This is a genomic window from Nonomuraea sp. NPDC050643, assembly GCF_040654715.1.
GTDB lineage: Bacteria > Actinomycetota > Actinomycetes > Streptosporangiales > Streptosporangiaceae > Nonomuraea.
On sequence record NZ_JBFAIM010000015.1, the window covers coordinates 175,677 to 233,347 of the forward strand.

Annotated in this window: 44 protein-coding genes and 1 pseudogene (2 of these 45 cut by a window edge); 26 read left to right on the forward strand and 19 right to left on the reverse strand. The window is 68.9% G+C overall.

The features are described from left to right. Positions 1-150, reverse strand: the 5' portion of a protein-coding gene (locus AB0I15_RS22015; RefSeq protein ID WP_358098302.1) for a histidine kinase. The gene continues 1,095 nt to the left of window position 1, outside the view; the window shows 150 of its 1,245 coding nt (coding positions 1-150); the start codon lies at positions 148-150; its stop codon lies beyond the left edge, outside the window. 133 nt (positions 151-283) lie between these two features. Between AB0I15_RS22015 and AB0I15_RS22020 the strand changes: the two genes are divergently transcribed. From AB0I15_RS22020 to AB0I15_RS22035, 4 genes are all read left to right on the forward strand, one after another. After that, on the forward strand, positions 284-1,849 hold the full coding sequence (locus tag AB0I15_RS22020; RefSeq protein ID WP_358098305.1) for a long-chain fatty acid--CoA ligase: 1,566 nt from the start codon (positions 284-286) through the stop codon (positions 1,847-1,849). A gap of 221 nt (positions 1,850-2,070) precedes the next feature. Further along, positions 2,071-2,664: an AAA family ATPase gene (locus tag AB0I15_RS22025; RefSeq protein WP_358098308.1), complete on the forward strand. Its 594-nt coding sequence runs from the start codon at positions 2,071-2,073 to the stop codon at positions 2,662-2,664. 134 nt (positions 2,665-2,798) lie between these two features. After that, complete coding sequence (locus AB0I15_RS22030) at positions 2,799-3,503, forward strand: RICIN domain-containing protein (RefSeq protein WP_358098311.1); 705 nt, start codon at positions 2,799-2,801, stop codon at positions 3,501-3,503. Positions 3,504-4,077: 574 nt separating this feature from the next. Further along, complete coding sequence (locus AB0I15_RS22035; RefSeq protein ID WP_358098314.1) at positions 4,078-4,608, forward strand: hypothetical protein; 531 nt, start codon at positions 4,078-4,080, stop codon at positions 4,606-4,608. Positions 4,609-4,788: 180 nt separating this feature from the next. Here AB0I15_RS22035 and AB0I15_RS22040 read toward each other — a convergent pair whose 3' ends face one another. From AB0I15_RS22040 to AB0I15_RS22060, 5 genes are all read right to left on the reverse strand, one after another. Beyond that, on the reverse strand, positions 4,789-5,547 hold the full coding sequence (locus AB0I15_RS22040; RefSeq protein WP_358098317.1) for a DUF1963 domain-containing protein: 759 nt from the start codon (positions 5,545-5,547) through the stop codon (positions 4,789-4,791). A gap of 661 nt (positions 5,548-6,208) precedes the next feature. Next, positions 6,209-7,477 (reverse strand): MFS transporter, encoded by a 1,269-nt coding sequence (locus tag AB0I15_RS22045; protein WP_358098320.1) that lies wholly within the window; start codon positions 7,475-7,477, stop codon positions 6,209-6,211. Positions 7,478-7,504: 27 nt separating this feature from the next. Beyond that, positions 7,505-8,293, reverse strand: a complete 789-nt coding sequence (locus tag AB0I15_RS22050) for a hypothetical protein (protein WP_358098323.1) — start codon at positions 8,291-8,293, stop codon at positions 7,505-7,507. Beyond that, positions 8,290-9,315 carry a Gfo/Idh/MocA family oxidoreductase gene (locus tag AB0I15_RS22055; RefSeq protein ID WP_358098326.1) on the reverse strand — a complete coding sequence of 342 codons (1,026 nt, stop codon included), beginning with the start codon at positions 9,313-9,315 and terminating at the stop codon, positions 8,290-8,292. The genes AB0I15_RS22050 and AB0I15_RS22055 overlap by 4 nt, the downstream gene beginning before the upstream one ends. Before the next feature lie 5 nt (positions 9,316-9,320). After that, positions 9,321-10,184, reverse strand: coding sequence for a sugar phosphate isomerase/epimerase (locus AB0I15_RS22060; RefSeq protein ID WP_358098328.1), 864 nt, complete (start codon positions 10,182-10,184; stop codon positions 9,321-9,323). Positions 10,185-10,346: 162 nt separating this feature from the next. On the opposite strand from AB0I15_RS22060, the gene AB0I15_RS22065 reads away from it, so the two are divergent. Further along, on the forward strand, positions 10,347-10,973 hold the full coding sequence (locus AB0I15_RS22065) for a helix-turn-helix domain-containing protein (RefSeq protein WP_358098331.1): 627 nt from the start codon (positions 10,347-10,349) through the stop codon (positions 10,971-10,973). A 72-nt stretch (positions 10,974-11,045) separates the two neighbouring features. On the opposite strand, the gene AB0I15_RS22070 is transcribed toward AB0I15_RS22065, so the two are convergent. Further along, a complete protein-coding gene (locus tag AB0I15_RS22070; RefSeq protein ID WP_358098334.1) occupies positions 11,046-12,365 on the reverse strand; it encodes a histidine kinase in 1,320 nt (439 codons plus the stop codon). A 109-nt stretch (positions 12,366-12,474) separates the two neighbouring features. Between AB0I15_RS22070 and AB0I15_RS22075 the strand changes: the two genes are divergently transcribed. After that, positions 12,475-13,380, forward strand: coding sequence for an ABC transporter ATP-binding protein (locus AB0I15_RS22075; RefSeq protein ID WP_358098337.1), 906 nt, complete (start codon positions 12,475-12,477; stop codon positions 13,378-13,380). Then, on the forward strand, positions 13,377-14,144 hold the full coding sequence (locus AB0I15_RS22080) for a hypothetical protein (protein WP_358098340.1): 768 nt from the start codon (positions 13,377-13,379) through the stop codon (positions 14,142-14,144). The genes AB0I15_RS22075 and AB0I15_RS22080 overlap by 4 nt, the downstream gene beginning before the upstream one ends. A gap of 14 nt (positions 14,145-14,158) precedes the next feature. On the opposite strand, the gene AB0I15_RS22085 is transcribed toward AB0I15_RS22080, so the two are convergent. From AB0I15_RS22085 to AB0I15_RS22095, 3 genes are all read right to left on the reverse strand, one after another. Next, positions 14,159-14,818 carry a response regulator transcription factor gene (locus AB0I15_RS22085; protein WP_358098343.1) on the reverse strand — a complete coding sequence of 220 codons (660 nt, stop codon included), beginning with the start codon at positions 14,816-14,818 and terminating at the stop codon, positions 14,159-14,161. Positions 14,819-15,147: 329 nt separating this feature from the next. After that, positions 15,148-16,479, reverse strand: a complete 1,332-nt coding sequence (locus AB0I15_RS22090) for a ricin-type beta-trefoil lectin domain protein (protein WP_358098438.1) — start codon at positions 16,477-16,479, stop codon at positions 15,148-15,150. A gap of 362 nt (positions 16,480-16,841) precedes the next feature. After that, positions 16,842-17,531 carry an FCD domain-containing protein gene (locus tag AB0I15_RS22095; protein WP_358098346.1) on the reverse strand — a complete coding sequence of 230 codons (690 nt, stop codon included), beginning with the start codon at positions 17,529-17,531 and terminating at the stop codon, positions 16,842-16,844. Positions 17,532-17,778: 247 nt separating this feature from the next. Between AB0I15_RS22095 and AB0I15_RS22100 the strand changes: the two genes are divergently transcribed. The 4 genes from AB0I15_RS22100 (at position 17,779) to AB0I15_RS22115 (ending at position 22,033) form a co-directional block, all read left to right on the forward strand. Beyond that, positions 17,779-19,026, forward strand: coding sequence for an extracellular solute-binding protein (locus AB0I15_RS22100; RefSeq protein ID WP_358098348.1), 1,248 nt, complete (start codon positions 17,779-17,781; stop codon positions 19,024-19,026). 70 nt (positions 19,027-19,096) lie between these two features. After that, the gene (locus AB0I15_RS22105) at positions 19,097-20,029 is read left to right on the forward strand and encodes a sugar ABC transporter permease (protein WP_358098351.1); all 933 of its coding nucleotides are present in this window, start codon (positions 19,097-19,099) and stop codon (positions 20,027-20,029) included. Next, positions 20,029-20,856, forward strand: a complete 828-nt coding sequence (locus AB0I15_RS22110) for a carbohydrate ABC transporter permease (RefSeq protein WP_358098353.1) — start codon at positions 20,029-20,031, stop codon at positions 20,854-20,856. The genes AB0I15_RS22105 and AB0I15_RS22110 overlap by 1 nt, the downstream gene beginning before the upstream one ends. 25 nt (positions 20,857-20,881) lie before the next feature. Beyond that, positions 20,882-22,033, forward strand: coding sequence for a mandelate racemase/muconate lactonizing enzyme family protein (locus tag AB0I15_RS22115; RefSeq protein ID WP_358098356.1), 1,152 nt, complete (start codon positions 20,882-20,884; stop codon positions 22,031-22,033). A gap of 43 nt (positions 22,034-22,076) precedes the next feature. Here the strand turns inward: AB0I15_RS22115 and AB0I15_RS22120 are convergent, their stop codons facing one another. Then, a complete protein-coding gene (locus tag AB0I15_RS22120; protein ID WP_358098359.1) occupies positions 22,077-22,814 on the reverse strand; it encodes a FadR/GntR family transcriptional regulator in 738 nt (245 codons plus the stop codon). A gap of 315 nt (positions 22,815-23,129) precedes the next feature. On the opposite strand from AB0I15_RS22120, the gene AB0I15_RS22125 reads away from it, so the two are divergent. The 9 genes from AB0I15_RS22125 to AB0I15_RS22165 all read left to right on the forward strand — a co-directional run bounded on the left by AB0I15_RS22125 (position 23,130) and on the right by AB0I15_RS22165 (position 39,174). Continuing rightward, positions 23,130-25,487 carry a ricin-type beta-trefoil lectin domain protein gene (locus AB0I15_RS22125; RefSeq protein WP_358098362.1) on the forward strand — a complete coding sequence of 786 codons (2,358 nt, stop codon included), beginning with the start codon at positions 23,130-23,132 and terminating at the stop codon, positions 25,485-25,487. A gap of 122 nt (positions 25,488-25,609) precedes the next feature. After that, the gene (locus AB0I15_RS22130) at positions 25,610-28,429 is read left to right on the forward strand and encodes a PQQ-dependent sugar dehydrogenase (RefSeq protein WP_358098365.1); all 2,820 of its coding nucleotides are present in this window, start codon (positions 25,610-25,612) and stop codon (positions 28,427-28,429) included. Positions 28,430-28,439: 10 nt separating this feature from the next. Next, positions 28,440-30,137, forward strand: coding sequence for a ThuA domain-containing protein (locus tag AB0I15_RS22135; protein WP_358098367.1), 1,698 nt, complete (start codon positions 28,440-28,442; stop codon positions 30,135-30,137). Between the two features lie 46 nt (positions 30,138-30,183). Continuing rightward, the gene (locus AB0I15_RS22140; RefSeq protein WP_358098439.1) at positions 30,184-31,614 is read left to right on the forward strand and encodes a sugar ABC transporter ATP-binding protein; all 1,431 of its coding nucleotides are present in this window, start codon (positions 30,184-30,186) and stop codon (positions 31,612-31,614) included. After that, positions 31,615-32,613, forward strand: coding sequence for an ABC transporter permease (locus AB0I15_RS22145; protein ID WP_358098370.1), 999 nt, complete (start codon positions 31,615-31,617; stop codon positions 32,611-32,613). Then, positions 32,610-33,560: an ABC transporter permease gene (locus AB0I15_RS22150; protein WP_358098373.1), complete on the forward strand. Its 951-nt coding sequence runs from the start codon at positions 32,610-32,612 to the stop codon at positions 33,558-33,560. The genes AB0I15_RS22145 and AB0I15_RS22150 overlap by 4 nt, the downstream gene beginning before the upstream one ends. After that, complete coding sequence (locus AB0I15_RS22155; protein WP_358098376.1) at positions 33,547-34,743, forward strand: substrate-binding domain-containing protein; 1,197 nt, start codon at positions 33,547-33,549, stop codon at positions 34,741-34,743. Before AB0I15_RS22150 ends, AB0I15_RS22155 begins: the two co-directional genes overlap by 14 nt. 39 nt (positions 34,744-34,782) lie before the next feature. Next, a complete protein-coding gene (locus tag AB0I15_RS22160) occupies positions 34,783-35,616 on the forward strand; it encodes a sugar phosphate isomerase/epimerase family protein (protein ID WP_358098378.1) in 834 nt (277 codons plus the stop codon). A gap of 75 nt (positions 35,617-35,691) precedes the next feature. Beyond that, the gene (locus AB0I15_RS22165; RefSeq protein ID WP_358098380.1) at positions 35,692-39,174 is read left to right on the forward strand and encodes a ThuA domain-containing protein; all 3,483 of its coding nucleotides are present in this window, start codon (positions 35,692-35,694) and stop codon (positions 39,172-39,174) included. A 59-nt stretch (positions 39,175-39,233) separates the two neighbouring features. Here AB0I15_RS22165 and AB0I15_RS22170 read toward each other — a convergent pair whose 3' ends face one another. The 4 genes and pseudogenes from AB0I15_RS22170 to AB0I15_RS22185 form a co-directional block, all read right to left on the reverse strand. Further along, positions 39,234-40,250, reverse strand: coding sequence for a LacI family DNA-binding transcriptional regulator (locus tag AB0I15_RS22170; protein WP_358098383.1), 1,017 nt, complete (start codon positions 40,248-40,250; stop codon positions 39,234-39,236). Between the two features lie 189 nt (positions 40,251-40,439). After that, on the reverse strand, positions 40,440-41,726 hold the full coding sequence (locus AB0I15_RS22175; RefSeq protein WP_358098386.1) for a non-reducing end alpha-L-arabinofuranosidase family hydrolase: 1,287 nt from the start codon (positions 41,724-41,726) through the stop codon (positions 40,440-40,442). A gap of 5 nt (positions 41,727-41,731) precedes the next feature. Beyond that, a complete protein-coding gene (locus AB0I15_RS22180; RefSeq protein ID WP_358098442.1) occupies positions 41,732-42,820 on the reverse strand; it encodes an RICIN domain-containing protein in 1,089 nt (362 codons plus the stop codon). Between the two features lie 9 nt (positions 42,821-42,829). Continuing rightward, positions 42,830-44,455: pseudogene (locus AB0I15_RS22185) on the reverse strand (beta-L-arabinofuranosidase domain-containing protein); the annotation flags it as partial. A 515-nt stretch (positions 44,456-44,970) separates the two neighbouring features. Here AB0I15_RS22185 and AB0I15_RS22190 point away from each other — a divergent pair. Both AB0I15_RS22190 and AB0I15_RS22195 read left to right on the forward strand, forming a co-directional pair. After that, on the forward strand, positions 44,971-45,141 hold the full coding sequence (locus AB0I15_RS22190) for an RICIN domain-containing protein (protein ID WP_358098389.1): 171 nt from the start codon (positions 44,971-44,973) through the stop codon (positions 45,139-45,141). Positions 45,142-45,199: 58 nt separating this feature from the next. Further along, entirely contained in the window at positions 45,200-48,022 is a 2,823-nt protein-coding gene (locus AB0I15_RS22195) for a glycoside hydrolase N-terminal domain-containing protein (protein WP_358098391.1), read from the forward strand. Between the two features lie 80 nt (positions 48,023-48,102). Here AB0I15_RS22195 and AB0I15_RS22200 read toward each other — a convergent pair whose 3' ends face one another. Further along, positions 48,103-49,548 (reverse strand): endo-1,4-beta-xylanase, encoded by a 1,446-nt coding sequence (locus tag AB0I15_RS22200; protein WP_358098394.1) that lies wholly within the window; start codon positions 49,546-49,548, stop codon positions 48,103-48,105. A 449-nt stretch (positions 49,549-49,997) separates the two neighbouring features. Here AB0I15_RS22200 and AB0I15_RS22205 point away from each other — a divergent pair, with 449 nt between their 5' ends. The 4 genes from AB0I15_RS22205 to AB0I15_RS22220 all read left to right on the forward strand — a co-directional run bounded on the left by AB0I15_RS22205 (position 49,998) and on the right by AB0I15_RS22220 (position 55,787). Next, the gene (locus tag AB0I15_RS22205) at positions 49,998-51,329 is read left to right on the forward strand and encodes a PHB depolymerase family esterase (protein ID WP_358098397.1); all 1,332 of its coding nucleotides are present in this window, start codon (positions 49,998-50,000) and stop codon (positions 51,327-51,329) included. Between the two features lie 46 nt (positions 51,330-51,375). After that, positions 51,376-52,866: a glycoside hydrolase family 43 protein gene (locus AB0I15_RS22210; RefSeq protein ID WP_358098400.1), complete on the forward strand. Its 1,491-nt coding sequence runs from the start codon at positions 51,376-51,378 to the stop codon at positions 52,864-52,866. A 94-nt stretch (positions 52,867-52,960) separates the two neighbouring features. Further along, a complete protein-coding gene (locus AB0I15_RS22215) occupies positions 52,961-54,202 on the forward strand; it encodes a cellulose binding domain-containing protein (protein ID WP_358098403.1) in 1,242 nt (413 codons plus the stop codon). Between the two features lie 13 nt (positions 54,203-54,215). Then, the gene (locus AB0I15_RS22220; RefSeq protein ID WP_358098406.1) at positions 54,216-55,787 is read left to right on the forward strand and encodes a ricin-type beta-trefoil lectin domain protein; all 1,572 of its coding nucleotides are present in this window, start codon (positions 54,216-54,218) and stop codon (positions 55,785-55,787) included. A 263-nt stretch (positions 55,788-56,050) separates the two neighbouring features. On the opposite strand, the gene AB0I15_RS22225 is transcribed toward AB0I15_RS22220, so the two are convergent. The 3 genes in view from AB0I15_RS22225 to AB0I15_RS22235 are tightly spaced (at most 5 nt apart) and all read right to left on the reverse strand, a layout consistent with a single transcriptional unit that may run on beyond the window. Further along, a complete protein-coding gene (locus AB0I15_RS22225) occupies positions 56,051-56,827 on the reverse strand; it encodes a hypothetical protein (protein ID WP_358098409.1) in 777 nt (258 codons plus the stop codon). Continuing rightward, complete coding sequence (locus AB0I15_RS22230) at positions 56,824-57,447, reverse strand: ABC transporter permease (RefSeq protein ID WP_358098411.1); 624 nt, start codon at positions 57,445-57,447, stop codon at positions 56,824-56,826. The genes AB0I15_RS22225 and AB0I15_RS22230 overlap by 4 nt, the downstream gene beginning before the upstream one ends. Positions 57,448-57,452: 5 nt before the next feature. Further along, a protein-coding gene (locus AB0I15_RS22235) for an ATP-binding cassette domain-containing protein (RefSeq protein ID WP_358098414.1) crosses the window boundary here: on the reverse strand, positions 57,453-57,671 show its 3' portion. The gene runs 495 nt beyond the window's last position; 219 of the gene's 714 nt are visible here — the last part of the coding sequence; its start codon lies off the right edge, out of view — the gene reads right to left on this strand; it ends in the stop codon at positions 57,453-57,455.

A 57,671-nucleotide genomic window follows, 5' to 3' on the forward strand; every position in this document is an offset into this window, starting at 1 on the left:
CGCCACGACGAACATCACGACGTCGACCAGTAGGCAGGCAACGGCGATGAGCCGAGCCTGCCGTGCGAGCGACTGCATCACACCGGGCACTTCCCTTCGTCGCGCAGACCAGTGCGCAACGGGCGTACCGGCATTCTCAACATCGGCCATCTGCACCATCTACCATTGGCGCGCCGACGGATGAATCCCCCGATCAGGGGGCATGCCTCCCCGAATGGTGTGACGATCGCCCGGCACCGAAGTCTATAGGTTGGCGAAAACCCGGTCTTGTGATGGAGGGCCCGTGCCGTCGTACAACCTGTCCTCACTGCTCGAATCAAGCGCAGCCAGGTATCCCGACCGTGCCGCGATCGTTTTCGGCGAGACTCGCCTGACCTACGCCCAGGTCGACGGTGCGGCCAACCAGGTCGCCAACCTGCTGGTCTCCCGCGGTGTGAAGCCGGGCGACAAGATCGCCCTGATGATCCCCAACCTGCCGTTCTTCACGATCATCTACAACGGCATCCTCAAGGTCGGCGCCACCGTCGTGCCGCTCAACGTGCTGCTCAAGGGCCGCGAAGTCGCCTACCACCTCGGTGACTCGGACGCTGTCGCGCTGTTCGCCTTCCAGGGCACCCCCGAGCTGCCCATCGGCCGAGAGGCGTACGCCGGCTTCCAGGCCGCCGAGAGCACCAAGGACTTCTTCGTGGTGACCGCCGACCCGGCCGCGCCGAGCCCGATCGAGGGCACCGAGACCTTCGGCTCCGCCATCGCCGCGCAGCCGGCCACGTTCGACACGGTCGCCACCGACGAGGACGACACCGCCGTCATCCTCTACACCTCCGGCACCACCGGCCGGCCCAAGGGCGCCGAGCTGCGCCACCGCAACATGCGCGACAACGCGCTGGTCTCCGACCAGCTCTTCGGCGCCGACGAGACCAGCCCGGACACCTACCTGTGCGTGCTGCCGCTGTTCCACTCCTTCGGCCAGAGCGTCATCCAGAACGGCGCGGCCGCCTTCGGCGGCGTCGTGGTGATGCTGCCGCGGTTCGACCCGAAGGTTGCGCTCGGGCTGCTGCTCAAGGAGCGGGTCACCTTCTTCGCGGGCGTGCCGACGATGTTCTGGGGCCTGCTGGGCGCGCTCGACGAGAGCGTCGACGTGGTCACCATCGCCAGGAATCTGCGCACCGCCGCGGCCGGCGGCTCGGCGCTGCCGGTGGAGATCCACCACGAGTTCGAGAAGCGGTTCGGCGTCGTCATCGCCGAGGGCTACGGCCTCTCGGAGACCTCGCCGGTGGCGGCCTTCAAGCCGCGCGGCGCCGCCGCCCGAGCCGGCTCCATCGGCACCGCGATCCCCGGCGTCGAGCTCAAGCTCATCAAGCCGTCGAGCTGGGAGGAGATCGACTGGACGCCCGACGCCATCGGCGAGATCGCGATCAAGGGCCACAACGTCTTCAAGGGCTACTACGACCGCCCCGAGGCCACCGCCGAGGTGCTCACCGAGGAGGGCTGGTTCCGCTCCGGCGACCTGGCCAAGCGCGACGAGGACGGCTGGTACTACATCGTCGACCGGGCCAAGGAGATGATCATCCGCGGTGGCTTCAACGTCTACCCGCGCGAGATCGAGGAGGTCCTGCTCACCCACCCGGCGATCTCGCTGGCCGCCGTCATCGGCGTCCCGCACGAGTCCCACGGCGAGGAGATCAAGGCCGTGGTCGTGCTCAAGCCCGGCGTCACCGCCACGCCCGGCGAACTGGTGGAGTGGTCGAAGGAGAGGATGGCCGCCTACAAGTACCCCCGCGTCTTCGAGATCGTCGACGCCCTCCCCATGACCGCCACCGGCAAGATCCTCAAGCGCGAACTCTTGTAGCTGAACGACTCCCTCGTCCCTGCTTCTTCCGGCCGTAGCCCGCGGCGTACCGTCGTGAGCTGGAGTGCGCGGCGGCCGGCCGGGTGGCGCGCGATGAGCTGGTGCTTCATGAGGCCAAAGGAGGTCGCCTGACAGAAGTGTCGATCGCCCTGGTGACGAGTAGGGCGATCGGCTTGTCAACATGAGCCTGCCGATCCGGCTGAGATGGTTGGATCGGCTACGTGTCGAACACGAAGGCGAACGCGGCGACGCTCGTCATACTCCGCGGCAACTCCGGAAGCGGCAAAACGACCATCGCCAAAACCATCCAAACCCGACTTGGAAGAGGCACGGTCGCCAGGATCGGCCAAGACCAGCTCCGGAGAGAAATCCTGAAGGAATTGGACATCCAAGGAGGACTGGCGCCCGACTTCATCTGCCACATGGCCTCCTATCTCCTGGACAGGATGCCGGTCGTCCTGGTCGAGGGCATCATGGCCGGTACGCGCTACAAAGCCGCCCTCCAGACGCTCATCGACCAGCACCCAGGACGGACCCTGGTCTACTGGCTCGACGTCGAGTTCGCCGAAACCATCCAACGGCATGCCACGCGACCCCAGGCCACCGAATTCACACCCGAGGACATGGCCGGGTGGTACGTCCAAGACGACTGGCTCGGCCTGCCCGGGGAAGCCCTGATTCCTCAGGAGTCCTCGCTGGAAGAGACGATCCAGCGCATCTGCCGCGACATCGGCTTGCCCGCTCCCGGGCATGGCCGGATACGCATGCCCGGGCCGGGGCGTGAATTCACCGAGCGCGGCCGGTCAGGCCGATGACGGCCACGCCGTATCAGCCACATGGTTCCCGCACCTTGGGGCGACGGTGCACGTGCCAGACCCCGCGTTGTCGGGGACGACGATCACGATCGTGTTCGGCGAGCCGGTGAGCTCGTCAGGAGAGTCCAGGGTCGTTGCCGGTACAGAGCGGAAGATGCCGAGTCGGCGTCGTCATCGACGACACGGCCTACTTCACCGTGCACGGCTTCTCCAGCAACGGCAACGGCAACGACATGCCGGGACTGGTGAACCGCATCCGGACCCAGATGGCCCTCGCCGGGCTCGACTGGGTCGTCATGGGTGACTTCAACCGCGAGCCGGACCAGTTGCGTACCGGACTGAACGCCACTCCGCCGAGCAACGGCACCGTGATCACCGACGCGCCGTTCGACCCGGCCCGCGCGCAGGAGGAGGCACAGGAGTGGAAGCTGTACGCGATGCCGGAGTACAACGGCTACGTCCGCCTGCTCAGCCGGATCAGCGGCCACTACCTGGGCCAAGAGGGCGGGGCCCGCAACTCGCGTGTCGTGCAGTGGCCGCGCGAGTCCCCCGACCAGCTATGGCTGCCCACCTACCAGGGCGACGGCATCTGGACGCTGCGAAACCAGGTCACCGGCCAGATGCTGACGGCGCAAGCGGGCGGCGCGGCAGTTGTGGGCCGCGACTTCGACGATTCCGCCGCCCAGCGCTGGTTCCTGCAGAACCCGCAGACGGTGACCGGCGCGGTGGAACTCGGCCTGGCCGAGCCGACCACCACCACCCAGTTCGTCGTGGACGTACGCAGAGCGGAGACCGCAGAGGACACCCCGGCGGTCCTTGGCCAACCTCGTCGTCGGTGACCTGCCCCGAGCCCCGAGCCCCGGAGATCGAACACGAATTCCTTCCCTTCTGCCAGATGCTGTCGAGAGACATAGCACGACCGGCGTCCCAGTGGCGAGGAATGGAACGGTGCACGGTGCCTTTACGGCGCGCGACATTCTCAGGACAGTATTAAGACAGTGATCTGGCCGCCATGCTCTGGCCTCGACGTTTTGATTCATTCGTGCCCGCAGGCACGGCTATTCGGCTGAAGGCCGCTGAAACATCCATTATCTTTCCTCATGCTGTCGTGAATCTTTCGCAATCTGGACAGCCGCCGGATGTGGTTCAATCTCTTCGCGCGGAACGGTTGGGGTGTGCTATACATCTCGACAGCTATAAATCGACTGGCGAAACGCGAAGCGTAAGTTTCGGAATCGTGACTTGCCGTGGCAGCGCGGACGATCGTGCTGGCCCGGGAAACGCCGTGCAAAAGGCCGAGCCCGGCTAAGCTCGGCCGGTTTCTGCGCGAAGCCTGCTTCGGGGGCAGGGTCGCTCACCCATGAACAGCGGCAGGTCTCGTCCGACACGCCAACAACCTGGAGAAGGCTCTCAATGTCCATGCACGAACAGCAGTATCCCCCCGTCCACGATCACACGTCGCCGTCCGGCGCGGCCCCGGGCCGCCCCGCCGCCCTGACCCGGGCCGTAGGTGCCGCCATCGCCGCCGCAGCACTCAACCTGGTGAGCGCGGCCGGGATCCTCATCTCGGGGATGCAGGTGGTCCGGGAGCAGATCGCCTCGAGTTCCAGCGGCGAGACACGGGTCACCCCGGAGATGGTCGATCCCTCATCCGAGCGGGCCCAGTCGCTGCACACCATCTACTCCTCGATGGCGTACGGCACGATCTTCTGGTCTCTCGTGCTGATCCTGCTCGCATGGCTGGCGCTGCGCGGCGGTCGCGCCACCCGGATCTTCTCGGTGGTGATCCTCATCATCTCCCTGCTGGTGAAGGCCCTGGACCTGCTCATCGCCATGCCGGTCCTGGCGCTGATCTGCGACGCGCTCTTCGCGGTGGTGGCGCTGGCCGCGATCGTGCTGCTCTTCCGGTCCGGCAACACCGCCAACCGCCGCAGGACGAGATAGGACCAGTCCTCACAGCCGGCGTGGAAAAGGTGCGAGGCGATCCTGCCGACGGTGGGGACACCGCAGTACGGTTCCCATCGTCGGCATGCACTCGGACCTTGCGCGCCCGCTACCCGCAGCACACCACCGATCACCCCGACGACTTCGAGGGGTGGTTGGAACCAACCCGGTTCGTCTTGCTCAGTTGAGAAAGAAAAGGTGCTCAATTGGGCGATCGGGGCAGGAACGGCACTCGAAGAGGTACACATCGCCCCCGCCCGACACCATCAGGCCGTGCGGGCTCTCTGCGGCCGCGGCTCGTTCGGACTCCGAAAGGTAGATTTTCGGTCCGCTGTCGTCGTCAGGTCGGTCTTCCACCGGGAGCCAGGTCCGCCAGGACTCTCCGTCGAATTCAGCATGCGTCACCGTCAGAAGATGGTGGCTGGGCTGCCCGCATCTCTCACAGCTGAACCAGGTCGTTGAGCCGTTCCATCCGCGCGGATGACCACCGACTTTGGTGCCGGGGGCCGTACTGAGATGGTAGAAGTAATCCCACCCGGAAGCCTCCTCCAACCGGCGTACTCGGTCGTCGATCTCGTTGCGCAGTTCCTGCGGTATGTCGTCCCAGTCGGGGTATTCCGTCACCTGCTCCGGGTGCACCACGCAGGGAGTGGGAACGTGACCCTCGGGAGCGTCAGCGGGCTCCGGGGGCGCGAGGAGCACCTGGCGGACGTCTGCCGTGTTCCTCCAGTGCACCTGCGGCAGGGGGCAGCGCTCGGCGGGCTCCTCTCCGTGGTTGAACGGGCACCACAGCACTTGGAGCAGATCGCTTCCCTGCGGGAACGGCACACCAGGCGCGTCCGCCGCGTAGAGCTGCACGACCGGCACCATGGGCACCACGGCCTCGTGACGGGTGGCATCCTCCAGGCCGTCGTCGTAGTAGTGCTCCTCGGCGCACAAGGGCCACGGTTCGTCGGTGGGCCACCTCAGCGGCCCACCGACAGAGCTGTCCTCGTATGACGGGGTTCCCACACGTGGATGCAGGCGGAGCGCGTTTCTACCGAGCGGCTGCAACTCGGGACAGAGTTCTTCCACAGCAAGTGGCCGAGGCGGAGTATGACGGGCCATCGTTCACTCTTCCGATGAGAATATTCCCTTCCGGACGCGACGACCTTACCGACTGACTCCGACAGTTCCGGCGCACTGATGGTGCCGCCGCTGGGCAAGGTCGGGTGGCGAAACGGACTCACGCGTGGCTGAACGGCTACGGCGCCGCACCGAAAAGGATCGCAAGGTCGCAGACTTCGCCGCTATCTCGCCGCAATGTTCGTGAGGGTACAGACGTACGCTTTTCTGCTGGTGGAACACCCGCGGTGGCCGGTGTCGGAAGGACGGCTTGCGAGTCCGTGGCGAGATGGCATCGCGATCGCCCTATGGGAGCGGTGGGCGTCGAGTTCCGCGGGCCCTATGGGAGGAAACCCATGGACGGTGGGCAGGCAGCCGTACGGGCAGAGTTCGCCTGACGGTGCGGGGGCCTGCTTGAAGCGGTTCTGCTGCCATGACGGCCAATCCGTTGCCGCCGGACAGGGCACCAGGAGATGCCGCCCGAAGGCAACGCGGGTCAGCGGACCTGGCGGATGGGCAGGACGGTCAGGGCGCCGAGGACGGCGAAGCCCAGGGCGGCGGTGAAGGCTGCGGGGTAGTTCTGGGTTCCGCCGCCGATGGTGAGGAAGAGCGGGGCGATCAGCGGCGCCAGCGACTGGGGGAGTGAGTTGGCGATCTGGAAGACGCCCAGGTCCTTGGCCGCGTTGTCCGGGTTGGGCAGGACGCGGACGACCAGCGCCATGTCGACGGCCATGTAGGTTCCGGTGCCGAGTCCGAGGATCGCCGAGCCGATCAGGTATTGGGGGTAGGTGGTGGTCCAGCCGAGTGTCAGCAGGCCGACGCCCATGATGAGGGAGGCGACGAGGACGAAGATCTTGCGGCGCCCGGTCCGATCGGACAGCCAGCCGCCGAGCGTGGCGGTGGTCACGGAGGCCGCGGTGAAGACCAGCGTGGCGATGAAGACCAGTGACACCGCCTCGGCGGGGCTGTAGCCGAGCCGGTCGGTGATGACGTAGAAGCCGAAGGTGATTTTGAAGGCGTTCCCGGTGAAGATCAGGAAGCGCCCGGCGAAGGCCCAGCCGAAGTCGCGGTGGGCGAAGGGGTTGACCCACAGGCTGCGCAGCAGGTCAAGCAGGCGGAACGGACTGAGCGTGCCGGGGTCGGCGGGACGGTCGGGTAGGAAGACGATGAGCAGCCCGAGGGCGACGAAGGCGAACAGGCCCGGCAACAGGAACATGAGCGACGTGCTGCCGACGGCCATCGCGGTCAGGGCGGTGCCGACCAGGACGCCGATGTTGCTCATCGGGCCGAGGATGCCGGAGACCCGGCCGCGCTGCTTCTCGGGCACGTGGTCGGGGATGATGGCGTTGAGCGCGGCCTGCGCGGCGTTGTAGCCGACCTGGGTGACGCACCAGCCGAGCAGGATCGTCGGTACGTTCTGCGCGATGGCCATGATGAGCAGCCCGACGGCCCCGGCCAGGGCCCCGCCGGCGAGCCAGGGGCGGCGGCGGCCGAAGCGGCTGGTGGTGCGGTCGGACAGGTTGCCCCAGATCGGGGTGATCGCCATGGACAGGAACGCGCCTGCCGACAGGATGAGTCCCAGGCTGGCGGCCTTGCCCTCGGGGTCGACGGCGCCGACCTTGACCGACAGGGTCACCGCGATCGGCGTGAGCAGGCCGGCCCAGAGACCGAGCTGGCCCAGCGCGTACAGGGCGATGAAACGGATGCCGACGGGCGTGGCGGGCTCTTCCTCAGCGGAGAGGGCGGGGGGTGGTGAAGCGGTCACGGCGGCCTCCAGGAAGTCGCGGGTTGCTCAGGAGGGGAGGAGGTGGAGGTCTTCGGCCAGGTCGCGCAGGCCGTACGACGGCGCGGCGCCGCCGGTGGCGGCGGCGGCGTGCAACTGGCGCCAGGAGGCGCGGGCCGCGCTCTCGTAGACGGTGGGCAACCGCTGTTCGCCATGCGCGTCGGTGCGGACGACGCCGGCCGGGCGTGCGGTGGCGGGGTCGGGGAGGGACAGGCGCCATTGCACGACGGGGCCGAGCAGGCTCAGCCGGGCGCGCCGCTGGGTGGCGTGCGGGGAGACGGCGGCGGACAGGTGGACGGGCACGTGGCCGAGCCGGGCGTGCGCGATGTGCCCGTGGTCGTCGGCTTGGAGCAGTTCGAGGTCGGCCGCGGGTCCGAGCGTGGTGCGCAGGAGCGCGAGCTGGTCCAGCAGGACGTCCGGCTGCCCGGGCGGGACGGTGGCGTTCAGTTCGATGAGCGCCGCCTGACCGAGGTCCTGGCGCAGGGTGTCGGCGGCCGCGGCGAGCGCCGGGTTGAGCGCCCAGATCGCGGCCACGACCACGGGGATGCCCGCCGCCGCGGCGTGGTCGGCGAGGCCGCGTACCCGGTCGGCGTCACCCCGCGTCACCGAGGTCAGCAGGATGCCGCGAGGCATGTCGGCGAGGGCGGTGGCCAGGGCGTCCAGGCCGGCGACGGCCAGGACGGCGCCGCCGGTGACGACCGGGCGGAAGTCCTTGGGCAGCGAGGCGAGGACGGCGTGGAGCGCCGGGTGGTCGGCGTCCCCGCCGAGGGTCACGGGGATGGGGATGGGGTCGGTCACGCGGTGGCTCCTTGGAGCAGTTCGAGGTCGGCGGCACGGTTGGCGAGATCCAGCGCGTAGGCCAGGTCGGCGGCGACGTCGGCCATGCCGTAGCGGACGGGTTCGGCGCCGGTCGCCAGGGCCGCCAGGTGCCGCCATTCGCCGGTGTAGCCGTTGTCGGGGTACGGCCCGAAGACCCGCGTGCCCTCGGCCGTGCGCAGTTCGGCCGTGGCGGAGCCGGCGCGCACGTAGGAGGGAGGGAAGTCCAGCCGGAGCTCGCCGTCGTCGCCCCACACCTCGAAGGTCCACTCCTCGCGCCAGCCGCCGTGCAGGTAACCGACGAGCTCGGCGGTCCGCCCGCCGCCCTGGAAGGTCAGCAGGTAGCCGAACGGCTTGAGCGCCCGGACGAGGCCGACCTGTTCGATCTCCGGCAGGAAGCGCCGTACCAGCGGAAGGTTGTGAATGGCCAGGCCGAGGATCGCGTTGCGGACGGCCGCGGCCGGGCCACCGCTCGGGGCCGGGAACACGGGGTCGGCGTGGAGTTGTGTGGCCACCGACTCGAAGCGCGCGTTGGGCGGCAGGACGATGCGCGAGCGTACCCGGTGGGCGGTTTCCGGGAGATCGCCCCAGGCCCGCTCTGCGGCCAGCCATGCCGGGTCGTGGGTGTGCATGGCGCCCACCACGATGGGGACGTCGCTGCTCCTGCTCGCCTCGGTGATCGCGCGGGCCTCGTCGAGGGTGGTGGCCAGCGGCTTCTCCACCAGGACGGCCTTCTTGCCCGCGCGGCAGGCGGCTTGTGCCTGCTCGGCGTGGAAGGGGTGCGGGCTGCACACGGCCACGACGTCCACGGCGGGGTCGGCGAGCAGGTCCTCGACGGTGGTGCTTTGCGCGGCTCCGGCGCGGGCGGCCACCTCTGCGGCCGTGGCGGCGTCGACGTCCATGACGTGCGCCACGCGGAGCCGGTCGGACAGGCCCGCGATCGCGGGCAGGTGGATGGCCTGGGTGACCGGGCCTGCTCCGATGATTCCGATGCCGAGCGTCATCGGCGTCATTCCTTTCCCAGGTGGGTGAGCGTCCATTGACGGGACAGGGCGGCGCTGTCCTTGGGGGTGCCGTGGTCGGGCACGTCGACCTCGATCACCAGCCAGCCCGCGAAGTCCTCGGGCAGGGCCGCGAGCGCCGCCTTGAGATCGACGTCGCCCTGACCGGGCTCGGTCCACAGGTGCCGCGCGAAGGTGGCCTCCCAGTAGTCGCCTCCTTCGGCTGCGACGGCGGTGTGGACGTCCTTGATGTGCGCGGCGCCGACCCGGTCCCGGTAGCGGGCGATCAGGGCGGCCGGGTCGGCGCCGGCCCAGTGCAGGTGCCCTGTGTCGGGGCCGAACGCCAGCAGGTCCGGCGCGATCGCGTCCAGGACCGCGCGGGTCTCCGTCTCGGTCTCTATCCAGGTGCCAACGTGCGGATGCAGGCAGGGGCGTAGGCCCTCGGCGGTGATGACCTCGCAGGTACGGGCGAGGTTGTCGATGACGGTGTCCAGCCGCTCCGGGTCGTACGCGGCGCCCACGGCCGGGGTGGCGAGCCGTTCGGCCGCCAGGGCGGAGGCGATGAAGACCTCGGTCATGCCGAGCTCGGCCTGGGCGCCCGCGTGCCGCCGGGCGCGTTCGAGCAGGGCGGGCATCGCCTCGGAATCGTCGTAGGCGCCGTGGAAGTAGCCGGGTGCCGGGGCGAGGCCGTACTCCCGGAGGAGGGCCCGGTATCCCGCCGGGGTCAGTCCTTCGGGAAGGTCGGCCTGTACGGCGGTGAAGCCGGTCTCGGCGACCTCGGCGAAGGCGGTGCGCAGAGCGGCCACCTCCAGCGTGAAACCGGACGGGCCGAACAGCCACGGCAGCGGGTTGATGCCGATGAGAGATCGCATGGAGGGAGCCGTTTCTCTGAACAGACAGGCGGATGCTACGGCTGACCTGCGGTAACAGCCGCCTCAAGCCAAAAGTGATCGGTTGTTTACGTTTCGGCAAACGTAAACGCCTGATAACCTTTTGCGCAAGAGGGCGTCGGAGAATTCCTCGGGAGGCTGACCGTGGCGAACGCCGGAGAAAGTCCGCGCGGGCCGTACCGGACCGGCATCAGAAGGCGCGAGCAGATCGTCGCCGCCGCCGCCAGGGCCTTCGGCATGCACGGCTATGACGGGGCCTCCATGCGGCAGATCGCCGCGGACGTGGGCGTCTCACCCGCCGCGCTGCTCCGTCACTTCCAGGACAAGGAAGACCTGCTCGCCGCCGTCCTGGAATGGTGGGCGAGTGAGACCGCCGCGCTCGGCGCGGGAGAACGGACCGGGCTGCAGGGCTTCAACGATCTGCGGGCGTACATGACCTACCACGTCGAGCATCGCGGCCTGCTGGAGCTGTTCATCCGCCTCACGGGCGAGGCCTCCAACGAGAAGCACCCGGCCCGGGCCTTCATCCAGCAACGGTACGGGAAAGTCGTCGACACGCTCGCCGAGCGGCTGGTCGACGTGGCGCGAACGGGCGAGATCCCGCCCATCACTCTGGTTCAGGCCGAATCGGAGATCCGCGCCCTGTGCGCCACCATGGACGGGCTGGAGATCCAGTGGCTCCTCGACCCCACCGTTGACCTCGTCGGCCTGTTCGACCAGTACCTCGACCACACCCTGGATCGCTGGAGGCAGGGGAGGTACGCCAGGTGAGCGACGCATACGCGCTTCGAGCGGCGACCGCGCCGTACAGGCCGAAGCCGCGCGCCACCTCGCCCTGCCGCATTACAACGTTCCGCCCCGGAGCAGGAACACCGCGAGGAGGACGATGCCCAGGACGATGGGCGCCCAGAACGTGGTGACCAGGCCGCGGCGCAGCGTTTGACGCGCCCCGGCCAGAGCCGACTCCGGGGGAGTGGCCGGCGACGGCGAGACGGCCTGCCGAGCGTTCACGGGCAGACGGGCGGTCAGCGTGAACCCGTCGCCGTCGGAACCCGCGCGCAACGTGCCGCCGGCCAGGCGGACGCGTTCGTCCAGGCCGACCAGCCCGTATCCGGATCCGGCCGGGTCGGCTGGCCTCTGCCGCGGGCCGTGCACCCTCCCGTTGGCGACGGTCACCTCCAGCACCTCCCCGGTACGGCGCAAGCTCACGCGGACCCCAGACCCGGGGGCGTGCTTGGTCGCGTTGGTCAGCCCCTCCTGCACGACGCGGATGGCGGCCCGGGCGGCCGGGTCAGGCAGCCCGGCCTCCGCCTCGTCGTCGGCCTCCAGGCGCACGTCCACGCCGGAGGCCACGGCCCGCTCCACCAGTGCAGCCACGGAACCGCCGAGCGGGTCGACCAGGGCGTGCTCATCGTGCTGACGCAGCATCCGGATGATCTGCCGCAGCCGGTCGGTGGCCGTGGCGGCGGACTCACGCAGCTCGGCAGCCGCCTGCCGCAACGCCGGGGCGGTGCCGGCGGCGACCTGCACGGCGCCGGCGCGCACGGCCAGGAGGCTGAGCTCATGGCCCAGGGAGTCGTGCATGTCCGCGGCGATGCGGGTCCGCTCGCGCAGCCGTTCCCGCCTGGCAGCCCGTACGTGCTCACGCTCGAGGCGGGCGGCGAGCTCGAACCCGGCGGTGGCCAGGTCGGCCTGCAGCCGCAGGTACTGGCCCACCGCCCACGGGACCACGACCATGAGCAGCAGAGTCGAGGCGGCGGAGAACCAGTCCACGCCGGTCTCGTGCCGGGGCGCGAGAACCAGCGCGACGGCGGCGATCGCGACCAGTACGGCGACCTGCGTCCCGGCCCTACGGCCGGCGGTGCGCCGCCCCAGCAAGAAGGCGAACAGGATGACGGCCAGCATGAGCTGCGACACGTAGACGTCCCCGGCGACGACCGTGCCCAGCACCAGGGGCAGCGCGGCGGCCAGGAGCGGCAGCCTGCGCCAGGTCGCCGCGGCGACGCACAGGAGCACGGCACCGGACACCCGCAGGGTCGCCATGCCGATCCAGGCACGCTCGGGCAGCGGGTCGTCCGACAGCCACAGCGACGCGACGGCCAAGACCCCCAGCAGCAGATCCATGCCGACCTGGCGACCACGCGACGACGTCAGAACGTTCACGCGTTCACGTTACGGGCAGGCTCCCTTACGAACCCCTGACGAAAGTCAGGGGTGGCCCCTGCCGATGGACTCATTCGTACGGGCGAGACCGATCCGTAGCGTCCACCGCATGATCCGCTTGACCGAACTGACCAAACGCTACGGCCCCACGACGGCCGTGGACGGCTTGACCCTCGAGCTGCGGCCGGGCCACGTGACCGGGTTCCTCGGTCCGAACGGCGCCGGCAAGTCCACCACGATGCGCGTGATCCTGGGCCTGGACGCCCCCACCAGCGGCACCACCTTGATCGACGGCAAACCGTATGCCCGGCTGAGCCACCCACTGCGCACGATCGGCGCCCTGCTGGACGCCAAGGCCGTGCATCCAGGCCGCACCGGCCGCGACCACCTGCGCGTGCTGGCCCGCTCCCAGCGCATCCCCGCCGCCCGGGTGGCGAAGGTCCTGGAGCTGGTCGGCATGACGACCGCCGCGGACCGGCGGGCGGGCACGTACTCCCTGGGCATGAGCCAGCGACTGGGCATCGCGGCCGCGCTGCTCGGCGACCCCCAGGTCCTCATGCTCGACGAGCCCGTCAACGGCCTGGATCCCGACGGGGTGCGATGGATCCGCACCCTGCTGCGGTCGCTGGCCGCCGAGGGCCGCACCGTGTTCATCTCGTCGCACCTGATGAGCGAGATGGAACAGACCGCCGACCGCGTGGTCGTGATGGGCCGCGGCCGCCTGATCGCCGACGCGTCCATGGCCGACCTTCTCGCAGCCGCCGAGACGGGCAGCCGCGTACGCGGTCCCGCTCTGCGGCCTCTCGCCCACGCCTTCGCGGGCGCCCGGCTCGACGACGACGGCGCCCTCCTCGTCCCCGGAGCGCCGCCGCGGGAGGTAGGGGCCAGAGCTTTCGCGCTCGGGCTCGAGATCCACGGCCTCGAGGCCATCGGGTCCTCCCTGGAGGACACCTACATGCGGTTGACCGACGACGAGGTCCAGTTCCCCGCTGCCGCGAAGGAGATCGGCCAATGACCGCGACCGCCGCACCCGCACGCCCCGTACGCGACCATCGCCGGCCGCTCGGCCTGCGCGACGCCGTCGCCGCCGAGCTGATCAAGTTGTTCACCGTGCGGTCCACCTGGTGGTTCGCGGGCGGCCTGCAAGCCCTTCTGCTCCTCATGGCCGTCCTGGACGACGGCGGCCCGACGTCGGCGCGGTCCCTGACGGTGGGGCTGACGGCGGTGAGCTATTTCGGGCAGTACATCGTGGCCGCGTTCGGCCTCCTGGTGATCACGAGTGAGCTGGCCACCCGGTCCATCACGGTCACGTTCGCCGCCACTCCGTCCCGCGGCCGGGTGATGGTCGCCAAGGCCGTCGTCACCGGCATCGCGGGTCTGGTGCTCGGCGGGGTCGCCACCGCCCTCGGCGTCGGCACGGCCGCGGCCCGCCACGGCGAGTTGCCCCGCGTCCTCGGGGACGCGGCCGAGCAGGTGGCCGCCACCGGGGTCTACCTCGGCCTGCTGGCCGTCGTGTCCCTGGGCGTCGGAGCCCTGGTACGTCGCTCCGCCGGTGCGCTCACCTGCATGGTCCTGCTGCTGTTGGTCGTGCCAGAGGTGCTGCACCTGGCCGCCGAGCGACTCGACGAGCCGCTCCTGGACACGTTCGCCGGCTGGACCCCGGCACAAGCCGGCTGGCAGCTGATGAGCGGCCGGTGGGAGTACGTCCTGGTCCTGGTGGCGTGGGCGGTCGCGGCAGTGGCCGCGGGCATCGGGGTGTTGCGTAGCCGCGACGCCTGACCCTTCGACGACGCTCAGTCGTCCTCGGTGACGATGCCCGCATCGTGCGCGACGACGGCGGCCTGCACGCGATTGCGTACGCCCAGGCGCGTCATCAGCGCCGAGACGTGCGCCTTGACGGTGCCCTCCACCAGGAAGAGGCGGCGCCCGATCTCGGCATTGCTCAGCCCCGCACCGAGCAGCGCCAGCACGTCCCGCTCCCGCGGGGTCAGCACCGCGACCTGCGCACGGGCGGCCTGCCGGCGCGCCATCAGCTCACCGGAAAGCTGGGCGATGACCTGGCGGGCGACCCGCGGCGACAGGAACGCCGCCCCCTCGTGCGCCGCGCGCACCGCTGCCATCAGTTCGTACGGGTCGCCGGACTTGAGCAGGAACCCCGACACCCCCGCCTCCAGGGCGGCGGCCACGTACTCGTCCTCACCGAAGGTCGTCAGCATCACCACCTCCGTCTCCGGCACCACCCGCCGCAGCTCCGCCGCGGCGCTCAACCCGTCCAGGACCGGCATGCGGATGTCCAGCAGGATGACGTCCGGCCGGTACGCGCGGGTCTGCTCGACGGCCTGGTGGCCGTCCGCGGCCTCCGCGACCACCTCCACGTCCGGGGCCGCGCTCAGGATCGCGCGCACCCCGGCACGGATCATCGCCTCGTCGTCGGCCAGCAGCACCCGGATCACAGCGCCCACCGTACTCCGCGCGCGCTGTCAGGCGCGCCGAGATCAGGCCGGTGGAACCGAGGCAGCGCACCTGACATGCCTTGACCGCAGAATCGCGCCGAGCTGAACGGCGGCGATGCCGAACCCCGAAGCCGCGCGGCGCCTGGGAGGTCAGCCGCAGGCCGGCCGTACTCATCACGCCGGCTCCCGCCCCGGCACGTTCCGGCCGATCCTGCGCGGCTCCGCACATGGGCGGCGTGACCTCACCCGGCGGTGTCGGGCTCGTGAGCGTCGCCGGGGCGATGGTGCGCCCCGGCGACGGTGCGTCGTCAGCCGCCGACGGTCAGCGGTCAGGTGCGGGTCCAGCGCTGGTTGCCGCCGCCATGGCAGGTCCAGATCTGCACCCTGGTGCCGTTGCCGGTGCCGTTGCCGGACACGTCCAGGCACTTGTTCGCCCCCACCGCCGTGATGGTGCCGTCGGTGTTGAGGCGCCACTTCTGGTTGTTCTGCCCGTTACAGTCCCAGATGATCACCGTGGTGCCGTCCGCCGTTCCGGCCCCGTTCACGTCCAGGCATTTGCCGCCGTAGACCCGCAGTTCACCGGCGTTGGTGGCGGTCCACTGCTGACCGGCCTGCCCGCCGCCGCAGTCCCAGATCTGCGTCTGCGCACCGTTGGCCTGCGAGCCGCCGCTGACGTTCAGGCACCGGCCCGACCCCACGCCCCGCAGCCCGCCCGCCGGGGGCTCTGGGTTGCCGCCGCCGAACTGTGTGAAGAAGTCCCACACCACTGGCCTGGTCCAGGAGTTCTCGCCGGGTTCGAAGTCGCCGGGTCTTCCGTCCACGGGACCGGGGGTGTGGCCCGCGTCGAACGCCGCCCAGGCGACCGGATACCCGGTCCGGCATCCCGAGTAGTGGGTGACGATGTGGGTCAGGCTGCCCTGTGCGGGCTCCGGCGGGTTCTGGGGCGTGCAGCCGTTGTTCCTGACGAACCTGTCACGCAGCGACCGGCCCGCGGAGATGTTGAGCACCGGGTCCCTGAGGCCGTGCAGTCCGATGTACGCGACGGGCTCCGTGCCGCCGCTACACCCGCTGAGCTGCCCGCCGGCGTAGACCGCGACTGCGCGGAAGACCGTCGCCCGGGCGCACGCCAGCGCATAGCTCATGCCGCCGCCGTAGCTGAAGCCGAGAGCGAAGCGCTGGGAGGTTTCCACACATAGGTCCGCCTCGATTCGCCGGATCATGTCGTCGACGAAGGTGACGTCCTCACCGCCGGAGTTGGCCCAGCCGTTGTTGAGGCCCTGAGGGGCGACGAAGATCGCGGTGTTGTTCGCCAGTGCCCTGAGCCCGTAGTAGGACCAGGGATATCCACTGGTTCCGCCCGAGTCGACGTCGTTGGCGGTGCCGCCGTTCCAGTGGAACCCGAAGATCAATCGGTAGGTGGTGGTGTTCTGGTAATTGTCGGGAATTCGCAGAATGAAGCCGCGATTTTTCCCGCTGCTCGTGATCGATTGTGCCCCGCTTCTCAGCGTCGGGGCCTTTCCGCATCCCGCGGTCGGCCCGAGGGCGCTCTCTTTCGCGGCCGACGTGGTCGCGCTGTCGCCCAGTGCCGTCTGCGCCGTGGCCAGGACGACGAGCAGCGCCGTGAATGCGATAGCGGTGCAGAGGGATTTAAGCCTCGACATCACGCGAATTCCTTTGCCGTTGACTCAGTGAATTACCGGATCGACGCGGCGCGCCGCGTTCTGGCGATCGGACAATCGCCGGTCCGGCGCGCGTCGGCCGGCCGGTTGAATCGTGAGTGTTAGCGCTAACTCTTGCGCCGCCGAAAGCGGATCCCCTTTCTTCCGGGCGGCGGTGCAGCGGAGCAAATATGATCGTGACAAGACCTGTCAAGGTCCGGCTCTGCCGGGGCCGGCGGCCCTTCGCCCGAGCCGGCCCGTCGCTCCCGCGTCTCACCAGCCGAAAGCATCGGGCGCGCTACCGACGGGCCGCGATGAAACTTTCACCGTCCCCCGGGGGCCGGACCCGTGGAACGTTCACGGCGCTAACGCCGCAGCCGGACGGGATCGGCCGTTCCGCTGCGGCGCACGATCCAGGCTTCGGTGATGTGGTTGAACATCGCCTCGGCGGCGCCCTCGGGATCGTGGGCGGCGATGCGCTCGTAGATGCGGCGATGGCCGAGGTTGGAGGCCACGCACAGGGCCCGTTCGGTCCGGCCCAGGTATCGGGCGGTGTTGACGACCTGGCCCTCCAGCGATCGTACGACGCCGCGAGCGATGCGGTTGCCCGACACCTGCATGATCGTGTCGTGGAAGGCGCGGTCGCTTTCCGCGTACGTGACCGGGTCGTCCACCAGTTCGTCCATCCGATCCACCAGCGCGCGCAGTCGCTCGTGGGTGTCGGGCCCGGCCAGGCGGGCGGCGACGTTCGCCATGTCGGACTCCAGCACGCGCCGCGTGACGACGAGGTCGTCGAGAATCGCCAGACTCTCGTCCACGGCGATGGTCGCGGTGAGGACGAGTTCGTCGAGCATGTCCCACGTCGCCGGCGGGGTCACCGTGGTGCCAGAGCCCTGGCGGACCTGAACCAGCCCCTTCTCCTGCAGGATCTTCACTGCCTCCCGCACGACGGTGCGGCTCACGGAGAAGGCCTCGCACAGCGCGGGCTCGGGAGGCAACGGCGTTCCCGGCGGGTGCACACCGCGAACGATGCGCTCCACCAACTCGGCGGTCACCGCTCTGGCGAGACTCGCCGGGCGTCGTACCCAGGCCGGTGCCGCCGGGACACTACCGGTCGTTCCTTGCGATGCCGTCATATCGCCTCCGGTGGCCTGGCAAGTGCCAGCGTCACCGCGTCAGTATACGGGGACCCTCTTGCCGTCAAACGTCATACGAATTACGTTTACCCGCAGTCGGCCGGATCCGGCGGCCGCTCCCGGAAAGCGGGCAGCAATGAAGCAGCGAGCGTTATGGTCGGCCTTGATGGCCGCGGCACTGGCCGTGGCCGGCTGCGGGAGCGCGACCCGGACGGAGTCCCCGTCCGGAGACCCGCAGCAGAAACAGCGCAAGCTCGTGGTCTGGGACTGGAAGTCCGGGGAACCGGCCGCCGCCGCCTACATCGAGAAGGCGAAGGCGGACTTCGCCAGGCGGCATCCGGAAGTCACCGTCGAGTTCGTCGCCCAGCCGTTCGACCAGTACTACACCCTGCTCGGCACGGCGATGCAGTCCAGCAAGGGGCCCGACGTCATGCTCTTCAACGGGGGCGGGCAACTCCGCGACCGGGTCGGCTCGCTCCTCCCGCTGGACCAGTACGTGGCCATGGACAAGAGCCGGCTGGCGGGCTGGGACGCCTTCAGCAAGGACGGCAAGGTCTACGCCGCACCGGTGACCCTCCAGGGGCACCCGATCTACTACAACAAGACGCTCTACGAGAAGGCCGGCCTCGACCCGGCCGCTCCGCCCAAGACCTGGAACGAGTTCGTCAGCGGCTGCGCCGCCATCAAGAAGGCGACCGAGGCCACGTGCTTCGCCCTCGGCAACAAGGAAGGCTTCGGAATCCAGTTCTTCCTGTCGGGCCTCGGCTCCGGTGTCCTCACCCCCCGGGAGTACGACGCCTGGATCGCCGGGAAGCGCGACTGGACCTCTCCTCACGTGAAGCGGATCTTCGAGCTGTGGAAGGAGGTCAACGACAAAGGGCTGAACAACGACGGCGCCAACTCCACCGCGATGTTCACCGACATCTTCAGAGTCTTCGAGACCGGTAAGGCCGCGCACATCATCGGGCTGATGTCGGACATCGGGCACTGGAATGATTTCGGAGAGTTCCTGCCGCCCGACAAGATCGGCGTCATGCAGGCTCCCGTCGTCACCGACGAAGCCGGCCCGAGCCTTCCGTACGACGGCGGCATCGGCTACGCGGTCGCCAAGTGGACGAAGGATCCCGGACTGGCCGCCGACCTGGTGCGCGCCCTGACCTCGAAGGACGCCTTGACGGCGTTCTACGCCGACGCGGGCGCGATCGCGTCCGACACGACGATCGATGTCTCGCAGGCCGGCCCGGCCGCCGCCACGATCGCCTCCGGGATCAAGACCGGCAAGCCCGCCCTGCACGTGGCGCTGTCTTCCAAGACCCTGGACGTGATGGGAAGACTGTCTCAGCAGCTCCTGAGCGGATCGACCACGGTGGACAAGGCTGTGGAGCAGTTGGCCGCCTCCGACCGGACGGGCTGACCGGGTGCCGATCGGAGGCCCGTCGCCGTTGGCCCGCCCGGCCGGCTCAGGGCGAGCCCGCGGAGCGAGCGTGAACCAGCGGGGACACCAGCGGGGACACCACCTGGGTACCCGTCCGGCAGCCGGGCCGACCTCCCGCAAGGCGCGCGCCGAGCGCTTCGCGCCCTACGTCCTGGTGGCCCCGGCCGTTCTGGTCATCGTGGTGCTACGGCTGTGGCCGTTGGCCCTGGGGGTCAACTTCTCGTTCACAGGTGACGGCGAGCTCAACGGGACCCCCGTCGGGCTGGGCAACTACCTGGAGCTGGCCGGCGACCCGCTGTTCCACACCGCGCTGCGCAACGTCGGGCTGCTGGTGTTGCTGCTTCCCCTGGCGGTGGCGATTCCGGGTCTGCTCGCGACCTTCATCTATCTGCGCGTGCCGGGACACCGGGTCTACCGCAGCGTCTACTTCTTCCCGGCCGTGCTCTCACCGGTGATCGTCGGCGCGATCTTCAATCTCATGCTCGGGTACGACGGCCCGTTGAACTCCGTCCTCGCGGCGATGGGCGCCGGCCCCGTCGACTGGCTCGGCGATCCGGGCATCGCCATGTTCACGGTCGTCGGCGTGCACATCTGGGCGACGTTCGGCATGGCCCTGGTGGTGTTCCTCGCGGGATTCAGCACCATGGACGCCTCATTGCTGGACGCCGCCCGCGTGGACGGCGCGTCGCTCCGCCAGATCATCTGGCACGTGATCATCCCAAGCCTGACCCGCACCATTCAGTTCGTCTTCGTGACGACGATGATCGGAATGCTGACCTCCATGTTCGGCCTGCTCTTCGTCATGACCAGCGGCGGCCCGGAGGGGACCACTTACCTGCCGGAGTACTACATCTGGCACCAGCAGGGACAGATGAACCGCCCGGCGCTCGCCTCGGCCGCCTCGTCGGTTCTCTTCGTCGTCATGCTCGTGGTGGGGCTCCTGCAGATCACCCTGCTCCGCCGCACGGGGAGGCAGGACTGATGCCCGGGACACGTCTGGCCAGGTGGGCGGCCGCCGTTCCGATGGCCGTTCTCGCGCTGGCGACGATCTATCCTCTCGTGTTCACCGCCAACGTCGCGATGAAGACCCGTCGTGACTACATCCTCGACCGGTTCTCCCCGGCGGGTTCCCTGCGATGGGACAACCTCGCTGAGGCGTGGGCCGGCGCCGGAATGGCGCGCTACTTCGTCAACTCGTTCATCGTCGTGGCGTGCGCCGTGGCCCTGCTGCTGCTGTTGGGGTCGATGGCGGGCTTCGCGCTGGCTCAGCTTCGGTTCCGCGGTTCCTCGGTGATCTTCCTGGGCTGTCTCGCGGGGCTGTTCATCCCCTTCCAGGTGATCATGGTGCCGCTCACCAGGGTCATGGCCGACAGCGGGCTCATCGACACCTATCCGGGACTGATCCTGGCCTACATCGCCCAGTTCCTCCCGTTCACCGTCTTCCTGATGACGAGTCACTACAGGACCATTCCGGCGGAGATCGTCGACGCGGCCAGGATCGACGGCAACACGGTGTACGGCGTGTACCGGCGGATCATGCTCCCCCTGGGCGTTCCGGCGCTGGTGTCGGTCGGCATTCTCGACGCGTTGTTCTGCTGGAACGACGTGCTCATCGCCCTGCTCATGATGCCGTCGCCGGAGCATCGCACGCTCATGATCGGGGTCAACGCGTTGCGCGGGCAGTATTCCGACGACATCCCCACCTTCGCCTCGGGGGTCCTCATCGCCGCGGTCCCCGTACTGATGATCTATCTGTTCCTCCAGCGCCAGATCGCCGACGGCGTCACCGCCGGTTCCACGAAGGGCTGACATGCGGATCACGGGATATCGCACCATGACGACGGTGCAGGAATGGGGCCGTCCCGTCGGTGACGCCAACGGCGTCTTCGCCGACGGGGCCGTCCCGGTGCCGCTCGTCCTGGTGGACACCGACGAGGGGATCACCGGCATCGGCCTCGGGACGCACGTGGAGATCGAGGCTGTCTTCGCCGCGATCGAGGGCGAGGATCCACGGGGCGTGACGGCGCTCTACGACCGCATGCTGCGGCAGACCTTCAAGGCGGGCCACGCCGGCGCCGTGTTCGGCACGATCGGCGCACTCGACACCGCCCTGTGGGACATCAAGGCACAGGCGGCCGGCGAACCACTCTGGCGGCTGCTCGGCGGACGCGACCGGCGGGTGCCGGCCTACGCGTCGGGCCTCGACATCGGCCTGAGCGACGACGAACTCGTCTCGGTCTACCAGGTCTACGCCCAGCACGGTCTGCGCGCGGCCAAGATCAAGGGTGGCCTCGACATCGAACGCGACCGGCACCGCCTGACCCTGGTACGGGATGTCCTGACCGAGGCAGGGCGTGGAGCGCGGCCGGGCCTGATGCTCGACGTGAACGAAGCCTGGACCCGTAAGCAGGCGGTCCGGCACGTCTGCGAGCTCGAACGCACGCTGGATCTCACGTGGATCGAAGAGCCGGTGCGGCGGTGGGACGCCGAAGGACTGGCCGCCGTCGGTCGCGGGATCCGGGCCTCCGTGGCCACGGGGGAGAACCTCACCGGGCTGGAGCAGTTCCGTCCGGTGCTGGCCGCGGGGGCCGTGGACATCGTGCAGACGGCCGTCGTCTGGGGGGTGTCCCACTTCCTCCGGGTGTCCGCGCTGGCGCACGCCCATGACCTGCCGGTCAGCCCGATCGGCGCCACGCCCGTCGCGCTGCTGCACGCCGCGGCGTCGGTGCCGAACCACATGGCCAGCGAGTTGCAGGATCTGCACCCGCCACTCGGACTGTCGCTCGACCTGCACGTCGAGGACGGCGCGTTCATCCTCGGCGACTCGCCGGGTCTCGGCATCACGCTCGACGAGCAGGTGATCAACGGGTTCGTCCACCAGCCCAACGCCAGGGCGGCCGAAGGCCCCCACATCCGGCCGGAGCACGCCGGACGACGGCTGCTCGGGGTCACCGGCCACTCCTCCGCGACGCGGCCCGGGGGATGAGCCGGAGCTTGCGCGGCCGAGCCCGCCGTCACCCGTGCCCGGATCACTGGGACGAGAAGAGGCGCTGCTGGATCTCCCTGCGGTAGTCGTCGAGGGTGTTGTCGATGTGCGTGGCCGCGGCCTGAGCGGCCGCTTCGGGGTCGCCGGCGCGGATGGCCTGGTAGATGGCGTCGTGCTCCTCGACGGCCTTGGCGGCGTGCCCGCCCACTGAGCCGCGCAGCCCGATGATGTTCGACTGTGCCTGCAGCCTCCGGGCCTCCCGTACGGCGACCTGGAGGAACATGTTGTGCGAGGCCGTGGCAACGGCGGTGTGGAAGGCGTTGTCGCCCTCGTTGAACAGTTCCTCGCGTCCGGTATCGAAGCCGTGGCGGCACACGCCGGCCGCTTCTTCGATGGCCCTCAGCTCGGCAGGGGTGGCGCGGTGGGCGGCCAGCCGGCTGGTCTCCATCTCCTGCGCCCGGCGGAACTCGAACAGCATGTAGACGTGGTCGAGGTCGGTCGGGAGAAAGAAGGACCCCCAGCGGCCGGTGCCGAACATCCCCTCGTCGTCGGCCACGTACAGGCCGCGGCCCTTCTGGGCGCGTACCCGGCCGAGCGCGGAGAGTATCTTCACCGCCTCGCGTACCACCGTGCGGCTGGTGCCCAGTTGCCGGGCCAGCTCGTTCTCGGTCGGCATACGGTCACCCGGACGCAGGCCGAGCCGGACGATCAATTCCAGCACCTGCTCGGCGGCCACCTCGTAGCCCGGCCGGTATGCGCTCTCACGCGGGGTGTCGGTCACCGTGCGTCCTCCTCGCCGTTCCCCTGCCTGAGTATGACTGATGAGCCGGCACTCCCCGCCACAACTGCCGCGTGATGAGTACGACACATATGAACGGTTCATCGAGGAAGGGTAGGCAAGGACACGCGTGGTGGCTCATAACACTGCTGGTGAAGGCATCAAGCGACTCACTGTGGCCGGACTCGTGAGGTGCGCATCGCGAAATAAGAAGGCTTAAAGCCTTGACGGGCGTCCATGCTCCCCAGGTAATTAGGAGCAAGGCCGGCGCCCCTACCCCCCAAAGGAACGACTGTGCCATCACCTTCGCCCGTCACGGTGCTGAGACCGACCCTGATCGGCATCGTCACCGCCGCGCTGACCGCGGCGTTCGCCCTCGTCGCCCCCGCCACCCCGGCCCTGGCGGCCACCACGACCCTGTACGCGTCAGTCACCGGCACCGGCACCGCCTGCACCTCCACCCAGCCGTGCTCGCTGCTCGCGGCGCAGACAGCGGTACGTTCGCTGAACGCCGGGATGTCCGGTGACATCGTCGTAGAGCTGGCCGGCGGGGTCTACCGGCTGTCCGCGCCGCTCCGGCTGACCGCCGCCGACTCCGGGAACAACGGCTACTCCGTCAGATGGCAGGCCACCGCGGGGGCCGTCGCGGTCATCAGCGGTGCCCGGGCGGTCACCGGATGGACCGTGGCCGACTCGGGCAAGAACATCTGGCGCGCCAACGTCGGCGCGGGGATCGACACGCGGCAACTGTACGTCGACGGCGCGCTCGCCACCCGGGCACGCACCGCCGTCAACCGGTCCGACTTCACCGCGAGCAGCACCGGAATGAGGTTCACCAGCGGCGCACTGAGCTACCTGAACACCCTCGCCAACCAGAGCCGGGTAGAGATGGAGAGCATCGGCTCCTTCACCGACCGGTACGCGCCGGTGCAGAGCATCAACGGCAACCTCATCACGATGCAGCAGCCCGCCTGGAACAACAACAACTTCGGGTACGACACCTTCACCAGCCCGCACCGGGCGGGGCCGCTCTACCTGACCAACGCCTACGAGTTCCTCGACTCGCCGGGGGAGTGGTACATCAACCCCGCGACCGGCGTGCTCTCCTACATCCCGCTCGCGGGGCAGAACATGGCCAACGTCGGCGTGGAGCTGCCGGTGCTCCAGTCGCTGGTGCACGTGGGGGGAACCTACGACACGCCCGCGCACCACATCACGTTCAGCGAGATCACCTTCACCGGCACGAGCTGGCTCGGCCCCAGCGGCAACCAGGGCTACGTGGACCAGCAGACCGGCGCCTACATGGCCGGCGACTGGAGCCGGCCCGCCTTCACCTCCTGCCACCAGGGCTGCCGGCAGTTCGAGGCGACCCGGCCGAACTGGTACCAGATGCCCGCCGCCGTGCAGGTCTCCGCGGCGAACACCGTCACCTTCACCGACTCGCGCTTCGTCAACCTGGGACAGACGGCCATCGGCATCGGCAACGACGCCAACGCGCACGCCGGCGGCGTCGGCCTGGGCGCCGCCGACATCACGATCACCCGGTCGGAGATCGCCCGTGGCTCGGCGGGCGGCATCGTGGTCGGCGGCGTGCGCGCCGACGCGCACCACCCAAGTGACCAGCGGATGGTCAACCGGAACATCACCGTCAGCGACAACCGCATCCACGACCTGGGATTGGACCACCGGGGCGTCGTCTCGGTCCTGACCACCTACGTCACCAACACCAACGTGTCCCACAACGAGGTCTACAATCTGCCGTACACCGGCATGTCGATCGGGTACGGCTGGGGCGCCAACGAGCCGGGCGGCAGCACCCACTACGCCGACCGCGGCCTGTACGACTTCCAGCCGCGCTACTCCACACCCACCACCGCCTCCGGCAACCGGCTCATCGGCAACTACGTGCACGACGTCATGCAACAGATGACCGACGGCGGCTGCATCTACACGCTGTCGTGGAACCCGGGTGCGGTGATCAGCGACAACCACTGCCTGCGGGCCAACGGCTGGTTCGGCATCTACTTCGACGAGGGCTCCAGGTACTACACCGTCAGGAACAACGTGCTCTCGAACACCGGCACCTGGGCCACCGCCAACTACTGGTACGGCGAGAACATGGGCAACTTCACCGTCACCGGCAACTGGTCGACCAACGGCAGCACCAACGTGACCAACGGCGACCGCGGGAACGTGGTGAACAACAACGTCACCGTCACCAACGGCGCCTGGCCGGCCGGCGCCCAGGCCGTGATCGCGTCCGCCGGGCCCCAGGGCCTGCCTTCGGGGAGCACGAGCGCGTTCAAGGGTGTGGGGTCGGGGCGGTGCCTGGAGGTCGGCGGCGGTTCGCAGGCCGACGGTGCGCAGGCGCAGATCTGGGATTGCCTTGGGCAGGCCAATCAGCAGTGGACGTCGACCGCTTCGGGTGAGCTGCGGGTTTATGGCGGTAAGTGCCTGGATGTGAATGCGGCGGGTACGGCGGACGGTACCGCGGTGATCATCTGGACCTGCAACGGTCAGAACAACCAGAAGTGGCGCCTCAACGCCGACGGCACCATCACCGCCGTCGGCGCGAACAAGTGCCTGGACGTCAGCGGCGCCGGCACCGCCAACGGCACCAAAGCGCACATCTGGACCTGCCACGGCGGAGCCAACCAGAAGTGGACCCGCGCCTGACACCGTCCGTCCGACGACGGGTCTCGTCCTCACCGCGGCCGGAGACGGCACCCCTTCGGCCACGGAACAGAATCCCGGGCGCCTCGCCCTGACCGGACTTCCTGCCGCAGGAGGGAACCCTCATGTCCCGACGTCCGTGGCTCACCTTGGCGGCCACGCTGGCGCTGATCACTCCCGGAGCGGTCGCGCTCGACGCCTCCCCGGCGGACGCCCTCGTCATTCCGCCGTCCGACTACCAGCAAGTGTCTCTCGCGGCGGGTGGTACGGAGCTGGGTGAGGCGATGTCGCTGGCCGTGATGCCGAACCGGTCGGTGGTGCACACGGCGCGCGACGGCACGCTGCGTGTCACCGATGTCAACGGCAACACGAAGGTGGCCGGCCGGCTCAACGTCTACACTCATGACGAGGAGGGCCTCCAGGGCGTGGCGGTCGATCCCGGCTTCGCGTCGAACCGGTACCTCTGGCTCTATTACTCCCCGCGGCTGAGCACGCCGAACGGTGATGCGCCGGCCACCGGCACGCAGGCCCAGTTCGACCAGTGGAAGGGCGAGCTGTACCTGTCCCGGATCACCCTCCGAACGGACGACACTCTCGACATGACCAGCGAGAAGGTGGTCCTGCGGGTCCAGAACGACCGTGGCCAGTGCTGTCACGTGGGCGGGGACATCGACTTCGACGCCGCCGGCAACCTGTATCTGACCACCGGCGACGACACCAACCCGTTCGAGTCGAGCGGCTACTCCCCGCTGGACGAGCGGACCAACCGCAACCCGCAGTTCGACGCCCAGCGCTCGTCCGCCAGCACCAACGACCTGCGTGGCAAGCTTCTCCGCATCAAACCGCAGGCCGACGGCACCTACACGATCCCCAGCGGCAACCTGTTCCCGCCCGGTACGGCCAAGACCCGGCCGGAGATCTACGCCATGGGCTTCCGCAACCCGTTCCGGATGAGCGTGGACAAGGCGACCGGCATCGTCTACCTCGGCGACTACGGGCCGGACGCGGGTGTGACCAACTCCAACCGCGGGCCGAGCGGGCAGGTGGAATTCGACCGCATCACCGGTCCCGGCAACTACGGATGGCCGTACTGCACGGGCACGAACACCACGGGCGAGACCTACAACGAATGGAACTTCGCCACCGGCGGCACCGGTCCGAAGTACGCCTGCGCGGGCGGCCCGACCAACAACTCCTTCCGTAACACCGGCCTGACCACGCTGCCCGCGGCGAAGCCGGCGTGGATCCGCTACGCGGGCGACACCGGAAGCCCGCCCGAGTTCGGCTCCGGGTCGGAGTCGCCGATGGGCGGCCCGGTCTACCGTTACGACCCCGGCCTGAATTCGGCCATCAAATTCCCCCAGGCGCTCGACGGGCGGTATTTCGCCGGTGAGTACGGCCGGCGCTGGATCAAGGCGATCGAGGTCAAGCCGGACGGCGCCTACGGAGAGATCTCGGCGTTTCCCTGGTCGGGCACCCAGGTGATGGACATGGCCTTCGGCCCTGACGGGGCCCTGTACGTCCTCGACTACGGCACGGGGAACAACAACCAGGCGCTGTATCGCATCGAGTACATCGGCAGCGCCAACCGCAATCCGATCGCCAAGGCGTCCGCCGACAGGACGTCGGGACCGGCTCCGCTGACGGTGAGCTTCTCCTCGGCGGGCAGCTCGGATCCGGAGGGCGGCGCGCTGACGTACTCGTGGGACTTCGGCGACGGCACCACCTCCACGGCGGCGAATCCGGGCAGGACCTACACCACGAACGGCGCCTACACGGTGACGCTCACGGTCCGGGATCCGCAGGGCCTCACCGGCACGGCGAGCGTGATCGTGAACGTCGGCAACACCGCACCGGCGGTCAGCCTCACCGCCCCCGCCGACGGGCAACCGTTCTCCTTCGGCGACACCGTGCCCTTCCAGGTCGCCGTCAGCGACCCGGAGGACGGCACGATCGACTGCGCCGAAGTCACCGTCGCCTACTTCCTCGGCCACGACAGCCACCGGCACCAGATCACCTCCACGACCGGCTGCTCGGGCTCCCTCTCGGTGCCGGTCGACGGTGAGCACGACGCCGCGGCCAACATCTACGGAGTCTTCGAGGCCTCCTACACCGACGAGGGCGGTCTGACCTCCACCAGCGCCCGTACGCTTCAGCCGCGGCACCGGCAGGCGGAGCACTTCGGCGCCCAGCAGGGCATCCAGACGGCCGACCACGCCACCGCGGAAGGCGGCAGGACGACCGGCTTCATCGATGACGGCGACTGGATCTCCTTCCAGCCGTACAGCCTGGGTAACGCGACGAGGATCACCGCCCGGGTGTCCTCGGCCGGGCCGGGCGGCCGACTCGAGGTGCGGGCGGGCTCGGCGACAGGCGCACTGCTGGGGACGGTGAACGTGGCGAGCACCGGCGGCTGGGACACCTTCACCGATGTCTCGGCGAACCTCAGCGGCGCGCCGGCCGGCACGACGACGCTGTATCTGGTCTTCCGCGGCCCGTCCGGACAGGGCTACCTGTTCGACGTGGACGCCTTCACCCTTGACACCGGCACCCCGCCCTCGGGGAGCACGAGTGCGCTGCGGGGTGTGGGGTCGGGGCGGTGCCTGGAGGTCGGCGGCGGTTCGCAGGCCGACGGTGCGCAGGCGCAGATCTGGGATTGCCTTGGGCAGGCCAACCAGCAGTGGACGTCGACCGCTTCGGGTGAGCTGCGGGTTTATGGCGGTAAGTGCCTGGATGTGAATGCGGCGGGTACGGCGGACGGCACCGCGGTGATCATCTGGACCTGCAACGGTCAGAACAACCAGAAGTGGCGCCTCAACGCCGACGGCACCATCACCGCCGTCGGCGCGAACAAGTGCCTGGACGTCAGCGGCACCGCCAACGGCACCAAGCTGCGCATCTGGACCTGCACCGCAGGAACCGGCCAGCGCTGGACCCGCATCTGAAAGGACACCCATGCTGCGACGCCTGTCAACGGCAGTGGTGGCGATCACCGCCGCCGCGACGATCACCCCCGCCATCCCCGCCATCCCCGCCGAGGCCGCGGCCTTCAAGGTGCTGGTGTTCTCCAAGACGGCCGGGTTCCGGCACGACTCGATCCCCACCGGGATCCAGGCCATCCGCGACCTGGGGGCCGCCAACGACTTCGCCGTCGACGCGACCGAGGACGCGAACGCCTTCGTCGCGGCCAACCTGGCCCAGTACCAGGCGGTGGTGTTCCTCAACACGACCGGTGACGTGCTCAACGACAACCAGCAGGCCGTCTTCCAGACGTATGTGGACGGCGGGGGCGGTTACGTAGGAGTGCATTCGGCCGCGGACACCGAGTACAACTGGGCGTACTACGGGCAACTGATGGGGGCCTGGTTCAACAACCACCCGGCGATCCAGCGGGCCACCGTGCGGAACGAGGATCGGGCGCACGCCGCGACCGCTCACCTTGGGGCGACCTGGTCACGTACCGACGAGTGGTACAACTACCGCTCCAACCCCCGCCCGAACGTCCGGGTGCTGCAGAGCCTGGACGAGAGCAGCTACAGCGGCGGCGGCATGGGCGATCACCCGATCACCTGGTGCCACCCGCAGTCCTCCGGCCGCGCGTTCTACACGGGTCTGGGGCACACCCAGGAGTCGTACGCCGATCCGAGCTTCCGCACGCTGCTGCTCGGTGGAATCCGGTACGCGGCCAAGGCCGTCAACGCCGACTGCCGTCCGGAGACCGGGTACACGACGTTGTACAACGGCTCGACGACGGGCTGGTCGCAGGCGGGGCCGGGGTCCTTCGCCAACAGCGACGCCACGCTGACCTCCCAGGGCGGCATGGGGATGTTGTGGCACAACGCCAAGGAGTTCCGCTCCTACTCCCTCAAGCTCGACTGGAAGCTGACCGGCGACTCCAACTCCGGCGTGATCGTCGGGTTCCCGCCCACCAGTGACCCCAACGCGGCGCTCAACACCGGATACGAGGTGCAGATCGACGCGACCGACGCCTCGGACAAGACGACCGGGGCGATCTACGGGTTCAAGGCCGCCGACCTCGCCGCCCGCGACGCGGCGCTGAACCCGCCGGGGCAGTGGAACACCTATGAGCTGCTGGTGGAGGGTGAGCGGCTGCAGGTGTTCCTGAACGGCGGCAAAATCAACGACTTCACCAACACGGATCCGGTCCGCTCGCTCCAGCAGGGCCACATCGGCATCCAGAACCACGGTTCCGGCGACGTGGTGTCCTTCCGCAACATCCGTATCAAGGAACTGACCAGCACACCGGGCGGTGCGAGTGCGCTGCGGGGTGTGGGGTCGGGGCGGTGCCTGGAGGTCGGCGGCGGTTCGCAGGCCAATGGCGCGCAGGCGCAGATCTGGGATTGCCTTGGGCAGGCCAATCAGCAGTGGACGTCGACCGCTTCGGGTGAGCTGCGGGTGTATGGCGGTAAGTGCCTGGATGTGAATGCGGCGGGTACGGCGGACGGTACCGCGGTGATCATCTGGACCTGCAACGGTCAGAACAACCAGAAGTGGCGCCTCAACGCCGACGGCACCATCACCGCCGTCGGCGCGAACAAGTGCCTGGACGTCAGCGGCGCCGCCAACGGCACCAAGGCGCGCATCTGGACCTGCACCGGAGGGACCAACCAGCGCTGGACCCGCGTCTTATGAGCCTGAAACGACCCGCTCGGACACGAAGGCGGGCCACGTGCTGAGCATGCGCGGCATCGGCAAGACCTTCCTGGGCGTGCGGGTGCTGTCCGGGGTGGACCTGGACGTGGCGGCCGGCGAGGTCCACGCCGTCGTCGGCGAGAACGGTGCCGGCAAGTCCACGCTCATGAAGATCATCTGTGGGGTTCACCCACCGGACGAGGGCACGATCGAGATCGACGGCCGGCCCGTCTCCTTCGGCCATCCGCTCGAGGCGCGGCGCTCCGGCATCGCGATCATCTACCAGGAGTTCAACCTGCTGCCCGAGCGCACCGTCGCCGAGAACGTGTTCCTCGGGCGTGAGCCCGTCAGGCGCGGCCTGGTCGACCGGACCGCCATGGAGGAGGCGACCGCGCGACTCCTCGACGAGCTGGGCGAGGACTCCTTCGGCCCACGCGACGTCGTCAAGCGCCTGTCGGTGACCCAGCAGCAGATCGTCGAGATCGTCAAGGCGTTGTCGGTGAACGCCCGGCTCGTCGTCATGGACGAACCCAGCGCGGCGCTCGCCGAGCACGAGGTCGAGTCGCTCTACCGGCTGATCGGGCGGCTGAGGGAACGCGGCGTCGCCGTCGTGTACATCTCCCACCGATTACGCGAGGTGTTCGATCTCGCCGACCGGGTCACCGTGCTCAAGGACGGCTCGCGTGTCACCACGCTCCCGATCGGCGAGGTGGATCCCGACGAGCTGATCCGCCTGATGGTGGGCCGCGACCTCGGCGCCTACTTCCCGCCTCGTTCGGCGGGCGCCGGCGAGGTACGGCTCAGGCTGCGCGCGGCCGGCAACCACAAGCTCCGCGACATCGATCTGGAGCTGAGTGCCGGGGAGATCGTCGGCATCGCCGGCCTGCGGGGATCCGGCAGGTCGGAGCTCGCCAAGGCGATCTTCGGCGCGGAGCCGTTCACCACGGGCGAGATGATCCCGTCGCGGCCGCGCTCGGTCCGGGAAGGCGTGGCCATGGGCATCGGGCTCGTGACCGAGGACCGCAAGGCCGAAGGGCTCGCGCTGCACCAGTCCGTGCGTGACAACGTCCTGCTCGTCGCCCGCGCGGTGGGCGCCGGAAACCGCGACGGCGTCCGCGACCTGCTCGAACGGGTACGCCTCTCGCCTGCGCGTCAGCAACAGCAGGTCCGCTACCTGTCCGGCGGCAATCAGCAGAAGGTCGTGCTCGTCAAATGGATGACGATGGCGCCGCGGGTGCTGCTGTTCGACGAGCCGACCCGGGGGATCGACGTCGGGGCCAAGGCCGCGATCCACGACCTGATGCGCGAACTGGCGAACGACGGCATGGCCATCATGATGATCTCTTCCGAGCTGCCCGAGCTCATCGGCATGAGCGATCGCGTCGTCGTCCTGCGCGACGGCCGCATCGCGGGCACGCTGCCGGCCGGGGCCTCCGAGGAGGCCGTGATGCGCCTGGCCGCAGGAGAGGTGGCCTGAGTGGACCTGCTCACGCGCGCCCGCCGCCCCGCCCGCAGCGGCCTGGCGGCGCGCCTGCACGGACCCACGCCGATGGTGTTCCTCGCGCTGCTCGGCCTGGCCGCGGCCGGCTGGGCCCTCGTCGCGCTCGACGGCGGCCAGCTCCTCACCATGGAGAGCGTCGTCGGGATCCAGCAGCGTTCCGCGGCCCTCGGCATCGTGGCGATCGGGCAGACGCTGGCGATCCTGGCCGGATCGCTCGACCTGTCCGTGGCGTACCTGATCAGCCTGGCCTCGCTGGTCGCGGCGGAGACCATGGCAGGCCGGGACGGGAACATCGGGCCTGCGGTCGCCGCGGTGCTGGTGCTCAGCTCGCTGGTGGGACTGGTCAACGGGCTGGTCATCACCAGGCTCCGGGTCCACGCCTTCATCGCCACGCTCGGCGTCGCTCTGATCATCAAGGGTATCGTCGACCACCTGTACGACGGCCCGGCGGGCAAGGTGCCCGAGTCGTTCCAGCTCCTCGGCTACTCCCGCGCCGGGCCGATCCCCGTCTCCGCCATGCTCTGGGCGGGCGTGGCCGTCGCGGCCTGGTTCCTGCTGAGCAGGACCAGACTGGGATACCGGATCTACGCGGTGGGCGGCGACGAGGAGGTCGCCCGGCTGTCCGGGATCCGTACGGCCCGCGTCATCCTGATCACTCACGTGCTCTGCTCGGTCTGCGCCGGCATCGCGGGTCTGCTGCTGGCCGCCAGGCTCGGGGCGGGGGCACCCACGGTGGGCACCGATGGTGGCTACGACCTGGAGTCCATCGCCGCGGTCGTGCTCGGAGGGACCGCGTTGGCCGGGGGCAAGGGCGGGATCGCCGGGACCGTGGGCGGGGTCCTGCTGCTGGCCGTTCTGGACACCGTCTTCAACCAGCTCGAGGTCGACTCCTTCGTCAAGGACGTGGTCCGCGGCACCGTCATCGTCGTCGCGGTGGCCGTCTACGCCCGTCGCGGAACGAGGCGGCCGGCATGAGGCGGGCACTTCCCATCCTCGCGGTCCTCGCGGTGCTGCTGACCGCGATGGCGGTCGCCAACCCCTTCTTCCTGGAGCCGGCCGGGTTCCTGGCGTTCCTCAAACGGGCCGCGCCACTGGTGATCCTCGCCGCCGGCCAGTATTTCGTCATCGTCGCCGGCGAGTTCGACCTGTCGGTCGGCTCACTGGTGACGGCCGAAGTGGTGATCGCCGCGCGGCTCATCGACGGCGACGAGTCCGCCACCTGGCCGGTCCTGGCCCTGCTGATCGTCGTCGGGCTGCTCGTCGGCCTGGTCAACGGCGTGGTCACCACCAAGCTGCGGGTGCCGTCGTTCATCGTGACGCTCGGCATGCTGCTCATCCTCAGCGGGGCGATCTTCCTCTGGACCGGTGGCGCGCCGCGTGGCGCGCTGTCGGAAGGCTTCCGGGTGTTCGGCCGCGGCGGCCTCGGGCCGCTGCCGTGGTCGGTGCTGATCCTGCTGGCCGTGGGCGGGGCGGTGATCTGGCTCATGCGCGCCGATTTCGGCAGGATCCTCATGGCCACCGGTGACAACGAGCGTGCCGCGGAACTGTCCGGAGTCCGGGTCGACCGGGTCAAGATCTTCGCCTTCATGCTCTCCGGTCTGTCCGCGGCCGTCACGGCGATCCTGCTCGGCGGTTTCGCCGGGGTCTCGGCGCAGGTGGGCCAGGGACTGGAGTTCTCCGCCATCACCGCGGTCGTCCTCGGCGGCGTGGTGCTCGGCGGCGGCCGCGGCTCCGTACCGGCCGCCATGGCCGGGGCCGTCACGCTGGAGACGCTGTTCACGCTGCTCAACCTGTACGGAATCTCGGGGGCACTGGAGTTCACCGTGCAGGGCGTCATCATCATCGCCGCGGTCGCGGCCGGAGCCGTCCGGCTCCCCCGGAAGTCCACCCCCCGAAGAGGAGACGCACATGCCGCGTCCTGAGGCCGCAATCGCCGTGTTAGCCGCGCTCGTCCTCGCCGGCTGTACCACCGACAAGCCGACCGCCACCACCCAACCCGCGGCGTCCGCCACGAGCGCTCAGGGTTCCGGCACGGGCGCGCAGTCGAAGTTCTTCGTGCAGGCGGACTTCGACGCCCAACTGGCCATGCGCTCCCAGACACCCCAGGGCCCCGCCGCCAAGCCCTGGGAGCAGGCCATCGCCCCGAAGATGATCGACACGGCACGGTACAAGAAGGACGGGCCGTACCGCCTGTGCTTCTCCAACGCGGCGGTCAACAACCCCTGGCGTCAGGTCGGCTGGAAGACGATGCAGGCCGAGGTGGGCCTGCACGAGGAGATCGAGGAGTTCACCGCGCTGGACGCCGAGGGCAAGGACGACAAGCAGATCTCCGACATCGCCGAACTGCAGGCCAAGGGCTGCGACGCGCTGATCGTCTCGCCGAACACCACGGCGACGCTCACCCCGGCCGTGACGGCCGCCTGCGGGAAGGTGCCTGTCATCGTGTTCGACCGGGGTGTGGAGACGGACTGCCCGGTGACGTTCATCAAGCCCATCGGCGGCTACGCCTTCGGCGCCGACGCCGCCGAGTTCCTGGCCGAGAAGGTGCCGACGGGCGGGAAGGTGCTGGCGCTGCGCATCCTGCCCGGCGTTGACGTGCTGGAGACCCGCTGGTCGGCGGCGAAGGTGGTCTTCGACAAGAGCCGCCTCCAGGTGGTGGGGGTGGAGTTCACCGACGGCGACGCCGCCAAGACCAAGAGCATCGTCAGCGACTACATCCAGCGCCACGGCAAGCTCGACGGCGTCTGGATGGACGCGGGCGCCACGGCGGTGGCCGCGATCGAGGCGTTCGAGGACGCCGGCCTGCCGGTGCCACCGATCAACGGCGAGGACCAGCAGGACTTCCTGCAGAAGTGGAAGGACACGGGCCTCACCGCCGTCGCACCCACGTACCCCACCTACCAGTGGCGCACCCCGATCATCGCCGCCCTGAAGATCCTCAAGGGCGAGGAGGTGCCCGAGACGTGGAACCTGCCGCAGCCGAAGGTCACCGGCGAGAACCTGGTGGCCTACCTCAAGCCCAACATGCCGCCGCTGCACTACGCGCTGTGCGGTTGTGAGGACCTGCCCGGCTTCCCGGAGGCCTGGGGCGGGCGGAAGAGCTGATCGGCTCCTTCCCGCGAACCGACGACGAAGAGGGACACCATGTTCTCCATCGGAGTGAACACCTGGGTCTGGGTCTCCCCGCTGACCGACGACGACCTGGCGCGGCTCGTGCCCCGCATCGCCCGGTGGGGTTTCGACGTCATCGAGCTGCCCGTCGAGCGGCCCGGCGACTGGAACCCGGACAGGGCCGCGGCGGTGCTGGCCGAGCACCGACTGGCCGCATCCGTGGTGCTGGTCATGCCACCGGGGCGCGAGCTCGTGGCCGCCTCCCCGGAGACCGTCCGCGACACTCAGGACTATCTGCGGCACTGCGTCGACCTGGCGGTGACGGTCGGCTCCCCGGTGATCGGGGGGCCGGCGTACGCCTCGGTCGGCCGTACGTGGCGGCTCTCACCGGACGAACGCCGGGGGGTCTACGCCGAGTTGCGTGAGCATCTGCGGCCCGTTCTGGACCATGCGGCCGAGCGCGGGGTGAAGCTCGCGGTCGAGCCGCTCAACCGGTACGAGACCAGCCTCGTCAACACCGTCGAGCAGGCGCTCGACGCCTTGCCCGAGGACTGCCACCTGGCACTCGACGTCTACCACCTGAACATCGAGGAGAAGGACCCTGCCCAGGCGGTGCGGGTCGCGGCGGATCGCATCGCGCACGTGCAGGTGTGTGGCACCGATCGCGGCACGCCCGGGGCCGACCGCTTCGACTGGCCCGGCTTCACCGAGGCCCTGCGCGACACCGGCTATCAAGGGCCGCTCGTCATCGAGTCGTTCACCGCGCACAACCAGACCATCGCCACCGCGGCCTCCGTCTGGCGGCCTCTCGCGAAGAGCCAGGACGCGCTGGCCGTGGACGGCCTCGCCTACCTACGCACCCTCTGACATCCCCACGCACCCGCCTGCCCATCGTCACCCTCCGGCTCCGACCGTCGTCGCAAACCCCTCAGGAGATCCGTCATGCGAAGATCACGCCTGTTTCCCGCGCTGGTCGCAGCCTTGTCAGGGCTGTTGATGTCCTTGTCGCCGCAGGTGGCGCACGCGGCCGCACCGCAGTTCAGGGTGCTGCTGTTCACCGAGACGGCGAGCGGCGCCTTCCGGCATGACTCCATCCCCGCGGGTGTTGCGATGTTTCAGCAACTGGCGACCGACAACGACTTCCAGCTCGACCACAGCGAGAACTCCGCCGTCTTCACCACCGCGACCCTGAACACCTACGACGCGGTGATCATGTTCCAGACCAGCGGCATGGTGTGGGACAACGACGCTCAGCGTCAGGCCTTCCAGGCCTATGTGCGCGGTGGCCACGGCGTCGTCGCGATCCACAACGCCACCGACATGAACATCGAGGCGCAGTTTCCCTGGTGGGACCAGGTAGTCCTGGCCGGCGCCCACATGACCGCGCACTCGTCGATCCTGCAGGGCACCGCCAAGGTGGCCGACAGGGTGCACCCCTCCACGAAGGGGCTGCCGGACCGGTGGGTGCGCTCGGAGGAGTGGTACAACTTCGACAAGAACACGCGGGGCTCGGTGCACGTGCTGGTGACCGCGGATGAGACCACCTATGACGCGGGGCCGAGCAGGATGGGCGCCGACCATCCGATCTCCTGGTGCCACAATCCGGAGGGCGGCCGGGTGTGGGCCACCGCGATGGGCCACCAGACGTCCTCGTACTCGGAGTCGCTGTTCAAACAGCACCTGCTGGGGGCGGTGCAGTGGGCGGCGGGCGCGGTGCCGGGCGACTGCGGCGGCTCGGTCGCGGCTCGGTTCCAGAAGGTGACTCTCGACGGCGCGCCGGACCAGCCGATGGAGCTGGACGTGGCCGCCGACGGCAGGGTCTTCTACATCTCGCGCTCCGGCAAGGTGAACATGATCCCCGCCAACGGCGGGGGCACGCGTGTCATCGGCACCCTGCCGGTGTACGACGGCGGCGAGGACGGCGGCATCGGGCTGGCACTGGATCCGGGCTTCGCCACCAACGGCTGGATCTACGTCAACTTTTCGCCGTCCAGCGGCGGTGAGGTGAACCGGGTGTCGCGGTTCACCTTCAACGGCACCAGCCTCGACCTGGCGAGCGAGAAGAAGATCATCGAGGTTCCGGCGTATCGCAACGTCGACGAGCCCGGCCACACCGGCGGCTACCTCGTGTTCGGGCCGGGCGGGAATTTGTACATCGGTCCGGGTGACGACACCAATCCCAACGGCTCCAGCGGGTACGCCCCGATCGACGAGCGGCCGGGCCGGGAGCACTATGACGCTCAGCGGTCCTCGGCCAACACCAACGACCTGCGCGGCAAGATCCTGCGCATCCACCCCGAGCCCGACGGCACCTACACGATCCCGTCCGGCAACCTGTTCGCGCCCGGTACGGCCAAGACCCGGCCCGAGATCTACGCGATGGGGTTCCGCAACCCGTTCCGCTTCTCGGTCGACCGGACGACCGGCTGGATCTCGGTGGGCGACTACGGGCCCGACGCGGGCGCCGCGAACCCCAGCCGCGGTCCTGAGGGCACCGTCGAGTGGAACCTGATCAAGCAGGCAGGCTTCTACGGCTGGCCGTACTGCGTCGGCAACAACCTCCCGTTCAACGACTACAACTTCGCCACCAACACCTCCGGCGCGAAGTTCAACTGCTCGGCACCGGTCAACGACTCGCCCAACAACACCGGCCTCGGTAATCTGCCCGCGGCCAAGCCCGCCACCGTCTGGTACGACTACCACGCCTCGGCCGAGTTCCCCGAGATCAACTGCTGCGGCGGCGCCGCCCCGATGGGCGGTCCGTTCTACCGCTACGACCCGGCCGGCAACGCGGACCGCAGGTTCCCCGAGTATTTCGACGGCACGCCGTTCTTCTACGAATGGAGCCGGAACTTCGTCAAGGAGTTCCGCCTGGACTCCTCGGGCAACCTCCTGAAGATCAGCCCCTTCGTGGCACAGCTCGCCCCGCGTGCGCCGATCGACATGAAGTTCGGTCCGGACGGCGCCCTGTACATGGCCGACTGGGGCAACGGCTTCGGTCACGCGAACACCGATGACAGCATCTACCGTGTCGACTATGTCGCCGGAAACCGCGCGCCCCTGGCCAAGGCGAGCGCCAACCCCGACTCGGGCGCGGCACCCCTGACGGTGGCGTTCTCCTCGGCCGGCTCGACCGACCCCGACGGCGACGCGATCACGTACGCGTGGGACTTCGGCGACGGCGGAACCTCCACCGGCGCCAGTCCCTCCCATACCTACACCACCAACGGCACCTACCCGGCCACGCTGACCGTCCGGGACTCCGGCGGGAAGACGGGCAGTGTGACGTTGACCGTCGTCGTCGGCAACACCCGTCCCAAGGTGGCCTTCTCGGCTCCACCCGACGGCGGATTCATCGACTTCGGCGATGAGGTGGACTACGCGCTGAACGTCACCGACGCCGAGGACGGCGCCGCCGACTGCACCAAGGTCAACGTGACAACGGCGCTCGGCCATGACCAGCACGCCCACGACACCGGCCAGTACACCGGTTGCTCCGGAACGGTCACGACCACCGCCTCCGGCCATGACGAGGCATCCAACGTCTACTACGTCCTGTCCGCCGACTACACCGACCAGGGGGGCCTGAAGGGCTCCGCCGGCATCACCCTGCAGCCGAAACACAAGCAGGCCGAGCACTTCACCGGCTCGTCCGGAATCCGCGTCGTCGACGAGTCCGGCGCCGAAGGCGGCAGGCGTATCGGCGACATCTCCAACAGCGACTGGATCTCCTTCAGCCCGATCAGCCTGTCCGGGATCGACACGGTGTCCTTCCGCGTCTCGGCGCCGTCCAACACCGGGGCGTCCATCGAACTGCGCGCCGACTCGCCGACCGGGGCCCTCCTCGCCTCCAGCCCCGTGCCGGCGACCGGGGGGTGGAACACCTACGTGTCGCTGCCCGCGGTACAGGTCACCGACCCCGGTGGCACCCGCAATGTCCACGTCCTGTTCAAGGCGCCGTCCGCGAACTCGTTCGACGTGGACTCCATCACCTTCAACGGCAGGGGCGTCGGGCAGGGTGACGGCTCACCTCCGGGAGGCACGAGCGCGCTGCGGGGTTCGGGATCGAACAGGTGCCTGGACCTCAACGGCGCCACGCAGACGAACGGCGCGCAGGTGCAGATCTGGGACTGCAACGGGAGGCCCAACCAGCAGTGGACCTCCACCAGCGCGGGCGAGTTGCGGGTATACGGCACCAAATGCCTGGACGTGAACGGAGCCGGGACGGCGGACGGGACCGCGGTGATCATCTGGGACTGCAACGGCCAGAACAACCAGAAATGGCGCCTCAACGCCGACGGCAGCATCACCGCCGTCGCGGCGAACAAGTGCCTGAACGTCAGCGGCGCCGGCACCGCCAATGGCACCAAGACGCAGATCTGGGCGTGCAACGGCCAGAACAACCAGAAGTGGACCCGCGTCTGATTGTCAGGTGACGCCCGAACACGGTCGCCACGTCAGCGCGGACGTCGTAGCCGTACTGGTCAGGCGGGCGGGGCAGGCGCGGTGCTCTCGCGTACGACGAGTTCGGTGGCCAGCTCGACGCGGCTCTGTGGCAGCGCCTCACCTCGGGCCAGGGTCAGCAGCATTGAGGTCGCCGCGGCGGCCATCTTGGTGAAGGGCTGGCGGATGGTGGTCAGCGGTGGGATGGTCCACCGCACCGACGGCATGTCGTCGAAGCCGATCACGCTGAGATCGTCCGGGATGCGCAGCCCGAGCTGATGGGCCGCGTGGTAGACGCCGATGGCTTGGCCGTCGTTCGTGGCGAAGATCGCGGTCGGCCGGTCGGGCAGGCGCAGCAGGCGGTGCGCCTGCGCCAGGCCGCCCTCGATGAAGAAGTCGCCCCGGCCGATCAGCTCCGGGTCGATGGGCACGCCGGCCATGTCGAGGGCGGTGCGATAGCCGTCGAGGCGGGCCCGGCTGGACAGCGCGGCGTCGGGCCCGGTGATGATGGCGATGCGGCGGTGCCCGAGCTCCAGGAGGTGGCGGGTGGCGGTGAGCCCGCCGTTCCAGTTGCCGGCGCCGACCGAGGGGACGTTCTTGCCGGGAGCGTCGGCGGGATCCAGCAGGACCAGCGGGATCCCCCGGCGGGCGAGCCGTTCGTGCTGCGTCTCGGTCAGGCCGGAGAACACCGCGATCACGCCGCTCGGGCGGCGCCGCAGCACCCCCTCCAGCCAGGCGTCCGCGGCGGTGTGGTCGCGGTGCAGGTCGGAGATCCCGACCGTGAGGTCGTGCTCACGCGCGACCTCCGCCACCCCTTTGGTGATCTCGACGGGATAGTCGCCCTCCAGCGCGTGGAAGACCAGCTCCACCAGGGCCGTCGGCATGGAGCGGCGGCGCTGTCGCCGGTAGCCGTGCCGGCGGATGAGCTCCTCCACGGCGGCGCGGGTCTCGGACGAGACTTCGGAACGGCCGTTCACGACCTTGGAGATCGTCGCGGTGGAAACCCCGGCCAGCTCGGCGAGCTGAGCGAGGGTGAGAGGGGACGACTCCACGGCCATGGCGGCAGTCTAGCCACGGAGTGCGGGCAGGTGGGGGTGCCGTCTCACCAAGATCAAGCTTCCTGAGTCACGGGTCACGTTCCGCTCATGGACCTGCCTGCCGCTCCCTGCGGACACTCATCGTGCCGGGGCGCGCGCCGCCCGCATCGACGAAGGCGGCCCCGGGTTGCCGGGCCGCCTGTCAGGCCATCAGCGTTGCAGGGTCAGCAGGCCCGGGCGGTAGGGCAGCAGGCCGTAGTCGCCGCCGGAGTTGGGGTTGCGTCCTTGGTAGAGCAGGCGCAGGTTGCAGGGGTCGATGGTCATGGTCTGGTCGGCGCTGGTACGGATCAGTTCGCCGTGGCTGATGTCGTTGGTCCAGGTGGCGCCGCTGTTGGTCTTGCCGGCGAAGGGGTTGTTCTCGGTGGCGGCTTGGGGGGTCCAGGAGCCGTTGAGGCTGGTGGCGGTGAAGGAGCGGAAGTAGCGGCCTTGGGCGCCGATCGCTTCGACGAGCATGAGGTATTTGTTGTGGCCTTGGAGTTTGTAGACCTGGACGGCTTCGAACAGGTTGTTGGTGGTGTCGCTCATGATGACGGTGGAGGTGGTGCCGAAGCCGGCGGGGAAGTTTCCGATGGGCATGGTGGCGCGGTAGATCTTGCCGTTGTCTCCGGCGAAGAACAGGTACATGGTGGTGCCGTCGCCGATGAGGGTCTGGTCGATGGGGCCGGTTCCGGAGCCGGTGATGCTTCCGGAGAAGAGCACTTGCTGTGCTGACCAGCTGTTCGGGTTGGCGGGGTCGCTGGAGGTCCGGTAGGAGAAGGCGGTGCCACCCCATTGGTAGGCCAGTACCCAGGTGTTCTTCGGGGCGAAGTACAGGAGTGTGGGTGCGACGGTGGAGGCGGACATGGTGTTCTGGGTGGCGGAGGCCATGTCGGGCCAGTTGGTGAAGAGGCCGAAGTTCATCGAGCCCCATCTGGTTCCTGTGTCGTGGGTGGTGGCGTAGACGAGGTTGCCGCCGTTGTAGGGGGCGACGGTGAAGTCCTTGAGGGAGACCCAGCCTGTTTTGGGGGTGGCGAGGGGGCCGGTGGAGGTCCAGCGGTAGGTGGAGGGGAGATCGCATGGGCCGGGGTTGCCGCCGCCGTCTACGCGGATGAGTTGCCATTGCTGGTTGGTGCCGCCCCAGTCGTCGTATTGGACGATGTTGGCGTTGTCGGCGGTGGAGGCGCCTTGGACTTCGAGGGTTTTGTTGCTGTGGCGGGAGATGAGTCTGATGTGGCCGTCTGGGCTGTCGGCCAGGCGCCATTGCTGGTTGGTGCCGTTGCCGTCGGTCCATTGGACGATGGTGCCGCCGTTGGCGGTGGAGAAGTTGTAGACGTCGAGGGCTTTGCCGCTGTTGCGGTTGACCAGGACGTACCAGGCGTTGGTGTCGACCGTCGCCGCTGCCGCCTGGGGCGTGAGGAGCACGCCCACGAGAAGCAGGGATGAGAGAACCGCGAGCACGCCTCTCACAGGAACCTCCAGAGGGTGTTGTTCGCGCCGTTGTCGTCGGCGAGCACGACCTGCGCGCCCTGCGAGGTGCCGCCCAGCCCGAGGATCCGGCCGCCGTTGGCGCACTGGATGCGGAAGGCGGCGCCCGACCCGTAACGCAGCCGCCAGCGGTGGTCGGCGGAGCCGGTGTCGCCCCACTGCACGACGCGCGACCCGGCGGCGGTGGCCATGTTCTCCACGCCCAGCACCTTCTGGCTGCCCGAGTTGCGTAGCCGCAGGTAGCCGCCGGTGTCGACGATCGCCGTCCACAGGTGGTCCGCAGTGCCGGTGTCGCCCCACTGGACGACGAGCGCGCCGTCGGCCGTGGACATGTCGGTGACGCCGAGCACCATGCCGGTGCCCACGTTCTGGATGCGGCGTGCGCCGTTCGGCACGAACCGCCACTGGTTGTCCGCGCTGCCGTTGTCGGAATCCTGCACCACCTGGGCGCCGTTGACCGTCGAGCCGTTCTGCACGCCGAGCAGCTTGGAGCTGTGCACGTTGCGGATCTTGACGGAGCCGTCGCCGGCGTCGGTGACCATCCAGCGGTGGTCGGCGGTGCCGGTGTCACCCCACTGGAGCACCCGGGCGTTGTCGGCGGCCGACATGTTCTCGACGCCGAGCACCTTGCCGCTGTGCACGTTGCGGAAACGCAGGGCGCTGCCGTCGACGACGGGAACCCAGTCGTGGTCGGCGGTGCCGTTGTCGGTCCACTGGAGGGCCAGGCCGCCGTCGGCGGTGGACATGTTCTGGATGCCCAGGGCCAGCCCGCTGGCCGCGTTGACCAGGCGGAAGCTTGCCGCGCCGGTCCCGCCCTGGCCGGTGTTCCAGTAGACGACGTAGTTGTGGTCGTGGGCGTCGTAGAACGGCCCCAGCCGCACCGAGGCCCCGTTGGTCGTGGCGGTGAAGGACAGGGCGGAGGTGCTGGTCCGCGTGATCGATGACGGGGTCAGGGCGGGGGCCGATGACAGGGCGGTGTTGCCGTAGTCGCCCGACAACACGACCGGGCCGAAGGTGACGGCTTGCACATTGGGGTTGTCGTTGGCGGCCTTCATGACCACCCGCATGGGCAGCCGCACGCTCACGGTGTCGCCCGGCGCCCACGAACGGGTGAGGTCGGCGTAGGTGCCCGGGGTGGTGGCGATGCTCTGCTGGACCCCGTTGACGCTGATCGTCGCCCCCTGGGTCTAGCCCGGGATACGGACGCGCATCGTCCACGATCCGCTCACGTTGCCGGTGACCTGCAGCGACGTGGTGTCGCCGACCGGATAGGAGGTGGTCTGGGTGACCGTGATGCCGCGCTGGCTCCAGTCGAGCGTGGAGGGCGCGAACAGGTTCACGAACAGCGTGGTGCCGTTGTGGAAGTAGATCGAGTCCATCAGCTTGGTGTTGGTCTCGATGCCGGTGCCCTGGCAGCACCAGAAGGAGTTGTAGTCGGTGCTCCAGGTGCCGCCGCCCCAGGCCGGGCCGACGCCCCGGCGGCCACCGGGGTTGAGCGGGGTGAAGTAGGTGACGTGCCCGCGCGCGTCGGCCGGGTTCTGCTGCCCGATCAAATGGTTGAGCAGGGCGTTCTCGTAGTAGTCGAAGTAGTCGGCCCGGGACGGCGACAGCAGCCACAGCTCCCGGGTCAGCTTGAGCATGTTGTAGGTATTGCAAGCCTCGCCGGTGTCCCTGGTCAGGTGGGCGGCGATCGCGTGGGGGGCGCGGAAGTGCTCGGCCTGGCTGTTGGAGCCGTTCACGTACGTGTGCGCGCCGATGGTGATGGACCAGGCGTTGGTGGCGATATCGCGGTAGCGGGTCGTGCCCGTCGCCTTGTACTCCCGGGCCGCCCCGATCCACTTGGGCACCTGAGTGTTGGCGTGCAACCCGTTGAGCCGGTCCTGGCCCGCGGCCAGCGGACCGAACACGGCCTCATGGTCGAACCGCCGGGCCGTGGTCAGCCACCGGGAGTCGCCGGTCATCTGGTACAGGTCCGTCAGCACGGCGTTCATGCCGCCGAACTCGGTGCCGAGCATGGCCTGCAGCTGGCCTGAGCCGAGCCGGGACGTGCGGGCGTCCACCCATCCTGCCAGGGCCAGCAGCACGGTCCTGGCCTGGGTGTTGCCGATCAGCCGCCAGACGTCCAGCAGCCCGGCCAGGGTCTTGTGGATGCAGTAGTAGGGGACGTTGCCGTTGGTCAGGGTGCGGTTCTCCACGGCGGTGATGTCGGCCTCGGGGAAGCCGGACAGGTAGCCGCTGGTGAATCCGGCGGCGCCGTTGTTGGCCTGGCATCGGGCCAGTTCGGCGACCATGTGGTCGGCCTTGTCCCGGCAGGTGGTGTCGCCGAGTACGGCGTAGGCCTGCGCCCACGCCGTCAGGAAATGGCCCTGCATGTGGGAACGGAACGGGAAACCGGGCGCGTCCCAGCCGCCGTTGGCCGCCGCGCCGCCGGTGGACAACCGGTGGTTGGCCCGGAAGACGTACAGGAGCCGGTCGACATCGACGAAGCGTAAGTAGGTGAGAGCGCGGTTCTGGTTGTCCAGGAGACGGCCGGAGGCCAGCCGGACCTGGCCGAGGTCGAATTCGTAGGCCGAGACGCCGATGTCGGATCTGGCCCAGGGGAGTGCGGCCGGCGCGGGGGACGCGCCGGCCACCTGGCCGGCGACCGAGAGGGCGGCGGTCGCGCCTGCTGCCTGAAAGAGCTGACGACGGCTCAAGGACATGCAGAACTCCTTGGAGATGGGGGCGGTGACCGGCCGTGGCCGGTCACGTGTTCACCGGGTCAGGCGTTCTCTCACCGGCCACTGTGGCCGGTGAGGGGACGCCGCCGACGAGCATGTTAGCGCTAACATTCGATGCTGCAGGGCGTTGTGGCGGAGTACATCCGACGGTCCCGCCCGGCGTCAATGAGGGCGGCCCGCGCCGACTCGGGCGTTACCGTCGGAACGCCTCCCTGCCTGGAGATTCGTCTCCAACGAGATCGCGCCGCACCGATCGTTCTGGTGAAAGTTTCATAGAAGTTGCCAGATGGAAACAGATAAATTGCGAGGGATGAGAAGTTAACGTGCTGTCGCAGAAGTCGTCAGCCCTGCGCGCGACGGCCTGCTGTGCAGTTCGAGTCAAGAGGGCCACTGGGCCGGAAGGGAACGCTCGGCATGGTCACCGGGCGGCCCGTGGCTGCTCGCGGACGTGGCGGGCATCGTTCTCGATCTTCGTTAAGTTTCCGTCCCGGGCACGGTTGACTGGCCGCAGTCAGGGCTTTACCTTCCAGCAGAAGATCCGCCTCAAGTCCCGCCACTCCGGCAAGGTGCTCGACGTCCACACCTTCTCCACCACCGACTCCGCCGACATCGTCCAGTGCGACTGGGGTGGCAACAACCAGCAGCGGCAACTCGTACGGGCCGGCTGACCGACCGCGACCCCGTAGGGAACGAGAGGGCGAGATGTCTGACCTATCGCGAAGGCAAGTGTTGAGATTCGGCGCGGCCGGAGCCGGAGCCGTGGTGCTGCCGCCGGGGTGGACAGCTCCCGCCCGGGCCGCCTCGGCACCCCCTCCGGAGGTGAGCGCCGCGAACGATCTGGCCCTGTGGTACGACGAGAGCGCCGGCACGGACTGGCTACGTGCGCTTCCGATCGGCAACGGCCGTCTGGGAGCCATGGTGTTCGGCAACGTCGACACCGAGCGGCTGCAGCTCAACGAGGACACCGTCTGGGCCGGTGGACCGTACGACCAGAGCAATCCCCGTGGGGCGGCTGCGCTGGGACAGATCCGGCAACTGGTCTTCCAGAACCAGTGGAGCCAGGCGCAGACGATGATCGACCAGAACATGCGGGGAAACCCGGTGGGACAGCTCGCCTACCAGACCGTCGGTGACCTGCGGGTCGGCTTCGGCAGCGCCGCCGGGGTCGCGGAGTTCAACCGTCATCTGGACCTCACCACGGCCACCACGGCCGTGTCCTATCTGCAGAACGGCGTCCGCTACCGGCGCGAGGTGCTCGCGAGCGCGCCCGACCAGGTGATCGCCATCCGCTTGACCGCCGACAGACCGGGCTCGATCACGTTCTCCGCGACGTTCGACAGCCCGCAACGAGCGACGCGCTCCAGCCCGGACGGAACCACGGTCGCGCTCGATGGCATCTCGGGCGACATGGAAGGAGTGACCGGCTCGGTCCGGTTCCTGGCTCTGGCGCGGGCCGTCGCCGAAGGCGGCAGCGTCAGCAGCTCCGGCGGCACACTGCAGGTCAGGTCCGCCAACAGCGTGACGGTGCTGGTCTCCATCGGTTCTGGTTACCGCAACTACCGCGACGTCGGCGGCGATCACCAGGGCATCGCGCGGCGCCATCTCGACGCCGCCACCGGCAGGACCTACGACGACCTGCGCGGCCGGCACGTCGCCGACTACCAGCGGCTGTTCGGGCGTACGACGCTCGACCTCGGCCGGACCGCGGCAGCCGACCAGCCGACCGACGTGCGGATCGCCCAGCACGCGAACACCGACGACCCGCAGTTCTCGGCGCTGCTGTTCCAGTACGGCCGCTACCTGCTGATCAGTTCCTCCCGGCCAGGCACCCAGCCGGCGAACCTGCAGGGCATCTGGAACGATTCGCTCGCGCCGGCGTGGGACTCGAAATACACCATCAACGCGAATCTGCCGATGAACTACTGGCCGGCCGACACGACGAACCTGTCCGAGTGCTACGAGCCGGTCTTCGCCATGATCGACGAGCTCACGGTCAGCGGTGCCCGAACGGCCCGCGTACAGTACAACGCCGGCGGTTGGGTGACCCACCACAACACCGACGCGTGGCGCGCGACGTCGGTGGTCGACGGCGCGCTCTGGGGCATGTGGCAGACGGGCGGCGCCTGGCTGGCCACCCTCATCTGGGACCACTACGGCTTCACCGGCGATCTGGAGTTCCTCCGGCGGCACTACCCCGCGATGAAAGGCGCCGCACAGTTCTTCCTCGAGACTCTCGTACCGGAACCCACCCTCGGTTATCTGGTCACCAACCCGTCGAACTCCCCAGAACTCGCCCACCACGCGGGCGTCAGCGTCTGCGCCGGTCCCACTATGGACAACCAGATCCTGCGTGACCTGTTCAACGGCTGCGCCCAGGCTTCCCAGGCGCTCGGAGCCGACGCCGACTTCCGGGCGCGGATCCTGGCCGCCCGGGACCGGCTCCCGCCGATGAAGATCGGCTCGCGCGGCAACATCCAGGAGTGGTTGTCCGACTGGGTCGAGACCGAGCCCGCCCACCGGCACATCTCCCACCTCTACGGCCTGCACCCCAGCAACCAGATCACCAAACGCGGCACCCCGGCGCTGTACACCGCCGCGCGGCGCACCCTCGAACTACGCGGTGACGACGGGACCGGCTGGTCACTCGCCTGGAAGATCAATTATTGGGCGCGGATGGAGGAGGGCGGTCGTGCGCACGCGCTGCTCCGCCTCCTGGTGACGACGGCCCGCCTGGCGCCGAACATGTTCGACCTGCACCCGCCCTTCCAGATCGACGGCAACTTCGGCGCGACGTCCGGCGTCGCCGAGATGCTGCTGCAGAGCCACAACGGGGAACTGCACGTGCTGCCGGCCCTGCCGCCCGCCTGGCCGAACGGCAAGGTACAGGGTCTTCGGGGACGCGGCGGCCACACCGTGGACGTGACGTGGAGCTCCGGCGGGGCCACCGAGATCCTTCTCAGGTTCGACCGCGACGGGACGGTCAACGTGCGCAACCGTATCTTCGCCGGAACCTATCAGGTGGTCGACACCACGACCGGCGATACCGTCGCCGTCACCAATCCCGAGAACGACGTCATCCGGCTGACCGGCCAGGCCGGTCGTACGTACCGCACGACCGGGTCCGGCCCCGCGCCGGTGAGTTATGTGCGGATCACCAACGCGACCACCGGCCTGGCGCTGGACAGCGGCGGGAACGTCGCCTCGGGGGCGAACCTCAAGCAGTGGAACTGGGACGGCAGCACCAACCTGCAGTGGCAGCTCGTGGACCTGGGCGGCGGCTGGTACCGCGTCGTCAACCGCGCCAACGCCATGGTCATCGACAGCTGGGGCAACACCGCCAACGGCGCCAACGGCCGGCAGTCGGCCTGGAACGGCGGTGTCAACCAGCAGTGGCGGCTCAACAGCACAGGAAATGGCCGCCACCAGATCATCAACCGGGGCACCGGCACCGCCCTGGACGGCACGGGCAACAGCACCGCCGGCTCCACCGTCGCCTTGTGGACGCCGAACGGCAGCACCAACAACCAATGGACGATCACGAGCGTGTGACCGCCGCGGCCGGCGACCTGGCCCCTGTTCCCGAGCCTGGTCACCGGCCGCGCCGCTCTTCTCGTGCCGGCGCCGTGAGGCTACGCGGACGCGGGGTTGTAGGTCCACTTCTGGTTGCCGCCGCCATGGCAGGAGTAGAGCTGCAGCCCCGTGCCGTTGCCGGTGCCACCGCCGACGGCGTCGAGGCACAGCCCGGACTGTACGCCCACGATCGTGCCGTCGGAGTTGACGCGCCACTTCTGGTTGTCGCCACCCCAGCAGGAGTAGATCTGGATCTTGGCGCCGTTGCCCGTGCCCCCGGCGTCCAGGCACTTGTTGCCGTACACCTTCAACTCTCCGGCCGAGGTCTGTGCCCACTGCTGGTTGGTCTGGCCGTTGCAGTCCCATAGCTGGACCCCGGTGCCGTCGCTGGTGCCGGCGCTCGGCACGTCCACGCAGCGGCTGGAGGCCGTGCTCCTGATCTGGCCCGCGTCGCCCCCGCCGGGCGGCGGGGTGGTGCCGCCGCCGTTGAGCGCGTTGAGCACCGCCGTGTAGGCGGCCTTCTTGTTGCCGTTGCCGTCGAAGAGCAGCGCGGCGGCGCCGGAGCCGAGCCACGAGTCGCTGTCGCGAACTCCCCAGACCGTGACGCCGTTACAGCGCGGCACCGCCAGGCAGTCGTTGACGACGTTGGCGTACGTGGTGGCCGAGCCGCCCTGGATGTCCAGCTCGGTGATCTGCACGTCGACCCCCAGCGCGGCGAAGCTCTGGATGGTCGTGCGGTAGTTGGCGTTGTAGGGGCTGTTGCCGTTGAAGTGGGACTGCAGGCCCACGCAGTCGATCGGCACACCGCGGGACTTGAAGTCGCGGACCATGTTGTAGACGCCCTGCGTCTTGGCCCAGGACCAGTTGTCGATGTTGTAGTCGTTGTAGCAGAGCTTGGCGGCCGGGTCGGCGGCGCGCGCGGTGCGGAAGGCCACCTCGATCCAGTCGTTGCCGGTGCGCTGGAGGTTGGAGTCGCGCCGGCCGCCGGAGTTGCCGTCGGCGTAGGCCTCGTTGACCACGTCCCAGGCGTAGATCTTGCCCTTGTAGTGGCCCATGACGCCGTTGATGTGGTTGATCATCGCCTGGCGCAGCGTGCTGCCCGACAGTTGCTGCATCCAGCCCGGTTGCTGGGAGTGCCAGGCCAGGGTGTGCCCGCGCACCCGCTTGCCGTTCTGCACGGCCCAGTTGTAGACCCGGTCCCCGGCGCTGAAGTTGAACTGCCCCCGGTTGGGCTCGGTGGCGTCGATCTTCATCTCGTTCTCGGCCGTCACCATGTCGAACTCGCGATTGGCGATCGTCGTGTAGGCGGAGTCACCGAGCTTGCCCGAGGAGATGGCGGCGCCGAAGTAGCGGCCGCTCTGCGCGGCGGCCGCGCCGAGCGTGCTCGCCGCGGCGTCGGCCGGAATCGCCGTCGCCAGTGCCGTGATCAGGCCGAGTGCGCCGAGCGCGCCGGTGATCAGCGCCCGGCGGCGTGCGGCAGGCGGGGACATGGCGTTGACACGCATGCTTGAGCCTCCATATGCGAATCATGGGGAAGGGCCGTGCGGGACACACCCCGGTGGAGCGCGCACCACAGGCGTCGGGAGCCGGTAGGGGAGCTCGCCTCGGGCACTCAGTGTGTGGATCTCGCCGAAAGTTGTCAAGAATGTAGTGAAACTTTCGGATCCATTGGTTCTGTCGAATGCCTGTTTAACTGGGCCAGATGTGCCCATTCCGGCCTTGAAATGTTTCGGCAAGACCTGACGGAATGAACCTGGCGTGAAAGTTTCACGGCGATGCTCTCGCTGGTCGATCGCATTCAGACGGGATAATCCGAGGTGAGCGTGCCCGGCCGGTGTCTCCGCCGGGCCATCGCAAGCTAAGGCTCTCTTGACAGTACCTTTCTGCCTCGGATTGGCTCCGTCCAGCCACCACTCCATCGGCCTGTTAACGCTAACAAGGGAGAGGCGGAACAATGAAGCGAGGCGAACCGCGTCCGAGAAGGTACGCGAGCATCGGCGCCGCCCTGACGGCTTTGGTCACGGCGGCGGCCACCGCCCTGGCCATGTTCCTCACGGCCACGCCGGGAGCATCGGCGGCGGTCCTGACCGAAGTGACGAGTTTCGGCGCCAACCCCGGCGGCCTGCGGATGCACCTCTACGTTCCCGACAGGGTGGCCTCCCGGCCCGGCGTCCTGGTGGCGATGCACGGCTGCAACGGCTGGGCGCCGGGCTTCCACCAGGGGACCGAATTCGCCTCGCTGGCCGACCGGCACGGTTTCATCGTCGTCTACCCGCAGGCGAACAAGAGCGCCAACGGCCTGTCGAACTGCTTCGACGTGTGGTCGAACGAAGCCCTGCGCCACGGTGGCGGCAGCGACCCGGTGTCCATCGTCTCCATGGCGAACTACGCGCTGCAACGCTACAACGGCGACCCGCAGCGCGTGTTCGCCACCGGCTTCTCCTCCGGCGCCATGGAGACCCTCAACCTGCTCGCCACCTACCCTGACGTGTTCAAGGCCGGCGCGCCGTTCGCAGGTGTTCCCTACGCCTGTCTCGGCCCCGCCGGGTGCGGCGACAAGACGCCGCAGCAGTGGGGTGACCTGGTCAGGAACGCCTACCCCGGCTACACCGGGCCCCGCCCGCGCGTGATGGCCTGGCACGGCACCGCCGACTCCGTCCTGCCCTACACGATGCTGCAGGAGGAGGTCGACCAGTGGACCAACGTGCACGGGCTGAGCCAGACCCCCGCCTCCACTGACAGCCCGCAATCCGGATGGACCCGGCGAGTCTTCGGCTCGGGCCAGGTCGAGGCGTACACCATCACCGGAGCCGGCCACGACCTGCCGCGACCAGGTATGGCCGCGTACGCCATCCGCTTCTTCGGCCTGGACGGCGGCTCGTCCACCACGACGCCGACTCCACCGCCCGCCGGGCAGATCAGGGGAGTCGGCTCCGGGCGTTGCCTGGACGTGCCCGGCGCCGCCACCACCGACGGCACACAGGTGCAGTTGTGGGACTGCAACGGGCGCGGCAACCAGCAGTGGGCCGACACCTCGGCCGGCGAGCTCAGGGTCTATGGCGACAAGTGCCTCGACGCGGCCGGCACCGGAAACGGCGCCGGCATCCAGATCTACTCCTGCCACGGCGGCGCCAACCAGAAATGGCGGCTGAACGCCGACGGCTCCATCACCGGCGTGCAGTCCGGCCTGTGCCTGGACGCCGTGGGCCAGGGCACCGCCAACGGCACCCGGCTCCAGCTCCACTCCTGCCACGGCGGCGCCAACCAGCGCTGGACCCGCACCTGACACACCGCGGCTCGCACCCATGCCCACCCGACTTCGGAAGGTGCTCATGAACGTCGCCTCCCCCCTCCGGCCCGGCGTCATGGCGAAGTGCGGTGTGCCGGTGATCGTGGCGCTGCTCTGCGCCGTGATGGTGATCCCGGGTACGGCCAGGGCGGACAACCCGATCGTCCAGACGATCTACACCGCGGACCCTGCTCCACTGGTGCACAACGGCCGGGTCTACCTCTACACGGGACACGACGAGGACGGCTCGACGTACTTCACCATGAAGGAGTGGCGGGTCTGGTCGTCGGCGGACCTGGTGAACTGGACCGATCACGGCTCGCCGATGAGCGTGGCCACCTTCGGCTGGGCGAGCGCGGACGCGTGGGCGGGCCAGGCCGTCTACCGGAATGGCAGGTTCTACTGGTACGTCCCGGTGAAGGACCGGGCGAGCGGTCAGATGGCCATCGGCGTCGGGGTCTCCGACAGCCCCACCGGGCCCTTCAGGGATGCCATCGGCCGCCCCCTCGTCAGGAACGGCGAGATCGACCCGACGGTCTTCATCGACGACAACGGGCAGGCCTACCTGTATTGGGGTAATCCCAATCTCTGGTACGTCAGGCTCAACGCCGACATGATCTCGTACTCCGGCAGCCCCAGCCAGATCCCGCTCACCACCCCGGGCTTCGGCACCCGCACCGGCAACCCGAACCGTCCCACCCTGTACGAAGAGGGGCCCTGGGTCTACAAGCGCAACGGCCTCTACTACAACGTCTTCGCCGCGAAATGCTGCTCGGAGTTCATCGGCTATTCGACGGCTCCGGGCCCCACCGGCCCCTGGACCTACCGAGGGACGGTCATGCCCACGCAGGGCAGCAGCTTCACCAACCACCCGGGCGTCATCGACTTCAACGGCGGATCGTACTTCTTCTACCACAACGGCGCCCTGCCGGGCGGCGGCGGCTTCACCCGCTCGGTGGCCGTCGAGAAGTTCACCTACAACGCCGACGGAACCATTCCCACGATCAACATGACCGCGACCGGAGCGCCCCAGGTCGGCACGTTGAACCCCTACGTCCGCCAGGAGGCCGAGACGATCGCCTGGGGGTCCGGCGTGGAGACCGAACCCGCCGCCGAGGGCGGCATGAACGTCGGGTGGATCGAGAACGGCGACCACATCAAGGTCAAGGGCGTCGCCTTCGGCTCCGGCGCGACGTCCTTCAGCGCGCGGGTGGCCTCGGCGACCAGCGGTGGCCGGATCGAGCTCCGCCTGGACGGGGTCAACGGAACGCCGGCGGGGACGTGCACCGTGCCCGGCACCGGCGGCTGGCAGACGTGGACGACGGTCACCTGCCCGGTGAGCGGTGCGACGGGCACTCATGACCTGTACGTCAAGTACACCGGCGGCAGCGGCTACCTGTTCAACGTGAACTGGTGGCAGTTCACCGGCGGCACCGGCGCCGGCGGGAGCCTGCTGACCAACGGAGACATGGAGAGCGGCACCACGGCCTGGGGCACGTCCGGCGGAACCCCGTCGTCCGTCACCGACCCTTAGTCCACGCCGGCCGACGCTCCCGCCGGCCACGGGGGCGGCGCACGGTTCCTCCAACCAGACACATCGGAATCCGCACCAAGATCGGAGTTACGTGATGTCAGGACGCGGTTCCCTCTTCACCACGGTCGCGGTCGTTGCCGCGGCGCTTCTCGTCCTGGTCACGGGCCGTGCGGCGATGAGCAGCGACGCCGGTACGGCCGCGGCGCCCGCCGGCGCCGTCGCGACGACCGCCGGATGCGGCAAGACCCCGACGCTGAGGAGCGGTTCGCAGTCGATGCAGAGCAGCGGCAAGAACCGCTCCTTCATCCTCCGGCTGCCCGACAACTACCACAACGGCACCCCCTACCGGTTGATCTTCGGCTTCCACTGGCTGGGCGGCACCGCCACCGACGTCGACTCCGGCGGAACCAGCGGGTATCCCTGGTCCTTCTACGGCCTCAGGCAACTGTCGAACAACGGCGCGGTCTTCGTCGCACCCCAGGGCTTCAACAACGGCTGGGCGAACAGCAACGGTGAGGACGTCACCTTCGTCGACGACCTGATCCGGCTCATCGAGGCGGATCTCTGCGTCGACGCCTCGCAGCGCTTCGCCACCGGTTTCAGCTACGGCGGCGGGATGAGCTTCTCTCTCGCGTGCTCGCGGCCGACGGTCTTCCGGGCGGTCGCGGTCTTCTCCGGTGCGCAGCTCAGCGGGTGCACCGGCGGAACCCAGCCGATCGCGTACATGGGACTGCACGGTCTCGGGGACACGGTGCTCAGCATCGCGCAGGGACGGGCGCTGCGTGACAGGTTCGTCCGCAACAACGGCTGTACCGCGCAGAGTCCGCCCGAGCCGAGCTCGGGCAGCCGCGGCCACATCGTCACCACCTACTCCGGGTGCCGGGCCGGCCATCCGGTCGTCTGGGCCGCGTTCGACAACGGTCACACGCCCGCCCCGGTGGACGGCACCTACACCGACAGTGGCGTCACGACGTGGACCAAGGCAGCGGTGTGGGCGTTCTTCTCCCAGTTCGGGGGCTCCTCATCGCCGACCCCCGCGCCGGGGGGATGTACGGCCACAATGGAGACCGTCACCTCCTGGTCCGGCGGCTTCCAGTCCACCGTGACCGTCCGCGCCGGCGGCGGCACCGTCAACGGCTGGACGGTCGGCTGGACCTGGCCGGGCGGGCAGACGATCGGCAGCCTGTGGAACGGCGTCCGCACCGGCTCCGGAGCCGGCGTGACCGTACGCAACGAGACCTACAACGGCTCCATCGCGGCCAACAGCACCACTACTTTCGGCTTCACCGCCAACGGCGCCCCGGCTACGCCCACCCTTTCCTGCGACGTCGCCTGAGGAGGAGAACCAGATGCGTAAGATCATCCGTTTGATTCTGGCGGCTGTGCTGGCCGCCGGTTCCCTGGTCGCGCTCGGTGGTACGTCGTCGCCGGCCGTCGCGCTGGACAACGGGCTCGCCCGTACGCCGCAGATGGGCTGGAACGACTGGAACACCTTCTTCTGCAACGTGAACGAGGGCCTCATCCGGCAGACCGCGGACATCATGGTCTCCAGCGGCATGGCGGCGGCCGGCTATGAATACGTCAACATCGACGACTGCTGGTCCACCAGGAGCCGCGACGCCAACGGCAACCTGGTGCCTGACCCGCAGAAGTTCCCCAGCGGCATGAAGGCCCTGGCGGACTACGTGCACGCCAAGGGGCTCAAGCTCGGCATCTACTCCTCGGCGGGCACGACCACGTGCGCGGGTTACCCGGCCAGCCTCGGCTACGAGCAGCGTGACGCCGCCCTGTGGGCGTCCTGGGGGATCGACTACCTGAAGTACGACAACTGCGGCGACCACCTGGGCAGGACCGGGTTGCAGCGCTACACCGTCATGCGCGACGCGCTGGCAGCCACCGGCCGCCCGATCGTCTACAGCCTCTGCAACTGGGGCCAGGAGAACGTGTGGACCTGGGGGATGCCGGTGGGCAACTCCTGGCGCACGACGGGCGACATCGCCGCCAACTGGAACTCCATCATGGGCATCCTGGACCAGCAGGTCGGGCTCGAGGCGTACTCGGGGCCCGGGGGCTGGAACGACCCCGACATGCTGGAGGTCGGTGTCGGCTCGCTGACGGCGACCGAGGGACGGGCGCACTTCAGCCTGTGGTCGCTGCTGAACGCCCCGCTCATCGCGGGCAACGACATCCGGTCGATGAGCGCCGAGACCCGCTCCATCCTGACGAACACCGAGGTCATCGCGGTCAACCAGGACTGGGGCGGCAGGCAGGGCCACAAGATCAGCGACAACGGGAATCTGGAGGTCTGGCGCAAGCCCATGTCCAACGGCTCGGTCGCGGTCGTCCTGCTCAACCGGGGCACCTCCACCTCGACGGTCTCCACCACCGCCTCGGCCCTGGGCCTGGGCTCGGCGTCCTCCTACGCCGTGCGCGACCTGTGGGCGCACACGACGTCCTCCTCCTCCGGGACCATCAGCGCGTCGCTGCCCGGGCACGGGGCGGCCATGTACACCGTCACCGGTGGGGGCATCGTCCCCGCGGTCGCGATCAGGGGGATCGGCGCGGGCCGGTGCCTGGACGTCACCGGCGCCTCGCAGACCAACGGCGCGCAGGCGCAGATCTGGGACTGCGACGGCCGGCCCAGCCAGCAGTGGACGTCCACCACGAGCGGTGAGCTACGGGTCTACGGCGACAAGTGTCTGGACGCTTACAACCAGGGCACCGCCAACGGCACGCAGGTCATCATCTGGGACTGCAACCGGCAGGCCAACCAGCAGTGGCGCCTCAACACCGACGGCACCATCACCGGCGCGCAGTCGGGCCTGTGCCTGGACGTGCCGAACAACGCCACCGCCAACGGCACCAAACTGGTGATCTGGTCCTGCAACGGCGGTGCCAACCAGCGGTGGACCCGCACCTGAGGCCCCGATGCGATGGCCGGATCGACACCGGGGGCCGTCGGCGGTTGATCATCGTGCGGCGTGGCGGGATGCTACGGGCGCTCAGGGCTACACGTGGCCTCGTAGTCCTGGTGCCCGGTCGATGGACGCCCTCCGTGCACGCACTACTCCGGCACCTGGAAGCCGTCGGCTTCGATGGGGCTCCACGGGCGCTGGGATTCGACGATCAAGGCCGAGAGGTGCTCTCCTTCATAATTCGTACCTGGAAGGCGGGTCGCCGACAACTAGCCGTCTTCGTGCACAAAGGCTTTCCAGGCGGCAGAAGCCGACAGAGCCGCCCAGGCGGCCAGCACAAGGAGGCCAGCGACTGGGCGGAGCGCGGTGGCGGGGTCGACGGGCATCCGGAGAAGGCTCAGGGCTGCCTCGTGCGGGAGGAACTTCACCATGTGCGGCAGGGCGCTCTGAAACGGCGGTGAGACGAGAACGGGCATGATGAAAAGCACGGCGAGAGGAGTGACGACCGTCTTCGCGACAACGGCGAAACCGTGGCCGATGATGCCGAGCAGGAGATAAACGGTCAGGACGGCTATGAAGCCGGCCACGACATCGCCGGCTCGCAGCTCTCCGGCGCGAATCGCCGCAGCGTGCTGCAGGACGTGGCCAGGCAGGACGGCCGGTATCGACGCGATCAGGCTGAACGCCGTGCTGACGGTGAGTTTGGCGGCGAACAGCCGCTTGCGGTCGGGGACGGCGGCGAGGCTGACGCGCACTTGCCCGCCGCGGTACTCGCTGCCGGCCGCGAAGACCGTGATCGCGATGAACACGTAGACCGGTACGAGCATGAGGGTGCCGAGCCCGCCGATCGGGATGGGACCGTCTCGACCGGCGACACGGACGATGTCCGTGGCCGTGATGACGCCGAGCAGGGTGTTGGCGCCGAACGCGACGATGAGAGCGATCCAGGTGGCGGGAAGAGTGGTGATCTTGATCCGTTCGGCGGCCGGCGTGTCGCTGAACCGGATGGTCTCCACCGGCGGGGGAGTGGACGTCGCGGTGCTCATCGCGCGTCCCTCCCGCTGAGCGTGATCGCCGCGGCGACGGCGGTTATGGTGACGATGATGCCGGTCAGGGTGTTGCGCGCGACGGTGGTGATGGCGGATGCGGTAAGGCAGAACAAGACCGCGAAGGTGATGAACCGGCCGTGACCGTGGAAGGCCGCACCGGTCAGGAGCAGGCCCGGATTCCAGGCTTTGACGGCGACGTACATGAACGCGGTGCTGATGCCCGCGATGAGGGTCGCGACGGCAAGCACGTACAGCGCCGTGGCAAGGAGCTTCGCGGCCACCATGCGAACGGTGCGCGGCATGGCGAGCACGGTCAGGCCAAGCTGCCGCGAGCGGAACTCCTGCCCCGCGATCACGGCGGCGAGCACAGGCAGGAACAGGCCCATCTGCAGCTCCCCTCCGGCCAGAAGGCCGAGGATCGCCTCCGCCGCCGGTTGAGGTTCCCCGATGAAGACCTCGATGATGCCCTCGGGGGTGATGTTCGCCACGGCGTCGGCGAGAAGCTTGGCGGGTTGGAGCTGGACCAGCAGATGAAGGGCGAGGATGACGCCGGTGACGATCCACACGCTGGGCAGGGTGAGGATCTTGGTCAGTTCCGCTCGGGTCGCCGCCGGCATCGCGTTCACCACCGCGATCCGGCCCGGTCGCCGGTGAGGGCGAAAAACGCCGTCTCCAGCGAGACATGGCCGACCGTGACCTCGGCCAGCGAGCCCTGGGCAATGATACGGCCGTGATCGATGATCACCACGTCATGGGCAGTATCGGCCATTTCCGTCATGAGATGACTCGACAACAGCACGGTGCGGCCACAGGCCGCGTAGTCTCGGAGGAAGGTACGAAC

Excerpts from the sequence above, each read along its gene's own strand:
- AB0I15_RS22035 (WP_358098314.1), top strand. The coding sequence starts at position 4,078 with ATGTCCATGCACGAACAGCAGTATCCCCCCGTCCACGATCACACGTCG.
- AB0I15_RS22055 (WP_358098326.1), bottom strand. The coding sequence starts at position 9,315 with ATGACGCTCGGCATCGGAATCATCGGAGCAGGCCCGGTCACCCAGGCC.
- AB0I15_RS22060 (WP_358098328.1), bottom strand. The coding sequence starts at position 10,184 with ATGCGATCTCTCATCGGCATCAACCCGCTGCCGTGGCTGTTCGGCCCG.
- AB0I15_RS22075 (WP_358098337.1), top strand. The coding sequence starts at position 12,475 with ATGATCCGCTTGACCGAACTGACCAAACGCTACGGCCCCACGACGGCC.
- AB0I15_RS22080 (WP_358098340.1), top strand. The coding sequence starts at position 13,377 with ATGACCGCGACCGCCGCACCCGCACGCCCCGTACGCGACCATCGCCGG.
- AB0I15_RS22090 (WP_358098438.1), bottom strand. The coding sequence starts at position 16,479 with ATGTCGAGGCTTAAATCCCTCTGCACCGCTATCGCATTCACGGCGCTG.
- AB0I15_RS22100 (WP_358098348.1), top strand. The coding sequence starts at position 17,779 with ATGGCCGCGGCACTGGCCGTGGCCGGCTGCGGGAGCGCGACCCGGACG.
- AB0I15_RS22110 (WP_358098353.1), top strand. The coding sequence starts at position 20,029 with ATGCCCGGGACACGTCTGGCCAGGTGGGCGGCCGCCGTTCCGATGGCC.
- AB0I15_RS22115 (WP_358098356.1), top strand. The coding sequence starts at position 20,882 with ATGACGACGGTGCAGGAATGGGGCCGTCCCGTCGGTGACGCCAACGGC.
- AB0I15_RS22130 (WP_358098365.1), top strand. The coding sequence starts at position 25,610 with ATGTCCCGACGTCCGTGGCTCACCTTGGCGGCCACGCTGGCGCTGATC.
- AB0I15_RS22135 (WP_358098367.1), top strand. The coding sequence starts at position 28,440 with ATGCTGCGACGCCTGTCAACGGCAGTGGTGGCGATCACCGCCGCCGCG.
- AB0I15_RS22140 (WP_358098439.1), top strand. The coding sequence starts at position 30,184 with ATGCGCGGCATCGGCAAGACCTTCCTGGGCGTGCGGGTGCTGTCCGGG.
- AB0I15_RS22150 (WP_358098373.1), top strand. The coding sequence starts at position 32,610 with ATGAGGCGGGCACTTCCCATCCTCGCGGTCCTCGCGGTGCTGCTGACC.
- AB0I15_RS22155 (WP_358098376.1), top strand. The coding sequence starts at position 33,547 with ATGCCGCGTCCTGAGGCCGCAATCGCCGTGTTAGCCGCGCTCGTCCTC.
- AB0I15_RS22160 (WP_358098378.1), top strand. The coding sequence starts at position 34,783 with ATGTTCTCCATCGGAGTGAACACCTGGGTCTGGGTCTCCCCGCTGACC.
- AB0I15_RS22165 (WP_358098380.1), top strand. The coding sequence starts at position 35,692 with ATGCGAAGATCACGCCTGTTTCCCGCGCTGGTCGCAGCCTTGTCAGGG.
- AB0I15_RS22170 (WP_358098383.1), bottom strand. The coding sequence starts at position 40,250 with ATGGCCGTGGAGTCGTCCCCTCTCACCCTCGCTCAGCTCGCCGAGCTG.
- AB0I15_RS22180 (WP_358098442.1), bottom strand. The coding sequence starts at position 42,820 with ATGCGGGTGGTCATGAAGGCCGCCAACGACAACCCCAATGTGCAAGCC.
- AB0I15_RS22200 (WP_358098394.1), bottom strand. The coding sequence starts at position 49,548 with ATGCGTGTCAACGCCATGTCCCCGCCTGCCGCACGCCGCCGGGCGCTG.
- AB0I15_RS22205 (WP_358098397.1), top strand. The coding sequence starts at position 49,998 with ATGAAGCGAGGCGAACCGCGTCCGAGAAGGTACGCGAGCATCGGCGCC.
- AB0I15_RS22210 (WP_358098400.1), top strand. The coding sequence starts at position 51,376 with ATGAACGTCGCCTCCCCCCTCCGGCCCGGCGTCATGGCGAAGTGCGGT.
- AB0I15_RS22215 (WP_358098403.1), top strand. The coding sequence starts at position 52,961 with ATGTCAGGACGCGGTTCCCTCTTCACCACGGTCGCGGTCGTTGCCGCG.
- AB0I15_RS22220 (WP_358098406.1), top strand. The coding sequence starts at position 54,216 with ATGCGTAAGATCATCCGTTTGATTCTGGCGGCTGTGCTGGCCGCCGGT.
- AB0I15_RS22225 (WP_358098409.1), bottom strand. The coding sequence starts at position 56,827 with ATGAGCACCGCGACGTCCACTCCCCCGCCGGTGGAGACCATCCGGTTC.
- AB0I15_RS22230 (WP_358098411.1), bottom strand. The coding sequence starts at position 57,447 with ATGCCGGCGGCGACCCGAGCGGAACTGACCAAGATCCTCACCCTGCCC.